A 56148-nucleotide genomic window follows, 5' to 3' on the forward strand; every position below is an offset into this window, starting at 1 on the left:
CGTAGTGTTTCGGTGGTCATAGCGTGAGGGAAACGCCCGGTTACATTCCGAACCCGGAAGCTAAGCCTTACAGCGCCGATGGTACTGCAGGGGGGACCCTGTGGGAGAGTAGGACACCGCCGAACAAAAATTGAGGGAAACCCCGCATTCTTTGAATGCGGGGTTTTCTGCGTCTAGGGTCGAAACATGCGCTATGACCTGGTCGTCTTCGACAACGACGGTGTGCTCGTGGACAGCGAGCCCATCTCCAACCGGCTGCTCGCCGCCTATCTCACCGAACTGGGCCATCCGACCTCCTACGAGGACTCCCTGCGTGACTACATGGGGGCCGCCCTGCATCGCGTGCACGATCTGGTGGCGGACCGGACCGGACAGCGGCTGCCGGACGACTTCGACGACGTCTTCCACGCGCGCGTGTTCGCCGCGTTCGAGCGGGAGTTGAAGCCGGTGAGCGGGGCCGTCGAGGTGCTGGAGAAGCTGGCCGCGGACGGGGTGCCGTACTGCGTGGCGTCCTCCGGGAGCCATGAGCGGATCCGGGTGGGGCATCGGACGACCGGGCTCGACCGCTGGTTCGAGGACTCCAGGATCTTCAGCTCGCAGGACGTGGGGCGCGGGAAGCCGGCGCCGGATCTGTTCCTGTACGCGGCCGAACGGATGGGGGTCGCTCCGGAGCGGTGTGTCGTCGTGGAGGACAGTCCGCTGGGTGTGCGGGCGGCCGTCGCCGCCGGGATGGACGTGTACGGGTTCACCGCCATGACACCACCGGAGAAGCTGGCCGGCGCCGGACAACTCTTCTCCGACATGCGGGAGTTGACCGACCTGCTGATATGAACCCGGGCATCCGGCCGGGGTCGCGGGCGTCGTCCTCGCCGAAGAAAAGGTGAGGGAAATTCATCTTTGGCTGGATCTACCCACGGGTAGCCCGGGGCCCTACGCTCGCCGCCATGACTGATGTGCTGCGGCGCGGCAGGGCCTCGTTGGCGTTCGGTTTCTTCGCCCAGGGCGCCGCGTTCGCCCTCCTCGTGACGCGCATTCCGGCCATCCAGGACCGGTACGGCGTCTCCGACGCGCTGCTGCCCCTGTTCCTGGCCGCCGTACCGGTGCTCGCGGGGATCGGCAGTGTGACCACCGAGCAGGTGGTGAAGCGCATACGGCCCAGCCGAGTGCTGCGCTGGTCCCAGCCCGCGGTGCTGCTGGCGCTGCTCGGTGTCGGCGCCGGCGGTGACCTGGCCGTGCTGGCGGTGACGCTCGCGGCGTTCGGGCTGGCCGTCGGGGCGCTGGACGCCTCGATGAACATGCTCGGGGTGAGCCTGCAACGGGCGTACGGGCGCAGCATCATGCTCAGCTTCCATGCCGTGTTCAGCCTGGGCGGGATCGTGGGGGCCTCGCTGGCCTGGGCGGGCGCGCACTGGAAGCTGGCGCTGTGGGTGTCGTATCTGCCGGTGGTGGCCGTGCTGCTGCCGGCGGTTCTGGTGGCGAGCCGGTGGTACGTGGACGGCAGACCGGCGCCCGCGGCGGACGGAACGGGCGGGGACGACGGCGCGGACGGCGGGGGTGTCGTCTTCCGGGCGCTGCTTCCGCTGTGTCTGGTGATGGCCTTCGCGTACATCGGGGACTCGACCGTCTCCAACTGGAGCGCGAAGTATCTGAAGGACGTGCTGGGGAGTTCGGAGCAGCTGGCGACGGTTCCGTACAACGTATACATGGTGACGACGCTGGTGGGCCGGGCCGTGGGGGACTTCGGGGTGCGGCGGTTCGGGGCGGTGGCGGTCGTACGGCTGGGGTCGCTGACGGCGGCGGCCGGGTTCGCGGTGGTGGCGGCTGCGCCGGGCGCCTGGGCCGGGATGCTCGGGTTCACCCTGCTGGGGCTCGGGCTGTGTGTGCTGGTGCCGCAGACGTTCGCGGCGGCGGGACGGCTGTTCCCGGGGTCCTCGGACGCGGCGATCGCCCGGCTCAACGTCTTCAACTACGTGGGTTTTCTGGTCGGTTCGCCGTTGGTGGGGGTGCTCGGAGACGCCTGGGGATACCGCTGGGCGATGCTCGTGCCGATGGTGTTGGTGCTGGTGACACTGGTGTACGCCAGGTCCTTCGAGGCTCGGCCTGACCGATACGGTGGCGAGCATGAGCGGTCGCGCACAGCTGATGTGGGACGAGGCAGTAACGGGCTATGACTTCGGCCCGGACCATCCGATGGACCCGGTCCGGCTGGAGCTGACCCGGAGGCTGGTGGGGGCCCTGGGGCTCGATCGCGCGGTGGAGATCGTCGCGGCGAAGCCGGCCGGTCGGTCCACACTGCGGCTGGTCCACCGGGAGGACTACATCGAGGCCGTGAAGGCGGCCTCGGCGGATCCCGGATCGGCGGACGGCTCGTACGGCCTGGGGACGGTGGACGATCCCGCGTTCGCCGGGATGCACGAGGTGTCCGCGCTGATCGCGGGCCAGTCGGTGGCGGCCGCGGAGGCGGTGTGGCACGGGGACGCGCTGCACGCGGTGAACTTCACGGGCGGGCTGCACCACGCGATGCCGGGGGCCGCGTCGGGGTTCTGCATCTACAACGACGCCGCGCTGGCGATCGCGCGGCTGCTGGAACTCGGCGCCGAGCGGGTCGCGTACGTGGACGTGGACGTGCACCACGGGGACGGGGTGCAGGCGGCGTTCTGGGAGGATCCGCGGGTCCTGACGATCTCGCTGCACGAACACCCCAGGACGCTGTTCCCACAGACCGGGTGGCCGGAGGAGACCGGGGCGGAGTCGGCGGCGGGGTCCGCGGTGAACCTGCCGCTGCCGGCCGGTACCGGGGACGCGGGGTGGCTGCGGGCGTTCCACGCCGTGGTGCCGGAGCTGGTCGCCGACTTCCGGCCCGAGGTGCTGGTGACGCAGCACGGGGCCGATACGCACTTCGAGGACCCGCTGGCCCATCTGGCGGTCTCGCTGGACGCGCAGCGGGCGGTGCAACTGGCCTGCCACGACCTGGCGCACGAGCACGCGGGCGGCCGGTGGATCGCGCTGGGCGGGGGCGGGTACGAGGTGGTGGACGTCGTGCCGCGCTCCTGGACGCATCTGGTGGGGATCGCGGCGGGGCGGCCGGTGGCGCCGGAGACCGTGATCCCCGAGGGGTGGCGGCAGGAAGTGTACGCCCGTACGCGGCAGTTGGGGCCGGTGCGGATGACCGACGGGCGCTGGCCCGTGTCCTGGGCCGACTGGGAGTCGGGGTACGACCCGGCCGACCGCCTGGACCAGGCCGTACGGGCGACCCGCCGGGCGGTGTTCCCGCTGCGCGGGCTGCTGGCGTGAGCGCTCCGCCGGTCGTGCAGTTCCCCCGCGCCCCTTTGGAGCGGTGGTGCGGGGTTTTGGGTGCGGTGGGGTCTGTGGTGGGCCAGGATCGGTGGCGTGTTGAGCATCGGAGCGCTCCGCGCGCATCTGCTGGCCGCCCGTATCGCCGGGCCGGTGGCCACCTCGCGGGAGGAGAGCCTGCGCAGTTACCGGCTCTTCGCCGCTCGCGATCCCCGTGCACTGATCGGGATCGATCCCGAACTCCCGTGGGAACAACGGGACTTGATCGAGCTGATGGCGCGGAGATGCGGGGTTTCGGCTGATCCCCGGCACACTTCCGGCCATGATGTGATCGACCCGGAGCTGACCGTCGCCGCGCTGGACGCCTTCGCGGAGCGCATCGGGGCCGCGGCCCGGTGCGGCACCCCGGTGCTGTTCGGCACCGGGCACCCGCACCGCCTGCTCGGCTTCTACGCAGCCTTGGCGGACGCTCTGTCGGCGGCGGGATGTGACGTCCTCACCCCCGCGCAGGGTCGCCGTGTCGACATAACGACCCGGTTCGGACTACGTACGCACAACCTTGATTACGTACGGGGAGTCGCGCTGGTCCGGGAAGGCGCCGGTGAACGCCCCGGTGGTGAGCCCGGCGCACATACGCACTCCCCGCTGCCGGTTCGGACCGTGCTGGCCGCCGCGGCGGAGGCCGGCGGGCCGCTGCCCGGGCTGGTGATCGGAGACCACGGCTGGGTCTGCGGAGCAGGTCAACTGGGGTTCGAGGCCATGGGGCTTGCGGACACCGACGACCCCGCGCCGTTCGTGGGCGAGGCCGAGGGGCGGGTGTCCGTCGTCGTTCCACTTGATGACGGAGTGCGGTCTGCTTACTACCGCCCGCTCACCCGCTACGTACTCAATCGAGCGTGTCTGTCACAGTAGGCCGCCGATGGGTGCACCTCTTCCCCACTCGCATCACCCGCATCTAGTCTGGGGAGTGAGCACGCAACGACGAAGAGTCACCGGAAGGGGAAGCCGGTGGCCGTCGAGTGCGGAAGGTTCAGGTGTGTCATGGCTGCTGGCGAGAGGCCTCTGAACGAGGTCGTATTCCTTACCGTGGCGGAGGTTGCCGCGGTGATGCGAGTGTCGAAGATGACCGTGTACCGGTTGGTGCACAGCGGTCATCTGCCCGCGATCCGGGTGGGGCGGTCCTTCCGCGTCCCGGAGCAAGCGGTCCACGAATACCTCCGCGAGAGCTATGTGGGGGTCGAAACGGCCTGACGGCGGCTCCGGGCGTCCGCCCGGAGCACCTCGATTACGACCTCAGCCCTCAGGCGGGTAGGCTAGCCCCTCGTAGGTCGTATGGGCCCATGGCGCCCAGCACCGAGTGATGAGAAGTGAGCGAGGGTAGTCGTGGGCTCTGTTATCAAGAAGCGGCGCAAGCGGATGGCCAAGAAGAAGCACCGCAAGCTGCTCAAGCGCACGCGCGTTCAGCGTCGCAACAAGAAGTAAGGCTTCGACGCGAGCCGCGAGAGCTACATCTGTGGCCCCCCACCCGGAGCGGTGGGGGGCCACAGGCGTATTCCGACCGGGGAATTTCCGGCGCCCCGGGCATCTGGTGGTCAGCACGGCGCAACGTCGACCCGCTAAGTTGGCTCGAAGACGGGGACATACGGAAGAAAGGCGCTGATCTTGGGGAAGGTCGTGCTCGTGACCGGCGTGGCCCGGCAGCTGGGCGGCCGCTTCGTGCGGCGGATCCAGCGTGACCCCCAGGTGGACCGGGTCGTCGGCGTGGACGCGGTGCCGCCCGAGCACCATCTCGGCGGGGCCGACTTCATCCAGGCCGACATCCGGCAGCCCACCATCGCCCGCGTCCTCGCCGAGACGGCCGCCGACACCGTCGTGCACCTGGACGTGACCGGCACGGCGCTGGGCAGCGGCAGCCGGGCCACGGTCAAGGAGACCAACGTCATCGGCACCATGCAGCTGCTCGGGGCCTGCCAGAAGTCGCCGACCGTGCGGCGGCTGGTCGTCAAGTCCAGCACCAACGTGTACGGGTCGGCGTCCCGCGACCCCGCCGTGTTCACCGAGACCACCTCGCCCAAGTCGCTGCCCAGCGGGGGCTTCGCCAAGGACACCGTGGAGGTCGAGGGGTACGTGCGCGGCTTCGCGCGGCGGCGGCCCGACGTGGCCGTGTGCGTCCTGCGGTTCGCCAACATCCTGGGGCCCAACGCCGACACCCCCCTCGCCGCGTACTTCTCGCTGCCCGTCCTGCCGACCGTGTTCGGCTACGACCCGCGGCTGCAGTTCGTGCACGAGGACGATGTGATCGACGTTCTGCGGATCGCCGCCCACGAGCCGGCCCGGTCCACGCTCAACAGCGGCACCTTCAACATCGCAGGCGACGGTGTCCTGCTGCTCGCGCAGTGCTCCAGGCGCCTCGGGCGGCCCACGGTGCCGCTGCTGCTGCCCGCGGTCACCTGGACCGGCTCGCTGGTGCGTACGCTGGGTATGACGGACTTTTCACCCGAGCAGATCCGGTTGCTCACCCACGGCCGGGTCGTGTCGACGGACCAGATGCGCGAGACCCTCGGCTTCCAGCCGAAGTACACGACCGCGGAGACCTTCGCGGACTTCGCGCGCAGCCGTGGTCCCGGGCTGCTGCCGCCGGAGGCCCTGGCCGGGGCCATCGACCGGATCGCCGCGCTGTCCCTGCGGGGCAGCGGCCACCCCCAGACGCAGAGCGCCGATTGAGGAGCGCAGCAACGATGGCGGACGCCAAGGTCATTCCGTTCGACGACGACCGGTCCCGCGGTTCCGCCGCGGCCCGGTCCACGCGGCGCCGGAGCGCGGCGAGCCGGCGCTCGGGCGAGCCCGCGGCGGTGCGCGAGGTCCAGCCCCTCCCGGGACGGTTCCCGGAGCAGGACGAGGTGCCCGTGACCGGAGAGGATCAGCCGCCGCAGCCGGACCACGGTCTGGAGCAGCGGGTCGCGAGCGGCCTGGCTTTTCTGCGCCGGCGGCTGACCGGGGACTACGAGGTCGACGACTTCGGCTACGACGAGGAGCTGACCGACCAGGTACTGATGTCCGTGCTGCGCCCGGTGTACGAGAACTACTTCCGGGTCGACGTGAAGGGCATCGAGAACGTCCCGGCCGAGGGCGGCGCGCTGATCGTCGCCAACCATTCCGGGACGCTGCCGCTGGACGGGCTGATGATGCAGGTCGCCGTGCACGACCACCATCCGGCGGGGCGGCATCTGCGGCTGCTCGCGGCCGATCTGGTCTTCGTGCTGCCGGTGGTCAACGAACTCGCCCGCAAGCTGGGCCACACCCTGGCCTGCGCGGAGGACGCCGAGCGGCTGCTCGCGGCGGGTGAGCTGGTCGGGGTGATGCCGGAGGGCTTCAAGGGCATCGGCAAGCCCTTCAGCGAGCGCTACAAGCTCCAGCGGTTCGGGCGGGGCGGCTTCGTCTCCACGGCGCTGCGCAAGGGCGTGCCGATCATCCCCTGCTCGATCGTCGGGGCGGAGGAGATCTACCCGATGATCGGCAACGCGAAGACCGTGGCGCGGCTGCTGGGGTTCCCGTACTTCCCGCTGACGCCGACCTTCCCCTGGCTGGGGCCGCTGGGCGCGATCCCGCTGCCGACGAAGTGGACGATCCAGTTCGGCGAGCCGATCCCGACGGACGGCTATCCGCCGGAGGCCGCGGACGACCCGATGCTGATGTTCAACCTGACCGATCAGGTACGCGAACAGATCCAGCACACGCTGTACAAGCTGCTGGTGCAACGCCGGTCGGTGTTCTTCTAGAGGGTGAACGGGGAGTCCGCCGCATGACGGTGGGGCCCCGCACGGGAGGGGCCCCACCGTCGTATGCGTGCGGCTAGGGCCTCTCGTTTGGATCATGCCGGGCTCGCGGGCCCTGGCACCGCGCCTCGCGGCGTTGTCGTCGGTTGTCAGGGCTCCGCCCTGCCGCCCTCCTCCGCCTTGCGATCCACGGCACCAGACCCCGCTCCCTGATCCGGCCTGATCCAAACGAAAGACCCTAGTTCACGTCCTCGCTGTCGATGCCCAGGCCGGGCAGCAGGCCCGGCAGCAGCGGCGGGAGGGTGACGTCCGGCTCGCTGCTGGGGGTCCTGCTGGTGGACGGGGAGGCGGCGCTGCCGCTGCTCTTCGGCGGGTCGAACAGTCCGCCCGTGCTGCCCCCGAGCAGGCCGTCGTGCGCGCTGCCGGTGGCCGAGTCGCTCGGGCTGCTGCTGGAGCCGCGGTCGGCAGGGGAGCCGTCGCCGATGCTGGGCGTCGGCGAGTGGCGGGTGCCGGAGGGCCCGTCGGACGGGGCGCCGGAGTCCTGCCGTGTGTCCTCGCCGGTGTGGGCGGGGGATCGCGGGAGCAGGGACTGGAGCGGCGCGACCTCTTCGTCTATGGCGTCGAAGACCGACGAGACCTGGTCGCTGACGTCACCGAGCTGGACCGGGAGCCGGTCGCGCAGCGCGCCCCACACCTCGCGGTGGGAGTGCGAGAACGTGGACAGCGCCTGGATGGGGCCGAGCGACTCGGGATCGCGCTCGTACGCCTCGTGCAGCAGGCGGTGACCCTCGGTGACGTCGTGCTGCATGCCCGACAGGGTGCGGCGGATCTCACCGATCGACTCATGGTCGAGCTGGCCGCCGCGATCGCGCTCCATCAGCCGCCGGGCCTCGCTCAGCCGGGTCGAGGCCTGGTCGAGGTAGGTCTGGCCGCGCGCGTCGTCCCCGTCGGTCAGGTAGTTGAGCTTGAACTCCTCGATGCCTCGCTTGAGGCCGTACAGCGAATCGCCGGGCAGGGCGTCGGAACTCGCGGCGGCGACGCCCCCGAAGGCTCCGGCGGCGACTCCGACGCTGAGGCCGCCCGCCGCCAGTCCCTTGGTCAGCCGGGTACGTGGTCGCAACTTGCCCAACGGGCTCGCCCGGTGCGCCCCCTTGGCCCGGTAGGACCGCTGCTCCGGCACCGAAGGCTCGCCCGTCGCCCCGGTCGCGCCGCCCTCCTGCAGCATGGCCTCCATCGCGGCCACGAGCTGGGCTCGCTGGACGACCTTGACCTCCGGGTCGAGCTGCGGCTTGGGCAGTGCACCGAGATCCGTGGCGAGGGCCAACAACTCGCCCTGCTCCGCCCGTTCGCCGGCCGGGGCCGGTCCCTCGGACTGCTCGGCCGCCGTGTCCCGGGCGGACTGCTCCTCCAGGGCCTGGGCGAAGGCGTTCGCCCGCCGGTGCGCCGATACGTTCGCGATCACTGGCGGCACCTCCTCTCGTCATGACGGTCGGACTCCCCAGGGGGTCCTGAGGGTTGCACGCCCATGACCACTTCCACACGATCAGGTGATCAGGGTCGGCCATGACGTGACTACAGGGAGCCTGCATTCCGCACAACGACTGGCGCGGCACTTGGGTTACGGACGACGGTTGATCGGCTGGGAAAGTCAACGGGCTCTCACGGAACGTGAGTTGGATGTTGCGCTGGGTGGTGGTGCCCTGCCGGGCGTCAGCGTGCGTCGTCCGGCAGGAGTCGGGCGAGGGTGCGCACCGCCCGGTACTGGAGGGTCTTGATGGCGCCTTCGTTCTTGCCCATCACGCGGGCGGTCTCCGCGACGGAGAGGCCCTGCAGGAAGCGGAGCGTCACGCACTCCTGCTGCTGCGGGTTGAGCCGTCGTACGGCGTCCAGCAGGGCCGCGTTGGAGAGGGACTCCAGGACGGAGTCCTCGGGCGAGCGTTCCACCTCGTTGGCGTCGAGCATCTCGCCGGTGGTGACCTCCAGCCTGAAGCGGCTGGACTTGAAGTGGTCGGCGACCAGGTTGCGGGCGATGGTGACCAGCCAGGCGCCGAAGTCGCGGCCCTGCCAGGTGAAGGTCCCGATGCGGCGCAGGGCCCGCAGAAAGGTCTCACTGGTGAGGTCCTCGGCGGTCGCCTTCCCGCCGACCCGGTAGTAGATGTACCGGTACACGGTGTCGCTGTACTGGTCGTAGAGCCGGCCGAAGGCCTCGGCCTCACCGGCCTGGGCGCGCTCGACCAGGTCCATCATCCGGGCGCTGTCGCTGTCCGCGGCCGGCCGGCGGGCGGTGGTCGCGCCGGACGCGCGCCCCCGCCTGCCCGCAGGCCGTCCGTCGACCGATCGCCGCCCCTCGACGACGGCGCTGCGCGCCGGCGCCTGCTCAAGGCCGTCGGCAAGTGCGTAGCACGGGCCCACGGGGGTGGCGGTGGCGAAGGCGGGGGCGGCGTACGCGGTGGGGACGTGGCCGCGCAACAGTTCGTGGGCCGTTGCGACCGTTGTGCGCAGCGTAGCCAGGCCCGAGGCGTCAACCCCGACGTGTGGGTACACGGGACTCCCAGAGGCAGAGCTTCCATCACGTGCAGTGCGGGACCGTTCACCCGTCGTGGCGACGGAGGGGTACCGGTTTGCGTCTGAGGAGAATAACGCTTCGTGTAGGTGCTGCTACGCCCAGTTGCTCAAATCATCGATTACGTCGCTTCCGTAACCGATTGACGCCGCATCAAGTGTCGAAGAGTGACCGCTTGTTGATCAGAAACGTGCACGTTTCGGCGGAGTGGGGGTGTGTTGGTCGGCGTGCGGGATCATGCGGGCGCCGGGGCCCGGCGCCCGCCGGCGGTGCGGCGCGCCGGTGTCGGCCGTCACCGGCGGCGCCGGTGCAGCGCGATCGCCGCGGCCGTGCCGCCCGCCACCGCGCCCACGCCCGCCGCCGCGGGGATGCCGACCTTCGCCGCCTTGCGGCCCGTGCGGTAGTCGCGCAGCCGCCAGTCCTTCTCGCGGGCGTGCTTGCGCAGCTTGGTGTCCGGGTTGATCGCGTAGGGGTGGCCGACCAGGGACAGCATCGGGATGTCGTTGTGCGAGTCGCTGTAGGCGGCGCACCGGGCCAGGTCCAGGCCCTCCGCCGCCGCCAGCGCGCGGACCGCCTCCGCCTTGGCCGGGCCGTGCAGCGGCTCGCCGACCAGCCGGCCGGTGTAGATCCCGTCGACGGACTCGGCGACCGTGCCGAGCGCGCCGGTCAGGCCGAGCCGGCGGGCGATGACCGTGGCGATCTCCACCGGGGCGGCCGTGACCAGCCACACCTTCTGGCCCGCGTCCAGGTGGGCCTGGGCCAGTGCCCGGGTGCCCGGCCAGATGCGCTCGGCCATGTACTCGTCGTAGATCTCCTCGCCGATCGACTGCAGCTCGGCGACGCGGTGGCCCTTGACGATCGACAGCGCTGAGTCGCGGGCGTCCTGCATGTGCTCGGGGTCCTCGACGCCGGCCAGCCGGAACCACGCCTGCTGCCAGGCGAACTTGGCGAGGTCGCGGGTCTCGAAGAACTTCCGCTTGTACAGGCCACGGCCGAAGTGGAACAGCGCGGCGCCCTGCATCACGGTGTTGTCCAGGTCGAAGAAGGCCGCGGCCTTGTCGTCGCCGAGCACCGGGAACTCGGGTTCCTGCGCGGTGGCGTCCGAGGTGTCCTGGACGTCCTGGGTGTCCTGCGAGGACTTGCGCGCTGCCTCCGCCGAGGCCTCGCCTGCCAACACGCTCCGCGCCGTGGCGGAGCGCCTACGGGGAGTGAGCCATCCGAGAGCGGCCATGGCGTGAGCATAGCCAGTTTGTTCGGTGCTTCCGGAGTCGAGAGGTTTGGACGGTGTGAACTCTCCACGACCGAGTCGTTAAAGAACCGAGTCGAGAGCTGGTCCCGATGTGACCGTGAGCGCGCGAGAATGGCGGTTATGAGTCCCCTCTTCCGCAGGAAGCCGCCGGCCCAGGACCGGCGCGTCACTCTGATCCGCAAGCCCGGGTGTCATCTGTGCGATGACGCGCAGGCCGTGGTGGAACGGGTGTGCGGCGAGCTCGGGGTGCCCTGGGAACCGCAGGACATCACCGAGGACGCACGCCTGTACGACCAGTACTGGGAGCAGATCCCGGTCGTGCTCGTCGACGGTGAACAGCACACCTTCTGGCGGGTGAACGAGGACCGGCTGCGGAAGGAGCTGACCGGCTAGTCCAAGTGGCCGGGAAAGTCGCCTAGGATCGAGCGCGTTTGGTCTCGGGGGCGGGATTCAATGAGGAGAGTGTTCGATTTTGCCCCCATCGGAAAAGGAGCGTCGTCGCAGGTGTGCCGGTTCCGTACGGCCGCGCCGGGGGCGCGTGACCCCGGTCACGTTGGCCGGACAAATCGGACACCATCTTTGTGCACGCGTTCACAAAGACATAGCCTGCTGTCGACGGGGCGGTCCGGGGACGTATGACCGCCCGCAGCCCCGCTCTACCCGCAGGAGCACTGTGGCAACTGGCCGAACTCACCGACCGGCGACCCGTAGCCGAGGGATTCCCGAGGCCACCGTCGCCAGGCTTCCGCTGTATCTCCGCGCCCTGACGGCGCTGTCCGAGCGTTCGGTACCCACGGTCTCCTCCGAGGAACTGGCCGCCGCCGCGGGGGTCAACTCCGCGAAGCTGCGCAAGGACTTCTCCTACCTCGGCTCCTACGGGACCCGGGGCGTGGGCTACGACGTCGAGTATCTCGTCTACCAGATCTCCCGCGAACTCGGTCTGACCCAGGACTGGCCGGTTGTGATCGTCGGTATCGGAAATCTGGGCGCGGCGCTGGCCAATTACGGCGGGTTCGCCTCGCGTGGCTTCCGGGTCGCCGCGCTCATCGACGCCGACCCGGCGATGGCGGGCAAGCCGGTCGCGGGCATCCCCGTCCAGCACACCGACGACCTCGAGCAGATCATCGAGGACAACGGCGTGTCGATCGGCGTGATCGCCACCCCCGCGGGCGCCGCCCAGCAGGTCTGCGACCGCCTGGTCGCCGCCGGCGTCACCTCCATCCTGAACTTCGCGCCGACCGTGCTGTCCGTCCCGGACGGCGTCGACGTGCGCAAGGTCGACCTCTCCATCGAGCTGCAGATCCTCGCCTTCCACGAGCAGCGCAAGGCCGGCGAGGAGGCCACTCCCGACGGCGCCGGGCCGGCCGCCGTCACCCGCAGGGAGTCCACCGACCAGGGGCCCGACGGGGACGTACCCGCCGTGATGCCGGCATGAGTCTCCTCGTCGTCGGACTGAGCCACCGCAGCTCCCCGGTCAGTGTCCTGGAACGGGCCGCGCTCAGCGCGGACGCCCAGGTCAAGCTGTTGCAGGACACGGTCGCCGCCGAACCGGCCGCCGAGGCGGCGGTGCTCGCCACCTGCAACCGCATCGAGCTGTACGCGGACGTGGACAAGTTCCACGCGGGCGTCGCCGAGCTGTCCACGCTGCTCGCCCAGCACAGCGGGGTGGGCCTGGACGAGCTGACCCCCCACCTCTACGTGCATTACGAGGACCGGGCCGTGCACCACCTCTTCGCGGTGGCCTGCGGACTGGACTCGATGGTCGTCGGCGAGGGCCAGATCCTCGGCCAGATCAAGGACTCCCTGGCCAGGGCGCAGGAGCTGCACACCGCAGGCCGTCTGCTGAACGACCTGTTCCAGCAGGCTCTCAGGGTCGGCAAGCGCGCCCACTCCGAGACCGGTATCGACCGCGCGGGGCAGTCCCTGGTCAGCTTCGGCCTGGAGCAGCTGGCCGCGGGCGAGGCCGTGCAGTCCTGGGCGCGCGGCAAGAAGGCGCTGGTCATCGGCGCCGGCTCGATGTCCTCGCTGGCCGCGGCCACGCTCGCGCGCGCCGGTGTCGCCGAGGTCGTCGTCGCCAACCGGACCGTCGAGCGCGCCGAGCGCCTCGCGCAGATCCTCGCCGCGGCCGGCAACACGGGTGTCGTGGCCCGCGCGGTGGCGATGGACGCGGTGCCGGCCGAGCTGACACGTGCCGACGTCGCCGTCTCCTGCACCGGCGCGACCGGACTCGTCCTGACGGCGGAGACGATCGCCGCGGGCGTCGAGGGCCGCACGGGCAGGCCTGCCGTCGGCACCGACGGCCGCACGGGCGCCCCGGCCGCCGAAGCCGTCCGGACCACTCCGGCCGGGCCGCACCACGGCGCCCGGGACCGTGCCCCCGCCCCGCGCGACGCGGCGGGGTACGCCGGACCGGCCGGCGACGAGCGCGAGGAGAACTGCCCGCTCGACCTCTCCGTCGTGCCGGGCGCCACCGCCTTCTCCGTGCTGGGCGAGGCGGCCGTGGCCGGCATGGCCGCCGCCGAGCTGGAGCAGCACGCGGTCTGGGCCGACAAGGGCGACGTCGCCGTGCGCGCCCAGCCCGGGCCGGGCACCGGGACCGACCCGGCCGGCGACGCCGACGCCATCGCCGCGCTGGCCGCCACCGTCGCGGTGGCCGGTCGCGTCCCCGAGCGCCGCAGGCCCGAACCGGTCGCCGAGGCCCCGCGCCCGGCGCCCGCCCTCTTCCTCCTCGACCTCGCCATGCCCCGCGACATCGACGCGGCCGTGCACCGGCTGGCCGGGGTGCGGCTGGTGGACATCGAGTCGCTGGCCGAGGCGTCCGCGGACGCCCCGATGGCGGCCGACGTCGACCAGGTCAGGCGTATCGTTTCCGACGAGGTCGCCGCCTTCGGGGCGGCGCAGCGGGCGGCGCACATCACGCCCACCGTGGTCGCCCTGCGCACCATGGCCGCAGACGTCGTCGCGGGTGAGATCGCCCGGCTCGACGGACGGCTGCCCGGCCTGGACGAGCGCCAGCGCGGCGAGATCAGGCAGGCCGTGCACCGTGTGGTCGACAAGCTGCTGCACGCGCCGACCGTGCGGGTCAAGCAGCTCGCGGCCGAGCCCGGCGGCACCGGGTACGCGGACGCGCTGCGGACCCTGTTCGACCTCGACCCCGAGACGGTGGCCTCCGTCTCCCGGGCCGAGGACAGCACAGACGAGAAGGACCGAGGGCCAGCATGAGCAAGAGAACGGCGCTGCGGCTCGGGACCAGGCGGAGCAGACTCGCCATGGCCCAGTCCGGGCTGGTGGCGGACGCCGTGAGCCGGGTGACCGGACGGCCCGTGGAACTGGTCGAGATCACCACGTACGGCGACACCTCCCGCGAGCATCTCGCGCAGATCGGCGGCACCGGCGTGTTCGTGGCCGCACTGCGCGAGGCGCTGCACCAGGGCGAGGTGGACCTCGCCGTGCACTCGCTCAAGGACTTGCCGACGACGCAGCCCGACGAGCTGGTGCTGGCCGCCGTGCCCGAGCGCGAGGATCCGCGTGACGTGCTCGTCGCCCGGGACGCGCTGAAGTTCACCGACCTGCCCCGCGGGGCGCGCATCGGCACCGGTTCGCCGCGCCGCATGGCCCAGCTGAACGCGTATGCGCGCGGCCATGGGCTGGACATAGCGACGGTCGCGATACGCGGCAACGTCGACACCCGCATCGGGTACGTCCGCGACGGCGAACTGGACGCGGTGGTGCTGGCCGCCGCCGGCCTGAGCCGCCTCGGCCGCCTCGACGAGGTGACCGACTTCCTGTCGGTCGACACGGTTTTGCCCGCCCCCGGCCAGGGGGCCCTGGCGATCGAGTGTGCCGCGGACAACGCGGATCTGATCGCCGTGCTCGGCGAGCTCGACGACCCGTTCACGCGGGCCGCCGTCACCGCCGAGCGCTCACTGCTCGCGGCCCTGGAGGCCGGCTGCAGCGCCCCTGTGGGCGCACTGGCCGACCTTTCCCCACGCTCGGCTCCGCTCGAGCGGGGGGACCCCCATGCCGACGGGCAGATTGTCAAGGAAATGCGCCTGCGGGCCGTCGTCGGCACGACCGACGGCACCCGTACGGTGCAGATGTCCACCACCGGTCCCGTGCCCGACACGGACGACCAGGCAAAGACGCTCGGCCGCGAACTCGCCGCCGAGATGCTTGCCCAGGGCGCGGCCGGTCTGATGGGGGAGCGAGCACATTGAGCCCCACCACCCTTCCCGCCGGCCTTGAACACGGTCACGTCACCTTCCTGGGTGCCGGACCCGGTGATCCGGGACTGCTGACTCTGCGCGCCGTGGAGGCGCTGGCGAACGCGGACGTCCTCGTCGTCGAGCACGATGTGCTGGACGTGGTCCGCGGTCATGCCAGACAGGGCGTCTCCGTTCTGCGCGTCGAAGTGGATTCCTCCACTGATACGCAGCCGGCCCCGGGCACGTCTCAACGAGCGGTTATTGACGGTGTGTCAACAACCGCCGGCATCCCGCCGACGAGGGATGCCGCTCATCTTGTCATGGAGGCCGCACGGGGCGGCAGGCGGGTCGTCCGTGCGGTGTCCGGGGATCCCGGGCTCGACACGTACGCCGCCGAGGAGATGCTGGCGTGCGCCGCCGCCGGGGTGCCCTTCGAGGTGGTACCCGGCGTCGCGACCGCGGTCGGCGTGCCCGCGTACGCGGGGGTTCCGCTGCGGGACGCGCAGGGCGCCGACGTCCGGTTCGTGGACGCCCGCACCGCCTCGGACCGGTGCTGGACCGAGGTGGGCGCGTCGGACGGCACGGCTGTCGTGTCGACCACGCTGGACTCGGTCGCCGCTGCGGCCGGTGAGCTGGTCGCCGCGGGCCGCAAGCCGGACACCCCGATGACGGTGACCGTCGCCGGTACGACGACCCGGCAGCGCACCTGGACCGCCACCCTCGGGACCATCGCGCAGACCCTGAAGCAGGCGAAGGTGCTGCCGTCCCCGGAGGGCGGGCGCCCGGTGATAGCCGTGGTCGGTGAGCGTTCCGCCGCCGCCCAGCGCGACCAGTTGTCGTGGTTCGAGTCCAAGCCGCTGTTCGGCTGGCGGGTCCTCGTGCCGCGTACGAAGGAGCAGGCGGCGTCGCTCTCCGACCAACTGCGGTCCTACGGGGCCGTGCCGCACGAGGTGCCGACGATCGCCGTCGAGCCGCCGCGGACGCCCCAGCAGATGGAGCGGGCCGTGAAGGGCCTGGTGACCGGGCGGTACGAGTGGATCGCCTTCACCTCCGTCAACGCCGTGAAGGCGGTGCGGGAGAAGTTCGAGGAGTACGGGCTCGACGCGCGGGCCTTCGCGGGGATCAAGGTCGCCGCGGTGGGGGAGCAGACCGCGAACGCGCTGATCGCCTTCGGCGTGAAGCCGGACCTGGTGCCGAGCGGGGAGCAGTCGGCCGCGGGTCTCCTGGAGGACTGGCCGCCGTACGACCCGGTGTTCGACCCGATCGACCGCGTCTTCCTGCCGCGGGCCGACATCGCGACCGAGACGCTGGTCGCCGGGCTGATCGAGCTGGGCTGGGAGGTCGACGACGTCACGGCCTACCGGACCGTGCGGGCCTCGCCGCCGCCGGCGGAGACCCGGGAGGCGATCAAGGGCGGTGGCTTCGACGCCGTGCTCTTCACGTCGTCCTCGACCGTGCGGAACCTGGTGGGCATCGCCGGCAAGCCGCACAACGTGACCGTGATCGCGTGTATCGGCCCCGCCACGGCGAAGACCGCGGAGGAGCACGGGCTGCGGGTGGACGTGATGGCTCCGGAGCCGTCCGTGCACCGGCTGGCGGAGGCGCTGGCCGACTTCGGCACGAAGCGGCGGACCGCGGCACTGGAGGCGGGGGATCCGGTGACGCGGCCCAGCGAGCGGCGGCCCGGGGCACGCAGGCGGCGCAACTCCGGCTGACGGCCCGACCCTGACACGGTTCGCCGTACGGCATCGGACTGGCTCCGATCCGGTACGGCGAACCGTTTCTGCGGAACGGCACGATCTCCGCGGTGCGGGGGAGAGCAGCGGCCGGGGTCCCCGGGGCGGGAAGGCGCCGCCCCTTGCACCGAGATGACCTGTTCCTCGCCGTATCGACCGGCTGGCCAGGTGCCGTTCAGGTCGGCGTGGGCGGGATTGGACTTCGAGCCTCGGGGAGCGAGCCGTGGCTCTGCCGGCCGGCTCATCCGCTCTTGTGGGGTCGAGTACCGGCTTGCGCCCGTCGGGCCGCCGTCGTCCACCGGGCCGGGGGCCTTTGCGGTGGGCGTCCGGAGTGGGCCGTGGCTCTGCCGGCGGTCTTCGTTGCGTCGGTGACCGGCCAACCCACTCCTGCGGGGACGTGCACTGGCTTGCGTTCGTCGTCTTCGCCGGGCCGGGGGCCGACTGGGCGTCGGCAAGAGGGGGGTCGGGGCGGGCGTAGCGTTGACGGCATGACGAAGTACGGTTCCTTTCCCGGTACGCGTCCCCGTCGGCTGCGCACCACCCCCGCCATGCGCCGCATGGTCGCCGAGACCCGGCTGCACCCTGCGGACTTCATCCTGCCCGCGTTCGTGCGGGAGGGCGTGCGCGAGCCCGTGCCGATCACCGCCATGCCGGGTGTCGTGCAGCACACCCGTGACAGCCTGAAGAAGGCCGCCGCGGAGGCGGTCGAGGCGGGGATCTCCGGGATCATGCTGTTCGGGGTGCCCGAGGAGGCCAAGAAGGACGCCGTCGGTACTCCGGGGACCGACCCGGACGGGATCCTCCAGGTCGCGATCCGCGACGTGCGGGCCGAGGTCGGTGACGAGCTGCTCGTCATGTCCGACCTGTGCCTGGACGAGACCACCGATCACGGGCACTGCGGTGTGCTCGACGAGCAGGGGCGCGTCGACAACGACGCCACCCTGGAGCGGTACGCCGAGATGGCCCAGGTGCAGGCCGACGCCGGTGCCCATGTGGTCGGGCCCAGCGGGATGATGGACGGGCAGATCGGCGTCGTCCGGGACGCGCTGGACGAGATCGGGCGGCAGGACGTGGCGATCCTCGCCTACACCGCCAAGTACTCGTCCGCCTTCTACGGGCCGTTCCGGGAGGCCGTAGCCTCCTCGCTCAAGGGCGACCGCAAGACGTACCAGCAGGACCCCGCCAACTGGCGCGAGTCGCTCAGGGAGTTGGCGCTCGACCTGGAGGAGGGCGCCGACATGGTGATGGTGAAGCCGGCCGGGCCCTACCTCGACATCCTGGCCCGCGTCGCCGACGCGGTGGACGTGCCCGTCGCCGCCTACCAGATCTCCGGCGAGTACTCGATGGTCGAGGCCGCCGCGGAGAAGGGCTGGGTCGACCGGGACCGGGCGATCATCGAGACGCTGACCGGCATCAAGCGGGCCGGGGCACGCAACATCCTCACCTACTGGGCCACCGAAGTGGCCCGGCGACTGCGCTGACGACCTCGCCCTCCGGGGTCGGCCGGACACGGTTCGAAGTCGTTCCGGTACCGAACGGGCGGCGGAGCGGTATCGGTGTGCCTGCGGTTCGGCCACGAAACGAACTCGGTGACCGAAACGTCCGGGGGCCGGCGGGGGAATCCGTGGTGATCAACGGTGAGTCTGTCCTGAAATCGACGTAGATCCACGGGAGATCGTCGTCCGCGGGTGAGGAATCCCAGGTCGGCAACCAGGGCGACAGGTTCCGGCCAAGGTCCATATCCTCTGCGCCTGGCCTGATCCATTCCGGTGGGCCCCGGATGTCGATCCCTGGGGGGACGTAATGAACTGGTACATCGAGGTGCTCAAGAAGTACGCGGTCTTCGAGGGGCGGGCGCGCCGCAAGGAGTACTGGATGTTCGCGCTCGTCAATGTGGTCATCGCCATCGTGCTCGCCATCGTGGACGCCGTCCTGGGCACTCAGATCCCGTCCGTCGTCTACGCCCTGGCGGTCCTGCTGCCCGGCCTCGGTGTCTCGGTCCGTCGGCTGCACGACACGGGCCGCACCGGCTGGTGGCTGCTCATCGGGATCATCCCGCTGGTGGGCGCCATCGTGCTGCTGATCTTCACGGTCAGCGAGGGCACGAAGGGGCAGAACGAGTACGGCGCGGACCCGAAGGAAGGCGAGTACTCCCCGGCGCACAGCTGACGCCGAGGGCCGGTACGCGCCCGATCCTTCCGAAGCCCGCCCGGTCCGCTCTCCGGGCGGGCTTCCGGCTGTCCGCGTCCGCGAGGCGAGCGGCCGTCGGCGCCTGCCGTGCGATGGCGGGGGTGCGGTCCGACGGTCCCTCGTCGCGGAGGCCCAGTCCGTCGTGGCATCCGCTCAGGGCGACGAGGGCGGCCAGGGCGACGAGCGCCGCGCGGGCACTGCGTGCGGGCATGGGTCCTCCCGGCGGTGGGGGCGAAGGGCGCGGGCCCAGCGTGCGGCGGGCGGCGCCTGCCGCGCCAGGACCGGGGGCGAGATCGGGACGCCCTGGACCGTCCCGACGCCGTGACCGGCCCGGACCGTCCGTCCCGGACCGCGGGACGGGACGCGGGGAGACAGGACGCGGACCTTCGCGCGTGCGGGTCAGGGGATCAGGGGGTCAGTCCCACCAGAAGACCCAGGCCCGTTCGCCGATCAGCGTCGCGGCGTAGTCGCGCAGGTCGCCCGGTCCGTTCTGGGTGAGGTTGTCCGGGCAGAACGCGAAGTGCTCGGCCGCCAGGGCCTCCGCCTCGGCCCGGGTGGCGGGCGGCGCGGCCACGGAGACGACCAGCGTGTCGAAGCCGAGGGCGATCACGCGTATGCCGAAGCGGTCCTCCCACGAGCGCAGCACCGCACAGAGCCGGGCCACGTCGTTCTCGTGGTTGAGCGGCCCGGACCAGCCGATCGCGGCGGGGATGTCGGCGGAGCGGCGGGCGGGGACCAGCGCCAGATGCGGATCCTTGAACCCGGCGTGCGGGCGGCCGTCCCCGTCGGCGCCGCTCAGCTGGTCGGCGATCCGGGCGGCGCAGACGCCGGGCTCGACGGTGAGCGATCCGGCGGGGGCCGGCCCGGGCCAGTCCGCCCCGAACGGCGCCAGGAACCGGGCCAGTTCGGGATCAAAGCCCTCCTCGCCGTCGTCGCCCGCGCCTTCCCAGCACTCCAGGAGAACGTCCTCGGCGTCGTGGTCCCCCGGGTACGAGGTGTCCGCCGGGGACAACTCCCATTGCTCCGGGCCGCCTTGGGGGCCGCCCAGATCGAGGAGCACGGGCAGCAGGCCCGCCCGGCCGGCCGGTGCGCCCAGCGCCGCCCAGCTGCCGGGGCCGGCCGACTTCTCGGCATGCCACAGCAGGGGCTCCGGCCAGGGCCCGTCGTCCGTCGCGTCGATCAGTCTTCCGGGCGGGAGCCGGAGCCCCAGGGAACGCCCGCTCGGGTCGGCCGCCAGCTTGGGCAGCGGGTTGGGAAGAGTCGCCATGCGGCGACTGTAAGGGGAGCCACTGACAACGCGAACGGCCCCCGTCGGAACTCTTGAGTTCTAGTGATCGTCGCAACACCCCAGCTCGGGGAGTGCGATGGACTTCGAGGGCCGGGACCACGCGGAACGAATGCGGGTCCTGCGGCATGGGGAGCCGGTCACTTCGCCGCGACCGGATGTGTGCCGTGCCATAAGGTGCGGGCCGGGCCGTCAGGCGACTGCCGTCAGCTGCGCGATCCGGGCGAACTCCTCCTCCAGGCGGTCGCGTCCGAGGGCCGCGAACTCGCGGTCCAGGTCTGCCGGTGTCACTCCGCGGAGTTCCACCATCGTGCGGGCGGCCCGGACCCACGGCGCCCACTCCGAGCCGTACTTCACCTGCTCCATGGCACACCCCGGGATGGGCTGGAGCGTCCGCGGATGATGGAGGGGGCCGACGACTCCCCACGCGGGTACGCGCCTCGCCCACGCCGCCACGAATCGCCCACCGTGCAGGGCACGGCAGAGCTGGATGGAGATCGCGGCGCACGGTACGCACACCGGCGGGCTCGTCGTGAGCTCCCCCTCCCGGATCGGGCCGCCGGAGTCCTTCAGGAGAAAGAGGTGCGGGCCGTGTGGGTCGGGCGGCATGCGAGCGCAGACCTGACACATCATGTTGAGCATGGCCCGGCGCTGCCGGTACGGGTGAACGTTCCGGAACACTGGGCTGCCCCGGCGCCGCTTCGGCCGGAGGACGTACCGGACCCAGAGCACACCGAAGCTGTCCCGGTCGTACGGCGTCTCATCCGCGTACGCGATCCCCGGGAAGCCGCGGCGGCGGGTGATCGGACACGACAGGAGTCTTTCCTCGCTCCATCCGGCGATGTACGGGACGAGGCCTGGCGGGGCCGGAGGCAACACGATCGAGAACCTTCCATTGTCGAAACGAGGGTGACGGCCCGGCACACCGAGGGGCATCACGGGGTCGGGTGTGCCGGGCCGGGCCCGCCGGCCCCCGCGGGGAGAGTCGGGAGCGGGAAACCGGCGGGCGCCTGGGGCTCCGGTCGCCCCCTGGGGCGCGAGCGACCGGAGCCGGTCATGGGGTCAGCGGCCGAATCCGGCCACGAGGGCGCCCATGAGGACGGCCAGGACCAGCGCGTAGAGGAACTGGCCCTTCGGACTGTCTGGCCTCATGCGCATCGCTGCCGCTCCTCCCGATGGGGGCGTCGAGTTGAAAGCGGGCCATCTGTGAGGCAGACGGGTGTTGGGCTGTTCCACGGAGATCATCGCTCTGCCTTCGGGGCGCAGTCCGTGTGCCAGTACGCCACCAGCGGAGGAGCGTCACGGCGGGCCAGCATCCCCCGGCGGCACGCCTCAAGGCTCTTGATCGGGTTACCGCATGACGGGCACGTTTCACCGGGCGGGGCGTACGTCGTGTATTCCATCTGCCGCGCGTCGCTGCCTACTTCGGCGCGCTGGAGACTTCGCGCGAGTCCGGTTGTAGCTTTGGGCACTGTCGTCAACCCCTTGATGGTTGGTGGCCAAGCCCCCGGACGTTCGCCGCGTCGCGGGGGTCCTTGCTGTTCGGCACACAGGTTGTGCCGTCTGAAGAGCTTCAGCCGGGCAGAGTGCCTCGGGGAACCGCGAACGGGGAACCCCGCAAGGCATTTGGGGAACCCTGTTGGGGCTCACGGGGCTACCCTGACGGGGAGATCACTTCCGTCTCTCCAGGGACGCTCATGGATGACCGCACAAGTCGACGCAGCCGGTATGCGCTGACGATCCCTGACACGCTGCTTCACAGTGACGGCATGCGCCGAGCCTGCGCCGCCCGCGACTTCCAAGAGATCTTCCGTCTCGTTAACAGGCGTACAGGGTCTAGTTATGCGGTGATCGCCTCAGCAGTCGGCAAGATGACCAGTGGCCGCGTGAGTGACATTATCCGTGGCGTCCGCAGCATTCGCGGACAAGAAGTGATCGAACGGGTATGTGATGGATTTGGCATCCCCGGTGAAATGCTGAGCGTTCCTGAACGGCCGTGGGAGCAATCCCTTCCGGTCGCTGACCTTATGCCAAACAGAAACGCAGAGCCGCATTACTCAGTCGAGGCTGTCGAAAACCCTGATCTAGTAACTGTTGCGGACCTGCGGCAACGGGTTCAGACTTTGGATTCACGGTATGCGACTGAGCCGTCTACTGTGCTGGTTGCCGAAACCGGAAGGCTCCTGGGAAAGCTCACTCAGTGGCTGGGTCGCAGTGCTCCGTACCCTGTAAGCCGAGATGTGCAGGCTGCTGTGGCCGAAACCTCCACGTTTATGGGGCAATTAGTTTGGGACGCTTCGGGGAGAAATGACCACGTCACGGCTCGTGCTTACTTTGGCCAGGCGGTCAACGCAGCACGAGAATTGGGAGATCCCGTATCGGAAGGGCTGGCGCTGCTTCGTACGTCGTTCGTAGCCCTCTACGGAGAGAAGAATCCTTCCGCAGGACTTAAGCTGACCCTGGAAACGGCGGAGAAGGTGCAAAAATCCAGCAACATTCTGAGCGGACTTGCGTTCCTGCATTCCGCAGAAGCGCACGCCATGCTGCGGCGGCGAATTGAGTGCGAGAAATCACTGCGTGCGGCAGAAAGGTTCCTCGGGCGGGCCGAGCCGAATGATGCGGGATTTTCCATGGTGTCCCCGGGGCAATTCGGCCGCCTTGCCGGTTCGTGTTTTTTGTTCCTCGGTGATGCCCCCAGGGCCGAGGCTCTACTACAAGAAAGCGTCACGGAGGTTCGGGAAAAGTCAAAGTCTCAAGCGATCGTCCTTGGGAATCTGGCGCTGGCGCGTATCCAGCAGAAGAAGGTTGACGAGGCTGTTGGAACCCTCCACAGGGCGATTGAAGTCGTGGAAGGAAACCGCGGTGGTGGTGGACTGAACCTGATCTTCAAGGCAGGTAAGGAACTGCAATCCTGGAACGACCTTTCAGGTGTGCGGGACCTTAATAGTCGACTTTTTGGATTGATCGCAGCTTAAGGGAGGGGATGGCGAGTGAATGCCGATGAAATCCGGAAGGAAAAGCAGAAGATTCGGGAAGGGGTGTGGTCGCTGCTTGACAGTAAGAAAGCAGTATTGACCGAAGCGGCCGGCCGCATCCCGTTTTTCTTTGGCGCAGATTCCGCCGCTCTCCGTCTCGCCGCCCATCCTGCCTGGAAGGCGGCTCGTGTCATCAAGGCAGTTCCGGACAAAGCTCAGATGGCAGTGAGAGAGCGGGCTCTCGAAGAAGGAAAGCGGGTTTACATGGCTGCACCAAAACTTGCCGCCGCCAAGCCCTTCTATTTTCTGGATCCCGAAACTCTAGCCATTTCTGCCAGGGAAGCCGCCGACAGGCGAACAGCGGCTCAATATGCAATCCCTGTAGACCTTGATGAAATGCCGCCCGTTGATCTGGTGGTATGCGGCAGTGTGGCCGTCAACTCGCGCGGTGCTCGACTCGGCAAAGGTGCTGGCTACGCGGATATTGAAGTGGCCCTTCTGCAAGAAGCTGGACTGATAGGGCCTGACGTGCTCATCGCGACTACGGTGCATGAGTTGCAAGTGATCGATAGAGGGCTTCCGGAATCTACCCATGACTTCCGGGTCGACCTAATTATCACGCCGGAGAGAATCATTGAATGCCCGCCCCATGAGCGGCCTCGGGGGATTATCTGGGACTCTCTGAACCCGGAGATGATCGCGGAGATTCCAGCTCTGGCAAACCGCAGGTCTTGAATGGTCAGCGCTGATTGTCTCCAACAGATCGCCATCGTCGGCAGTAGAGCGCCCCGGTCGCGCCATGCCCACCCCTTCCCCGCGTTGCGGGCGCGCCTGCATCTCATGTCCCGGCCCACCGCGGCCTCCGCCGTATCCACCGCGGTCTCCTCCGAGGGGGCCTGCCCGGAGAGGAGGGCGGCGGGCACGCCCAGTTCCTGGGCGAGCGCGTACAGGATCGGCAGTGACGGAACCTTGAGGCCCCGTTCGATCTGCGACAGGTAGTCGGGCGAGATGCCGACCAGTCCGGCGACCGCGTCCTGTCGGCGTCTGCCGCGGTAGTGCCTGATCCGGTCCCCGATGGGCTGGTTCTGTGGGACATCGACCACACGCTGATGGCGACGCGGGGCCTCGGGCATGAGCTGTAGGCCGAGGCGTTTCACCAGGTGACCGGCGTGAGGATGCGTGAGCAGGCGGACGTCACCGGGTCCACGGAACGCGAGACGGCGCGGCTGCACGATGTGCCCTACACCGACGACCTGTTCACGGCGTTCGCCGAAGCGCTCGGGGCCGTGCACTTTGTCGTGCCGCCGAGCTGCGCGAGCGCGGCCACGCTCTCCCCGGGGCCGCCGCCGTCCTCTCGGCCGTCGCGGAGCGGGGCGTGCGCCAGCCCGTGGTGACGGGCAACGTGCGTGGGGCCGCAGAGGTGAAGTTGGCGGTGTTCGGTCTCGACAGTTACCTGAGCCTGGACGATGGCGCGTACGGCGAGGACGGTGAAGGACGGCCCGAGCTACTGCGTGCAGCACTGAAGCGCGCGGCCGTCCCTCCGGAAGCCGCAGTGCTGCTGGGAGACACGCGCGCCGACGTAGCGGCCGGACGCGAGGCCGGGGTGCGGGTGCTGGCTGTTGCGACCGGCCGCGCCTCGGCGAGCGACCTGCGCAACGCAGGTGCTGATGTCGTGCTGGGTGACCTGTCGGATGTGCCCCGGGTCGTTGCTGCCATCGGGGCATGACGAAATGGCCCCCACCGCCCGGTGGTTCCCCGGATTCCGGCGGGGGCCGCTCGCGTCTGAGTGGGGTGGCGTGGGTCAGAGCCGCTCGGGGGTGCGGATGCCCAGCAGGCTCATGCCGCGGTGCAGCGTGCGGGCCGTGAGGTCGACGAGGAACAGGCGGTTCGCCCGCTGCTCCGGGGTGTCGGCCTTCAGGACCGGGCACTGGTCGTAGAACGCCGTCAGCAGCGCGGCCAGTTGGTAGAGGTACGCGGCCAGCTTGTGCGGCTCGTACGTCGCGGCCACCTCGCGGATGGTCTCGGCGAACTGGTCCAGATGCAGGCCCAGCGCGCGCTCGGCCGGCGCCAGCGGCAGCTCCGGATGGGCGGCCGGGCGGGCCTCGCCCGCCTTGCGCAGGATCGACTGGATACGGGCGTACGCGTACTGGAGATAGACCGAGGTGTCGCCGTTGAGCGAGACCATCTGGTCGAGGTCGAACTTGTAGTCCCGCACCGCCGACGTCGACAGGTCCGCGTACTTCACCGCGCCGATGCCGACGAACCGGCCGTTCTCGACGATCTCCTCCTCGGTCAGGCCCACCTTCTCGGCCTTCTCGCGGACGACCGACGTGGCCCGGTCGATCGCCTCGTCCAGGAGGTCGACCAGCCGGACCGTCTCGCCCTCACGCGTCTTGAACGGCTTGCCGTCCTTGCCGAGGACCGTGCCGAACGCCAGCTGCTGCGCCTTCACGTCCTCGTTCAGCCAGCCCGCCCGGCGGGCCGTCTCGAAGACCATGCGGAAGTGCAGCGACTGGCGGGCGTCGACCACGTACAGCAGCGTGTCCGCCTTCAGGTTGAAGACGCGGTCCCGGATCGCCGACAGGTCCGTCGCCGCGTAGCCGTAGCCGCCGTCGGACTTCTGCACGATCAGCGGGACCGGCTTGCCGTCCGGGCCCTTGACGTCGTCGAAGAAGACACAGAGCGCGCCTTCGGAGCGGACCGCCACGCCGGACTCCTCCAGGAGGCGGCAGGTCTCGGCCAGCATCTCGTTGTACCCGGACTCGCCGACGATGTCCGGGTCGCGGATCTCCATGTCCAGCTTCTCGAAGACCGAGAAGAAGTAGATCTTCGACTCGTCCACGAACTTCTGCCACATGGCGAGCGTGTGCGGCTCCCCGGCCTGGAGGTCGACCACCCGGCGCCGGGCCCGCGTCTTGAACTCGTCGTCGGAGTCGAAGTGCTTGCGCGCCGCCTTGTAGAGGCGGTCCAGGTTCGACATCGCCTCCTCGCCCGAGACCGCGGCGTCCGCGCCTGCCTTGTGGTCCAGCTCGTGCGGGTGCTCGTCCAGGTACTGGATGAGCATGCCGAACTGGGTGCCCCAGTCGCCGATGTGGTGCCGGCGGACCACGTTCTCGCCGGTGAACTCCAGGATCTGGACCACCGCGTCGCCGATGACGGCCGAGCGCAGATGGCCGACGTGCATCTCCTTCGCCACGTTCGGCTGGGCGTAGTCGATCACCGTCGTGCCGGGGGCGGGGGCGTACGGCACGCCGAGGCGGTCCGTCTCGTCCGCGTACCGCTCCGCGAGGTTCCGGGTGATCGCGCCGTCGCCGACGGCGATGTTCAGGAAGCCGGGCCCGGAGACCTCGATGTCCTCGATCACGTCACCGGTGACGACCTGGGAGACGACCTCCGTCGCCAGCTCCCGCGGGTTCGCCTTGGCCTTCTTGGCGAGCGCCAGGATCCCGTTGGCCTGGAAGTCCGCCCGGTCGCTTCGTCGCAGCAGCGGGTCCGTGGAGTCGGCGTCCGGCAGTGCCGCCGAGAGGGCCGCCGCGAGACGCTGCTGTACGGAGTCGCTGAGGGACGTGACCGAGGCCATAGGAAGGGGTGCCGTTCTCCTCGTGGGGATGGATAGTCCCCGTCAGTATCCCATGGGGGGTAAAGCGGTTTTCCCGGTCGCAGGCCCGTCTGTGACAATGGAGTGTCACCCGTGCAGAAAGAAGGACGTGCCGATCGTGGCTCAGAGCACCGAGACCACCGACTGGGTCTCCCGTTTCGCGGATGAGGTCATCGAGGAGTCGGAGCGTCGGGCCCCAAGCAAACCGGTCGTCGTCGCGTCCGGCCTCTCCCCCTCCGGCCCGATCCACCTGGGCAACCTGCGCGAGGTCATGACCCCGCACCTGGTCGCCGACGAGATCCGCCGCCGCGGCCACCAGGTCAGGCACCTGATCTCCTGGGACGACTACGACCGCTACCGCAAGGTCCCGAACGGCGTCGCGGGCGTCGACCCGTCCTGGGCCGAGCACATCGGCAAGCCGCTGACCTCCGTGCCCGCGCCGAAGGGCTCCGCGTACCCGAACTGGGCCGAGCACTTCAAGGCCGCCATGGTCGAGGCGCTGGCCGAACTGGGCGTGGAGTTCGACGGGATCAGCCAGACCGCGCAGTACACCTCCGGCGCCTACCGCGAGCAGGTCCTGCACGCGATGCGGCACCGCGGTGACATCGACGCGATCCTCGCGCAGTACCGGACCAAGCCGAAGGGCAAGAAGCAGTCGCAGAAGCCGGTCGACGAGGCCGAACTGGAGGCCGAGGAGGGCTCCGGCGCGGCGAGCGAGGACGACGGCAGCTCCGGCTCCGGCGGCTACTTCCCGTACAAGCCGTACTGCGGCGCCTGCGAGAAGGACCTGACCACCGTCACCGCGTACGACGACGACAGCACCGAGCTGACGTACGTCTGCGGCGCCTGCGGCTTCACGGAGACCGTCCGGCTGAGCGAGTTCGACCGCGGCAAGCTGGTGTGGAAGGTCGACTGGCCGATGCGGTGGGCGTACGAGGGGGTCGTCTTCGAGCCCTCCGGTGTCGACCACTCCTCGCCGGGGTCCAGCTTCCAGGTCGGCGGCCAGATCGTCGGGATCTTCGGCGGCAAGCAGCCCATCGGGCCGATGTACGCCTTCGTCGGGATCAGCGGCATGGCGAAGATGTCGTCGTCCCGCGGTGGCGTGCCCACGCCGGCCGACGCGCTGAAGATCATGGAGCCGCAGCTGCTGCGCTGGCTGTACGCCCGCCGCCGGCCCAACCAGTCCTTCAAGATCGCCTTCGACCAGGAGATCCAGCGCCTGTACGACGAGTGGGACAAGCTCGCGGGCAAGGTCGCCGAGGGCGCCGCGCTCCCCGGGGACGTGGCCGCCTACACGCGCGCGGTCGGCACGGCCGCCGGCGAGCTGCCGAGGACGCCGCGTCCGCTGCCGTACCGCACGCTCGCGTCCGTCGCCGACATCACTGCCGGTCACCAGGACCAGGCCCTGCGCATCCTGTCCGAGCTCGACCCGGCCGACCCGCTCGGCTCGCTCGACGAGGTGCGGCCGCGGTACGACAGGGCCGAGGCGTGGATCAACACGCAGGTCCCGGCCGACCAGCGCACCATCGTGCGCGAGGAGCCCGACGCCGAGCTGCTGAAGTCCCTCGACGAGCAGGGGCAGCAGTCGCTGCGGCTGCTGCTCGACGGGCTGGCCGAGCACTGGTCGCTGGACGGGCTGACCCACCTCGTGTACGGCGTGCCCAAGGTGCAGGCCGGGTTCTCCGCCGACGCCACGCCGAAGGAGCTGCCGCCGGAGATCAAGACCGCCCAGCGGTCGTTCTTCGCGCTGCTGTACCACCTGCTCGTCGGCCGTGACACCGGCCCGCGCCTGCCCACGCTGCTGCTGGCGGTCGGCCAGGACCGGGTACGGGCCCTGCTCGGCGAGTGACCCCGGCTCCATGAGAGGGGGCGCCCGGTGAACACCGGGCGCCCCCCTTTTCCGTCGGTTTTCCGTCGGTTTTCCGTCGGTCCCGCCGGCCGGGGCAGGTCAGGCGATGTGGTCCTCTTCCAGTTCCGCGGTGTGGCGGTTGGTGAAGCGGTTGACCATGCGCTTGGCCTCCTCCGCGGGCAGCGGCGTGCCGTACTCGGCCTCGACGTTGTCACCGAACTCGCGCGGGGTCGGATAGCTGCCGTTGATCGACTTCTTGAACACCTGGTAGTACGCGTCCTCGTCCGGCTCCGGGGCCGGGGTGCCGCCGCCCTCGCCCAGCTCCCGGGTGCGGTTCGGGCCCACCGGGATCGGGAAGCTGCCGGTGTCCTCGGGGGAGAAGGCGGGCGGCTCGGGCTCCTGGTACCGCTGCTCCTGGTACGGCACGTCGACCTGCCGGTCCTGGTGCGGCTGCTCCTGGTACGGCCCGCCCGGCCGCTGGTCCGGGTACTGCTGACCCTCGAACCACTGCTGCTCGTACTGCGCGTCGGGACCGTGGCCGGGGCCGTACCCGGGCTCGTACGCCGGGTCGTAGCCCGGGTCGAACGCGGGGTCGTAACCGCCCTGGTAGTCGACGGACTGGGGGTTCTTCTGGAACCAGGGGCTCTGCTCCGGATCCTGCGCGGACTCCGGCTGCCCGTCCTCCTGCCGGACGGGCCCAGGGGGCTCCTCGACGGCGGGCGCCGGCTGCTGCTGGGCGGGCGCCGGCTCGGCGGTCCGGTCGGGGGCGACGGCCGCAGGCAGCTCCGCCTGCTGGGGCGGCGCGGGTATCAGCATCGGTTCTATGCCCGCCGCCGCCAGGCCCGAGGGCGCCGTCTCCCCGAGCGGTACCCCGTACTTGGCCAGCCGCAGCGGCATCAGGGACTCCACCGGCGCCTTCCTGCGCCACGCCCGGCCGAAGCGGGAGCGCAGCCGCGCCTGGTACACGAGACGCTCCTGCTCCAGCTTGATCACCTGCTCGTAGGAGCGCAGCTCCCACAGCTTCATGCGGCGCCACAGCAGGAACGTCGGGATGGGCGAGAGCAGCCAGCGGGTGAGGCGGACGCCCTCCATGTGCTTGTCCGCCGTGATGTCGGCGATACGGCCGATGGCGTGCCGGGCGGCCTCGACCGACACGACGAAGAGGATCGGGATCACCGCGTGCATGCCCACGCCCAGCGGGTCCGGCCAGGCCGCGGCGCCGTTGAACGCGATCGTCGCCGCGGTCAGCAGCCAGGCCGTCTGGCGCAGCAGCGGGAAGGGGATGCGGATCCAGGTCAGGAGCAGGTCGAGGGCGAGCAGGACGCAGATGCCCGCGTCGATGCCGATCGGGAAGACGTAGGAGAAATCCCCGAACCCCTTCTTGAGGGCCAGCTCGCGGACTGCCGCGTAGGACCCGGCGAAGCCGATGCCGGCGATGATCACGGCGCCGGTCACGACCACGCCGATGAGAACGCGGTGCATCCGGGTCAGCTGGATTGGCGCGGCCACCCGTATTCCCCTCCCCTTGCGTGTGGTTGCGCGCAACAGGGTGGCACATGTGTGCGGCGCGCGTGTCGCCGGTCCGTCAGCAGGCCGTTGGTCAGCTCTTCTTGGCGGGCTCGGACGGGGAGGGTGACTTGGACGCCGACGCGGACGGAGCGTTGTCCCCGCTGTTCGCCGACGACACCGCGGCCACGGCCTCCTTGGCGGCCTTCTCCGCGGACTTCGCCAGGTCGCCGGCGTCCGGGGTCTTCTCGCCGGCCAGGCCCGCGCCGTTGTAGTCGAGGGTGACGACGACGTTCTCGACGCGTGCCACGACCGTCTGCTGCTTGAAGGCGCCTTCCTTCTTCTTCAGGTCGTAGCGCACCACCGTCGCCTCGTCGCCCGCCCCGGCGAGCGGCTGCGACGTGACGTTCTTGGCCCCGTCGACGGCCTTCGTGTCCTGGACCTGCTTGGTGTAGTACTCCTGCGCCTGCTTGTCGGCCGCACCGCGGTGGGTGTCGGACTCGAAACGCAGCAGGGAGACGCTCAGCCAGCGGAACTGGGAGCCCTTCACCCCGTTGTCGGCCAGGCTGGTCCAGGAGCAACTGGCCCGGGACGTGGTGTCGTTCGAACCGCCTTCCTTGCCCGACGCTATCCCCTTCGGGACGAGTTCGCCGAGCGTCTTCTTGGACAGCACGGCGCACGACTCCGGCAGCTTGCGGTACGCGGCGGCCTGCACGGTGGGCGAGGGGCTCACGGAGCTGCCGCTCGCGCTGCTGCTCGGGGACGGTGCGGACGCGCCGTCCTGGGAGCCGGAGTCCGAGGAGCAGCCGGCGGCGACGAATACCGCCGGAACGGCGGCCGCGCAGACAAGGACACGGCGCAGCCTCCCCGCTCGCCGGTCACGCTGATCACGCTGGTCGTCTCGCTGGTCTGCTCGCTGCATGGTTCCTTCACTCATGACGCTCGTGGTCCTGCGGTCTGATCGGGTCCGGGGGGCCACGGTACGCGGTGAAGGAGCTGTGCGGTTCCGGTACGCGCGCCTCGCGGAGCGCCCCGGAGGCGGGCGAACGGGCGGCTAGCCGCCCAGCGAATCGGCCAGCTGCGCGGCCAGATTCCGCGCCCTGTCCTGCATTTCCTCGCTGTCCGGGGTCACGCCGACGGTCGCCGGCTGCTCCGCGTACTCGATGGTCACGATCACGTTGGACGTGCGGAACACCACAGTCACCGTCCGCTGTGCGGCCGTCGAACCCGAGCCGCCGAGCTGGTCGTCGAGGAAGGACTCGTCGCCCAGGCCGTCGAGCACGCGCGGCTGGAGGCCGGACGAAGTGGCACCGCCGGACGCGCCGGCCGAGGGGGAGGCGGGCGAGGCCGAGGACGAGACGCTGGGCGAGGCGCCGGTGGACGGTTCGCCGCCGGCCGCGGGCGCCGAGGGAGCCGAGGGAGAGGAGGAAGAGCCGGACGCGCTGGGCTCGGGCAGGTCGGCCGCCGTCTCCTTGGCCGCGAACAGGTTCTGCGCCTGGTCGTCGTCGCTGACGGCGTTGTCGTACGACACGACCCGCTCGAAGTCGACGAGGAGATGGTCGGTGGCGTCGGTGGACTCGACCTTCCAACGGCAGCCGACCTTGCGGTCGGTGTCGTACGTCAGTGTCGCGGTGCCCTCGTACGCCCTGGTCCGCTGGTCCTGGTCGGTCATCTGCTTGATGCCGGGCAGCAGGGAGTCGAGGGTGCCGCGGCCGATCACGCCGCAGGGTTCGGGGAGTGTGCGGTACTTGCCCGGCTGGGCCGCCGCGGCCGCCGTGCCGGCGTCGCCCGGGTTCGCGTTGTCCGTCGACCCCTTGTCGCCGGACCCGCCGGTGCAGCCGGCCAGCAGCGCCGTCAGGAGAGCGGCGGTGCCGATTGCGTACGCCTTCCGCTGCACGGTCAGGGTCCTCTCGACGGTGTCGGTGCGTTCGGTGTTCCAGTGTCCCCGCTGGTTATTCGCTTGCCGCAGCGGGGCGCCCCCTGGAGACAATGTGTATCGCACGCGCTGCCGTACACGCCGGTCCGTTGTCGCTTTTCGTCGATCTTGGCGTCTGTTTTGCGGTTTGTCGCTTCCAGGGCTTTTGCTGACTTCTCGGGGGAATGAGGAAGACATGTCGTACGTGGAGATACCGGGCGCCAAGGTCCCCATCCGGCTGTGGACCGACCCCGCCACGGTCGAGGATGTCGCGCTGCAGCAGCTGCGCAACGTCGCTACGCTGCCCTGGATCAAGGGTCTGGCCGTGATGCCGGACGTCCACTACGGCAAGGGCGCGACGGTCGGATCGGTCATCGCCATGCGGGGCGCGGTGTGCCCGGCCGCGGTGGGCGTGGACATCGGCTGCGGGATGTCGGCGGTGAAGACGTCACTGACCGAGAACGACCTGCCGGGAGACCTGTCCCGGCTCCGCTCGAAGATCGAGGAAGCGATTCCGGTGGGCCGGGGCATGCATGACGACCCCGTCCGTCCGTCCCGTTTCCACGGCCTCGCCACGGGCCAGTGGGAGGGATTCTGGGGGCGGTTCGACGACATCGCGGAGGCGGTCAGGTTCCGGGCGGAGCGGGCGCGGAAGCAGATGGGCACGCTCGGTTCCGGCAACCACTTCTGCGAGGTGTGCGTCGACACGTCCGGTTCCGTCTGGCTCATGCTGCACTCCGGCTCCCGCAACATCGGCAAGGAACTCGCGGAGCACCACATCGGTGTCGCCCGGGGCCTGCCGCACAACCAGGGCCTGATCGACCGCGACCTCGCCGTCTTCGTGGCGGACACCCCGCAGATGGCGGCGTACGAGCACGACCTGTACTGGGCCCAGGAGTACGCGCGGTACAACCGGTCGCTCATGATGGCGCTCCTCAAGGACGTCGTCCGCAAGGAGTTCAAGAAGGCCAAGGTGACCTTCGAGCCCGAGGTGAGCTGCCATCACAACTACGTGAGCCGCGAGCGCTACGAGGGCATGGACCTGCTCGTCACCCGCAAGGGCGCGATCCGCGCGGGCTCCGGCGAGTACGGGATCATCCCGGGCTCGATGGGCACGGGTTCGTACATCGTGCGCGGCCTCGGGAACGAGAAGTCCTTCAACTCCGCGTCGCACGGCGCCGGCCGGCGCATGAGCCGCAGCGCCGCCAAGCGCCGCTTCTCCACGAAGGACCTGGAGGAGCAGACACGCGGCGTGGAGTGCCGCAAGGACTCCGGTGTGGTCGACGAGATCCCCGGCGCCTACAAGCCGATCGAGCAGGTCATCGACCAGCAGCGGGACCTGGTGGCGGTCGTCGCGAAGCTCAAGCAGGTCGTGTGCGTGAAGGGCTGAGGCCCGGGACCCCGGCCGGGCGCCGGGGTCTCACCCGCCCGGCGGGGGCTGCGCCCGGGCCGTGCGCAGCCGGGCGATCCGTTCGGTGCTGAACGCCACCGTTCGTCTCATGTGGCTCACGATCGTGGCGAGTTCGGTGTCGTCCAGGTCCTCGAAGAGGGTGGACCAGTCGCCGCCCAGCCGCTCCCAGGTCCGCCCGAACTCGGCGGTCCTCTCCGGCACCGCCGCCACCAGCACCCGCCGCCGGTCGGACGCGTCCCGCTCCCGGACCACATAGCCCGACCGCTCCAGCCGGTCCACCAGACGGGTCGCCGACCCGGTCGTCAGCCCGGTCAGCTCCGCGACCCGGCCCGTCGTCACCGGCGCCCGTTCCAGCGTGAGCAGGTTCAGGCACTGCAGATCGGTCGGGTGCAAGCCCAGATGGTCGGCGACGGCCTGATTGAACAGGGCGTACGAGGCCACGTACCGGCGGGAGACGGTGGACAGCTCCGCCAGCAGCCGTGCCCGCGCGCTCCCGTTCCCGGTCATGCGCTCCCTTTCGTCCGCGTGTTCGTCCGCGTCTTCGTCCGCGTCCTGCACAGGCCGCAGCGGGTCAGAACGAGTACGGGTCCCCGGTGGCCAGGACCAGCAGCCGTTCCCGGTCGTTGGCCCGGTTGTGGTCCACCGTGCCGCCGCTCCACACCGTGTCGAGCTCCACCGAGACCTCCGTGGGCCGGTCCCGCAGCGTCACCCCGAGCCGGATCTGCTCCCCGATCCCGTCCGCGGCCAGCGGTCCCGTCCCGCACACCAGCTCCCGTTCGCCGGTGCGCGCGCACCCGGCCGGCAGCTCCAGCCGGTCCGCGAGCGGCACCGACCAGCTCAGCTGCACGCTCGCGCCCGGCACCGCGGACGGCCCGTGGTTGCGCGGCGTGAACCAGATGTCGACCCGGTCCCCGGTCAGCATCGCCGACCCGTGGTACGCCAGGTCCGCCTCCGGCACCCCGGTCGCCCCGGCCGGCCCGGCCGCGGCCACCGCCAGCGCGGCGGCGCCCCACACAGCAAGCACCCTCGTCCTCCGCATGCCACCCACTCCGTCGTGCGATCCCGTGTCACGTCATCACGTACGCAGGGATGTATCCCACGCGGAGCGGATGGCAGGCGCCGTCCATCAGGTGACACCGTGCATGCCAAGCTGCACCCATGCTGATCCTCCGCTCCGCCGCCCTGTTCGTCGTCGCCGCCCTCTTCGAGATCGGTGGCGCCTGGCTCGTCTGGCAGGGGGTGAGGGAGCACCGCGGCTGGTTGTGGATGACCGGCGGCGTGCTCGCTCTCGGCGCCTACGGCTTCGTCGCCACTTTCCAGCCCGACGCCCACTTCGGCCGCATCCTCGCCGCCTACGGCGGGATCTTCGTGGCCGGTTCGATCCTGTGGGGCGTGGTCGCCGACGGCTACCGGCCCGACCGCTGGGACATCGCCGGCGCGCTGATCTGCCTCGTCGGGATGGCCGTGATCATGTGGGCGCCGCGCGACGCCGGCTGATCCGCCGCCCGGCACCGCCCGGCACACGGCGGCGGCCGTCGCCTACCCTAGGCAGAGACCCGCGCAGGCCCGCCCGAGGAGCAGCCCATGGCCACCGCCGTACCGTCCGCCGCCTCCCGCATCGCCGTCGTCACCGGTGCGAGCAGCGGAATCGGCGCCGCCACCGCCCGTGCGCTGGCCGCCGCCGGGTACCGGGTCGTCCTCACGGCCCGCCGCAAGGACCGCATCGAGGCGCTCGCCGAGGAGATCAACGCGGCCGGGCACGCGGCGACGGCGTATCCGCTGGACGTCACCGACCGGGCCGCCGTCGACGAGTTCGCGACCGCCTTCACGACGGTCGGCGTACTGGTCAACAACGCGGGCGGAGCGCTCGGCGCCGACCCGGTCGCCACCGGCGACCCCGCGGACTGGCGCTCGATGTACGAGACGAACGTCATCGGCACCCTCAACCTCACCCAGGCGCTGCTCCCCAAGCTGGAGGCGAGCGGCGACGGCACGGTCGTGGTGGTCTCCTCCACCGCGGGCCACGGCACCTACGAGGGCGGCGCGGGCTATGTCGCGGCCAAGCACGGCGCCCACGTCCTCGCCGAGACCCTGCGCCTGGAGATCGTCGGCCGGCCGGTCCGCGTCATCGAGATCGCGCCCGGCATGGTCAGGACGGACGAGTTCGCGCTGACCCGCTTCGGCGGCGACGCGGAGAAGGCGGCGAAGGTGTACGAGGGCGTGGCCGAGCCGCTCACCGCCGAGGACGTGGCGGAGACGATCGCCTGGACGGTGACCCGCCCCAGCCATGTCAATGTCGACCTGCTGGTTCTGCGTCCGCGGGCCCAGGCGTCCAACACGAAGGTCCACAGGGAGCGCTGATGTCCGAGGATCTCTCACCGGAACGCGCCGCCGAGAAGCGCCGGCTCGCCCAGGAGACGAAGAACGAGCGCCAGGTCTGGTACTTCCTCGCATACTTCCTCTTCGGCATCCACATCCTGGCCTGGGTAATGATCTACGCAGTACGCCACGGCAACTGACCCCCAAGGGGCGCGGGGAACGGCGCGATCAACCACAACGCACCCGCAGACAACCACGGTGGTTCAGTGCCCCGAAGGGGCGCGGGGAACGGCGCGCCCAGCCACAACGCACCCGCAGACAACTACGGCGGTTCAGTGCCCCGAAGGGGCGCGGGGAACGGCGCGCCCAGCCACAACGCACCCGCAGACAACCGATAGCCCCCCCACAACACGGCGCACCAGGCACTCGGCAAGCCGTCAACGACCCCCCGCTGCATAAACCGCCGGAGGCACCCCCACCGTCGAAGTGAAATCCCGCACCAAGTGAGCCTGATCCGCATACCCGAGATCCGCGGCCAGGGCCGCCCAGTCCACCGAGCCCTCCCCCTCGGCACGCTCCAGCGCCTCGTGGATGCGGTAACGCAGGATGACCCACTTCGGCCCGACCCCGACGTACCCGGCGAAGAGCCGTTGCAGCAGCCGTACGGACACCCCCTCCGCACGGGCGAAGTCCGCGACGCGGCGGATCGAGCGGTCGGTGCGGATCCGGTCCACCAGACCCGCCGCGAGGTCGGCCTGCGGATCGGGCCGGGGACCGAGGGAGAGCAGGAACGCGTCCAGGGCGGCGACGCGGGCGTCCTCGTCGTCCGGATCGAGCACGGCCCGCGGGTCGGCGTCCGGCCAGACGTCCGGGAAGCGGACGCGGCGGCCCGTCCACGCGGCCACCGGGCGGTCCGGTGCGAAGGGCCGGAAGCCGCCGGGCCGGAACTGGATCCCGCAGACCCGGCCCCTGCCCGCCAGCTTCTGGGTGAACAGCCCGAGCCCGACGCCCGCGACCTCGGCGAACGGCTCCTGGCCCGCGAAGTGCTGGAAGACGACGTTCACCGAGGGGTGCGGGACGACATGGGAGGCGTACGGCCGGGCGAGGTCCCAGTCGATCAGCCAGTAGTGCTCCAGGTACGGGCGCAGCGGAGATCGGGTTCTCCCCTGGTCGAGCGCAGCCGAGAGCTCGGGGAAGGGCTCCCGGCGGCGGAAGTCCACGTGGGCGAAGAGTTCCGTGGCGTCGACGATGCCTCGGGTGTCACGGCGTGGGGCGGCCATGCCGGGATCGTAGATCGGGGCACCGACATCCGCCGGACGGACGACCGCCGGAATAGCGGACGGAGGCCCACCGTTGGGAGGGTATAGTTGAACCGTAAACAACTTGGAGGGTGAGCGACCATGCAGTTCGGGATCTTCAGCGTCGGCGACGTCACGCCCGACCCCACCACAGGGCGTACGCCGACCGAGCGCGAGCGCATCAAGGCCATGGTCGCCATCGCGCTGAAGGCCGAGGAGATCGGCCTGGACGTCTTCGCGACCGGCGAGCACCACAACCCGCCGTTCGTGCCGTCCTCGCCGACCACGATGCTCGGCTACATCGCCGCGCGCACGGAGCGGCTGATCCTGTCCACCTCCACCACCCTGATCACCACCAACGACCCGGTGAAGATCGCGGAGGACTTCGCGATGCTCCAGCACCTGGCCGACGGCCGGGTGGACCTGATGATGGGCCGCGGCAACACCGGACCGGTCTACCCCTGGTTCGGCCAGGACATCCGCCAGGGCGTCAACCTGGCCATCGAGAACTACGCCCTGCTCCACCGGCTGTGGCGGGAGGACGTGGTGAACTGGGAGGGCAAGTTCCGCACCCCGTTGCAGGGCTTCACCGCCACGCCCCGCCCGCTGGACGGCGTACCGCCGTTCGTCTGGCACGGCTCCATCCGCTCCCCGGAGATCGCCGAGCAGGCCGCCTACTACGGCGACGGCTTCTTCCACAACAACATCTTCTGGCCGGCCGACCACACCAAGCGGATGGTCGAGCTGTACCGGACCCGGTACGCGCACTACGGGCACGGCACACCCGAGCAGGCGATCGTCGGGCTCGGCGGCCAGGTGTTCATGCGGAAGAACTCGCAGGACGCGGTGCGCGAGTTCCGCCCCTACTTCGACAACGCGCCGGTCTACGGGCACGGGCCCTCCCTGGAGGACTTCACCGACCAGACCCCGCTGACCGTCGGCTCCCCGCAGCAGGTCATCGAGAAGACGCTGTCCTTCCGCGAGTACGCCGGCGACTACCAGCGCCAGCTGTTCCTGATGGACCACGCCGGGCTGCCGCTGAAGACGGTGCTGGAACAGCTCGACCTGCTCGGCGAGGAGGTCGTACCGGTGCTGCGCAAGGAGTTCGCCGCGGGCCGCCCGGCCGACGTGCCCGAGGCCCCCACCCACGCGTCCCTGCTCGCCGCCCAGGAGGTGTCCGTCGCATGAAGCTCGTCGTCGTCTCGGCGGGACTGAGCGTCCCGTCCTCCACCCGGCTGCTCGCCGACCGGCTGGCCGCGGCCACCGCCCGGCACACCCCGGTCGACGTCCAGGTCGTCGAGGTGCGCGAACTCGCCGTGGAGATCGCGCACCACCTCACCAACGGTTTCCCGGGCCGGGCCCTGTCCGCCGCGCTGGACGCGGTCACCGGGGCGGACGGGCTGATCGTCGTCACCCCGGTGTTCACGGCCTCCTACAGCGGACTGTTCAAGTCCTTCTTCGACCTGATCGATCCGGCGGCCCTGACCGGCAAGCCGGTGCTGATCGCCGCGACCGGCGGCACGGCCCGGCACTCCCTGGTCCTGGAGCACGCCCTGCGCCCGCTCTTCGCCTACCTCAGGGCGGTGGTCGTACCCACCGCCGTGTACGCCGCCTCGGAGGACTGGGGCGCGCCGGGGCTGGCGGAGCGGATCGACCGGGCGGCGGCGGAGCTGGCCGCGCTGATGACCGGCCTGACGCGGAGCGATGCGGCCATCGGGAGCAACGCGGTCACCGGGCGCGAGGCGGGCGCCGGGAGCGCGCCGGACACCGCGGACGCCCTGCGAGTGGTGCCCTTCGAGGAGCAGTTGGCGCGGCTCGGCGCCGCCTGACAGCCGCTCGGCCGCGCGGCGGGGCCCACGGTGAGAGGACGGTAGGTGCCGGCTCCGGGTTGCGTCCGGGACGGTGAGAGCCAGGTAAAAAGGGTGATCGTAGGCACGCTCGGCACGGCCGAACCGCCGGTGGCCTTGGCAGACTGGGGGCGTGCCCCAGACTGTGCTGCTCGCCGAAGACGACCGTGCCATCCGTCACGCCCTGGAGCGTGCCCTGACCCTGGAGGGCTATGAGGTGACGGCGGTCGCCGACGGGGTGGAGGCGCTGGCGCATGCCCACCGCACGCCGCCGGACGTCCTCGTCCTCGATGTGATGATGCCGGGCATCGACGGACTCCAGGTGTGCCGGGTGCTGCGCGCCGAGGGCGACCGCACCCCGATCCTGATGCTCACCGCGCTGGTCGAGACCGCCGACCGGATCGCCGGCCTCGACGCCGGCGCCGACGACTACGTCGTCAAGCCGTTCGACGTCGAGGAGGTCTTCGCCCGGCTGCGCGCCCTGATGCGCCGCACCACCCCGGTGACCGCGGGCGGGAACGGCGGCGGGAACGGTGGTGGCGGCAACGGCGGTGGTGCCGACCCGGTCCGCGGCGCCCAGGCCAACGACCGTCAGGTGGAGGCCGCCGGGCTGCGCATGGACCTCCAGGCGCGCCGGGCCTGGCGGGGCAAGCGGGAGCTGGAGCTGACCCGCACCGAGTTCGAACTGCTGGAACTCCTGGTCCGCAACGCCGGCATCGTGCTCGACCACTCCACCATCTACGACCGCATCTGGGGCTACGACTTCGGACCCGGCTCCAAGAACCTCGCCGTCTACGTCGGCTACCTGCGCCGCAAGCTCGACGAGCCCGGCGCACCGCAGCTGATCCACACCGTGCGGGGCGTGGGTTACGTGCTGCGGGAGGACTGAATGAGCCGCCTGCGCCGGCTGCCGGTCCTGCGCAGGCTGTCGGCCCTGCGTCGGCTGCCGCCTCTGCGTCGGCTGTCGGCGCTGCGCCGGCCCAAGCTGGTCTCGCTGCGCACCACCTTCGCCGTGTCCTTCGCTGCGGTCACCGCCGTCGTCACGGTCCTCGTCGGCATCCTGTCCTACGGCGCCGCGGCCCGGCTGGTCCGCGTGGACCAGCAGTCCGTGTTCACCCAGGTCGTGCAGGACGTACAGGCCGAGGTGCGGCAGCAGGAGATGGTCCCCGACGACTTCAGCTCCGCCCGGCCGGGACACGATGTGGTCCGGCCCAGCCGCACCGACGTCCAAGTCCTCGGCGCCCAGGGCCAGATCGTCGACCACGGCAGCCCGGGGCTGCCCGTCACCGCCGGGGACCGGGCGGTCGCCACCGCCAGGGAGGCCGGGAAGACCGTCCAGTACACGGACGTCCGGGTCGGCGAGGACCTGTTCCGGATCGCCACCGTCGCGCTCGGCGACGGGCGGGGCGCGGTGCAGGTCGCGCAGGAGTTCAGCGACACCGAGGACCTGCTGCGGGCGCTCCAGCAGCGCACGCTGATCCTGATGGCCGCGGTCGTGGTCGCCGCCGGACTGTTCGGCTGGTGGCTGGCCCGCCGCATCACCCGGCGCCTGGTCCTGCTCACCACCGCCGCCGAGGACGTCGCCCGCACCCGCCGGCTGGGCATCGAGGTGCCCGTCGCCGGACTCGACGAAGTGGGCCGTCTGGGCCGGGCGTTCGACCGGATGCTGGGGCGCCTCGCCCAGTCGGAGGAGGACCAGCGCCGGCTGGTCCAGGACGCCGGCCACGAGCTGCGCACCCCGCTCACCTCCCTGCGCACCAACATCTCCCTGCTGCGCCGCATCGACGAGCTGCCGCCCGCCACCCGCGACGAACTCGTCGCCGATCTCACCCAGGAGGCCCGCGAGTTGACCGACCTCGTCAACGAACTGGTCGACCTCGCCGCCGGGCAGTCCGACACCGAGCCACCGCAGCGGGTCGACCTCGCGGACCTCGCCGAGGACGTGGTGGGCCTCGCCCGCCGCCGCACCGGCCGGGACATCGTGCTGCGGGCCGCCGGGGACACCAGCACCGACGGCCGGCCCGCCATGCTCCAGCGCGCGATCTCCAACCTGGTCGAGAACGCCACCAAGTTCGACCGCGACAGCGGTTCGCCCATCGAGGTCCGGGTCACCGGCCCCGTGCCCCCCAGGGGCCACGGCCCGGCCCGTACGGGCGCCGGAGCCACCGGACCGGTCCGCGTCGAGGTACTCGACCGCGGGCCGGGCATCGCCGACGGCGACCTGATCCGCGTCTTCGACCGCTTCTACCGCGCCGCCGACGCCCGCTCCCTGCCCGGCTCCGGGCTGGGCCTGTCCATCGTCCGGGAGGTGGCCATGGCACACGGCGGCACTCCGTTCGCCCTGCGCCGCGAGGGCGGCGGCACGGTGATCGGATTCACGGTGGGCGGGGGACTCACGGGGGACACCCGTGACGGACCATGACGGACACCTGACCTGGGCCGAGCAGTCCCGCGACGACGGCGGCCCGGGGCCGGGCGTACGGGTCTTCCGGCACGGGTCGGCGACGGCGGTCGCCAGCCCCGGACTGTCCGGCCGGGACCGGCTCGCGGTGGCGGGCGACCCCTCGGACGCGCTGCCCCTGGTCCGGGACGCGCTGCGGGAGGTCGGCCCGACGTACCGGCCGTTCGGGGACGCGCGGCTGATCGACGCGCTGGTGCGCGGGACACCCGGGCTGCTGCCCGGCGGCGCCGGGTTCCTGTGGATGGAGACGGCGACGGCACCCGGCGCGGCCACCGGCGTGCGCTGGCTGGACCCCGACGGCGAGCGGGCGGCTGGTGCGCTGATCGACCTGTGCTTCCCCGACTCCTACGCGCGGCCGGGGCGGCCGGGGGTGCGACGGTGGGCCGGGGTCCACGGGGGTGAGGGCGGCGGCGCGGGTGGCGGGCACGCGAGCGCGGGCGACGGCGGTACCGGCGGGGCGTACGCCGGTGTGGGCGGCGGAGGCGCGGCGGTCGTCGCCGTCGCGGCGGATGCCTGGTCGGCGGCCGGCTGCGGGTTCCTGGCCGGGGTCGTGACCCATCCGCGGGCCCGCGGCCGGGGGCTGGCCGCTGCCGTGTCCGCGTTCGTCGTCGACGCGCTCGTACGGCGACACGGCCGCGCCGCGCTGATGGTGGACGCGGACAACTCGCCCGCGATCGCCGTCTACGAACGGGCCGGAATGCGCGGACGCCGGTTCGGGGCGGCGTTCGTGGGGTGATGAGTGGTGGTTTGTGAGTGGGCGGTGTCCGCTGTGGTGCGGGTGGGGGTGGTGCGGCCCCCGGGGCTCACGGTGTCGTGGGTGGTGGGGGCGGTGTGATGTCCGGGTTCGGTGTCCGGGCGCGTCGGGTCAGGGACGGCAGGGCGGGCGGGGTGAGGAAGCCCTCCGCCCGCGCGCTGGCCAGTCCGATGCGCGGGATGTCGCTGCTCTTGGCGAACAGCAGGAACCGGGGCTCCCACACGGGCCGGTACTTGGCGTTCGCCCGGTACAGGGACTCGATCTGCCACCAGCGCGAGAAGAACGTGAGCACCGAACGCCACACGCGCAGGACCGGGCCCGCGCCCAGCCGGGAGCCCCGCTCGAAGACGGCGCGGAACATCGCGAAGTTCAGCGACACCCGCCGTACACCCAACTCCTCGGCGCGCAGCAGCAGTTCCACGACCATGTACTCCATCAGCCCGTTCTCGCACGCCCGGTCCCGGCGCATCAGGTCCAGCGACAGGCCGTACTCGCCCCAGGGGACGAAGCTGAGCAGCGCCCGCGGTTCCCCGGCCGCGTCCCGGCACTCCAGCATCACGCAGCGCCCGTCGGCGGGGTCGCCGAGGCGCCCGAGGGCCATGGAGAAGCCGCGCTCGGTGGCGCCGTCGCGCCAGTGGTCGGCGCGGTCGACCAGCAGCGCCATCTCGGACTCGGGGATGTCCGCGTGGCGGCGCACCCGCACCGTGTACCCGGCCCGCCGGACCCGGTTGTGCGCCTGGCGGACCACGCGCATCGCCCGCCCCTCCAGCGTGAAGTCGGCGAGCTCCACGACGGCCTCGTCGCCCAGCTCCAGGGCGTCGAGACCGTGCCGGGCGTAGACCGTGCCGGCCTCCTCGCTCGCGCCCATCACCGCGGGCGTCCAGGCGTGCCGGCGCGCCTCGGCGAGCCAGGCGTCGATGGCACCGGGCCAGGCCTCCGGATCGCCGATCGGGTCCCCGGAGGCCAGGCTGACGCCGCCCACCACGCGATAGGTGACGGCCGCCTTGCCGCTCGGCGAGAAGCGGGCCGACTTGTCCCGGCGCAGCGCGAAGTAGCCGAGGGAGTCGCGTTCGCCGTGCAGTTCAAGCAGCGCCCGCAGCCGCTCCTCGTCCGCCGCGCCGAGCAGCGCCTGCCCGCGTGGGGCGCGGAAGCAGGCGTACAGGACGAGCAGGAACGTGGCGGCGATCAGGACGTTGACGATGATGTCCACCCAGCGGGGCGCGTTCACGGAGTCGACCCGGTCGGCGAGCGGGCCGACACTGACGCCGCGCAGCAGGGTGTACGCGATCCGGTCCGCCAGGCTCGCGCCCGGCTGCGTGTTCGTCGCGCTCACCAGCAGCGTGCCGAGCGCGCCGCTGACCAGGACGCCGCCCGCGCCGACGGCCAGGGCGAGCCGCGGGTTGGAGCGGTCGCCGATCGCGTCGAACTCGCGGCGGCCGACCAGCAGCGCGGCCACGAACAGGCCGGTGAGCGCGGCGGAGAGCCAGTTGAAGAGGTGCCTGCCGTAGGCGTCGGTGGTGAGCGCGAGCGTGTAGAGGCAGCACAGGGGGCCGGCGAGGAGCAGGTTGAAGACCCAGGCCGCGCGTTTGCGGCGGCGCATCACCACCGCGAGGAACAGCGCGAGCGCCGCCGAGACCAGGCCCGCGGTGGCCAGGTACGGCGTGAAGAACTCGCCCGCGTTGTGCTCGTGCACCTCCTCGCGGAACGGCAGCGAGACGACCGCGACGATGTTGAGGACGGCGAGCAGCCGCAGGTACCAGACGGTCGCCACGGCGGCCCGCGTCCGCAGCCGGGCGGGCACGGCGATCCGGCGGCGCTTGGGTGGGGCGGGGAGCTGCGGGGGAGCCAGTGTCGACTGCTGTGCGGGCATGGTGACCTTGGGGACGGGGGTGGGCCGTCGTCGACCCTACGACTTGTAGGGTAACGGACGGATGAGGGCCACGAAACCGTCCCCCCGCCCGTCACCGCACGCCTCGCAGACCGGCCGCGCCCTGAAGGGGCGCGGGGAACGGCGCGACCAGCCACGACGCACCCGCAGCCAACCGACGACCCCATCCCGGCCCACCCAGCGGAGCGCCTAGTCCGGGCCCCGGCGCGCCGCCGTCAGATGCCAGGCCAGGTTCCCCACCGCCGCCCCGGCCGCCACCACCGCGACGATCACGCCGCCGGTGGCCAGCCCGTCGCTGAACAGGTGCGGCCGTCGTTCCAGACTGTGCAGGCCGAAGCCGCACAGCTCGTACACCCCCACGGCGGCGATGGCGAGGCTCACGACGAGCACCGCGATGGTGGGCCCGAGACCGTCGGCCGCCGCCCGTGCGCCCGGCTGCGGGCGGCGCGCCCCCTGTGCGTTCGTGTCCGCGTTCGTGCCCTGCATCATGCCCCCGTGTACGAGTCGTACGGCGCCTGGACAGCTGGGAACCTACATCACGTAGGGTTGTTCGGGCCTAGGCTTGGCGCCGTGCGGATCTATCTGAGCGTGGACATGGAAGGCATCACCGGGCTCGTCGACCGCGATGACGTCCAGCCCGACGGCCGGGACTACGAACGCGGCCGGTCGATGATGGCCCAGGACGTCAACGCCGCGGTACGGGGCGCTCTCGCGGCCGGCGCCACCGACGTACTCGTCAACGACGCCCACGGCCCCATGCGCAACCTGCTGCCCGAGTCGCTGCACCCGGCGGCCCGCCTGGTCCGGGGCAAGCCGAAGCAGATGGGCATGCTGGAGGGGCTCACCGCCTCGCACGACGCGATGATCTGCGTCGGCTACCACTCCCGGGCCGGCGCCCTCGGCGTACTGAGCCACAGTTTCATGGGTCACGAGATCGAGGACATCTGGCTGGACGGCAGCCCCGTCGGCGAGATCGGCCTGGCCCAGGCCACCGCGGCGGCACTCGGCGTCCCGGTGGCCGTCCTCACCGGGGACGACGTGGCCTGCGCGGAGGCCACGTCGTGGGACGACCGGATCGCCGCGGTCCCGGTGAAGTACGCGCACGACCGCTTCGCGGCGGAGCTGCGCCCCGAGGCGGAGGCCCGGCAGGCGATCGAGGACACGGTCGCCGCGGCCCTCACGCCCCTGCCGCTGCGGCCGGCCGCGATCGCCGACGACGTCACCCTCACGGTCCGTTGGCAGTCGTCCTCGGTGGCCGCCACCCTGCCGGGCATCCCCGGGGTCACCGCCACCGACAGCCGCACCGTCCAGGCCAGTGGTCAACTCCCTTATCTCTACCGCCAGTTCGGAATCTGGATGCGGGTGGCGACATCGATGACCAACCAGCCGCCGTACTGCTGACCTCCGAGCCGCAGCCGCTCAACGCGCCGACTCCGGCGCGGGGACGGGAACGAAGCACGCCGAGTCCCCGGGAACACCGACGCGCACGCCGCCGTCGTCATCGACGTACCCCCACTCGAAGGGCACGCCCCGCGCGGTCACCGGATCCGGGCCGTCCATGAGCTGGAAGTGCAGGTGCGGTTCGGAGGAGTTGCCGGAGTTGCCGCACTCGGCCAACTGCTGCCCGGCCGACACCCGGTCGCCGACGGAGACGCGCAGGGAGCCGCGTCTGAGGTGCGCGAAGCAGGCGTACACCTCGTCGCCGAGGTCGAGCACGACGTGGTTGCCGAGCAGATGCCCCGGCCGCCCCAGGCTCCGTACGAAACCCTCCAGGTACAGATAGGCGAAGCCGGGCAGCGAGGAGCGGGAGAGATGGTCCCGGTGCCGCCCGACGACCGTCACGACCCGCCCGTCCCCGGGGGCCGTCACGGGCCGGCCGAAGGCGGGGTACCGCTCCGGCCGCCGGGCGAGCGGCCACACGGACGCGAACTCCGGTGCGGCGGCCCCGGCTTCCGCGGCCGGCGGGCGATGGATGAGGTCGATGGCGTAGCTCTGCGCATAGATGTGGGTGTGACTCGGCACCTTGGCGGCGGGACCGTTGAGCGCCTGCCAGCGCCCGGCGACGGGCACCCCGACACGGACCGGCACCCGCCCCAGCGGCGGCCGCTGGGCCCGCCACAGCGACCACCGCATCACCAGACCGGCCACCAGCAGCGCGACCCCCGTGAACCACAGGGGCCCCAGCCCCTGCCGATTGACCACGACACAGAGGGCCCCGCCCACGAAGACGGCCCCGTGCGCCCGGCACAGAACCATGAACAAGGGTCACCTCCCCGCCGTCCGGGAACATCACGTCGATGGGTGAACGGACGGGTGAGGGCGGGGGGTTCCCGCCCACGTTTCTATGTGGTCGCCGTGGCCGCCGGTCGATGTACCTCCAGGACCACCGCCGTGCCGGCCACGGATCGGTCCTCGTGCATCGTGATGACTCGGCCGGGCCGAAGGTGCCCCCACTGCGAGGGGTCAAGAGGAGCAAGCCGTACCGAGGCTTGACCGCCAGGCGCCAGGAAGGGAGTGAATTCCACCCAGAGCCGGGCGGTGTCGAGGGCCGGTTCGCCGGTCGGAGTGCGGTTTCCGATGGTCCACATCGGTCGCAGGACACCGGCCCCGGAGAACGGCGTCCGCCGTCGCGCTTCGCCGGCGGGGCGGAGGGTGAGGTCGGCTCGGATGATCCCGTAACGGGTCTCGTAGCAGCGCCAATGGCACCAGGCCGCGCTCTTCTCCAGCCGCAGCTGCTCGGCCGCGGTGGCCAGGTTTTCCCAGAAGCTGAGCGGAAGCGGACGGACGTCACCGAGTTCTTCCAACAGCCCGAGGGCGACTTCCCATTCGTCCCCGGTGAGGTACTCCCAGACATCGTTCACCGTGATGTCGTTCTCGGTGGCGATCTCCTCGGGAACCAGCAGCGAAGCGGCTTCCAGCAGCTCGGGGACGTCCATTTCTTGATTCTGGACCACGGCCTCCTGCTGACGGCAGGAGTTGGTGCAGTCGTCCGCCGGGCTCGCCGAGGTGTGGTGTTGAGGAGAATGGGGGCGGTTCGAGGACGGCGAGTGGGGAGGCGAGTATGGCGGGCGACGGCGGCCCGGTGACACTGCGCGGGATCGCGGAACGGCTCGGGCTGCACGTCTCGACGGTCTCCCGAGTCCTCAACGGCCCGTCCGGGGAGCGGGGCCGCGCGGCGTCGGGCGAGACGGCGCGACGGATCCGCGAGCTGGCCGAGGAACTCGGCTACCGGCCCAACCCGCACGCCACCAGCCTGCGCACCCGGCGCAGCAATCTGGTCGGGGTGCTCTTCCCCCGGCTGTCGGAGATCGTGGTGGCCACCATCTACGAGGGTGTGGAGGCCGAGGCGACCATGCGGGGGCTCTCCACCTTCGTCACCAACACCCAGGACGACCCCGCCGTCCAGCGCGAGCGGATCGCAATGGTCCTGGGCCGCCGGGTGGACGGCCAGTGCCGCACGCCGAGCAGGTGGTGAACGATGCCGCGGTCCACCTCGGTGAGGGACACCCCACGGTGCGGGACGCCCGCACGCTGCTGGCGGTGCTGAGGTCGGCAGACGCGGGCTGAGCCCGCCACAGCCGGTCGGAACGCGACCTCTGACGCCGCATCAGGTGACGGGAAGCGGGCCTTGGCCGCCGTCGGGGTCATCCCTCCAGGCAGCCCCGGAAGTCGGCATGCCCCCGCCTCCGCTCACAGCGAACTCCACGCCGGGGCTTGGGGTCGCATCAGTGCCCTTGCCGGCCCATGTGCCCCGGCGGCCCGAAAGCTCCCGCACCCGACAAGGGCGGAGCCCGAAAGCTCCGCCCCGCCCGTGAGACCTCAGGTCACGGCCACACCAGGCAATAAGGCTGATGCCCCGCCTCATGCAGCCGGTGCGAGAAGTCCTGCCACTCGTGGAGCAGCTGGTACACGTTGAACGCGTCCCGCGGGCCGCCGCGGTCCGGGACCGTGGACCAGATGAACGCCGCCGCGCCCACCGCCTCCTCGCCGATGCCGCGGAGCGGGTCGACCACCGTCATCGGCAGTCTGACCACCGCGTAGTCGGGGTGCAGGACGACCAGTTCGAGCGGCGGCACCTTGTGCAGGGGCACGCCCTCGATGCCGGTCAGCACCATCGCGGCCACCGTCTCCGGCTTGATCTTGGTGAACATGCCGTTCATGCCGAGCTCGTCGCCGCCGAGTTCCTCGGGGCGCATCGAGATCGGGACGCGGGCCGCGGTCGCGCCGTCCGGCGCGCCGAAGTATTTGTACGTCACCCCCACCCGACCACCATTTCTGTTCCCCGCCCGGAGGCGGTCGACCCGGCGGTCGGGCCGCTCGGGCTCTCCCGGTACACCCTGTGTCTGACGTGCTTCGGTCGTCTCCTCCGCGTCGCGCCGGTGCCTTCCCCGCCGGGCGCGTCGAGGACCCAGGTCATCAGTCCCCTCGCCCAGTCCGCCACCGCGATGCATATCTCCACCCGACTGCTTTTCTAGGACGCGTGGCCCCCGCCGCGCAACCCGATCATCGTGTCAGTGACCTCCCCCACGGCCGCCCGCCGAAACGTGCGTTGAAACTTCAGTCCGCAGGATCTTCGTGGCTGCTGATCACCGTGTGCCGTATGAGCTGTTTTTCTCTCTGTGTATCAGGTCGCCTCGGGCCCCAGTCTCGCAGATGGCGGGCGATCGACCACGTGTTTGCGGGAGCGGTGGCGGGGTCGGCCTACTCTGAGGAGGTCATTACGCAACCGGAGTCCGAGAAACGCCGAGAAACTCGGAGAAGGTCGGAGAGGTCGGAGAAGTCGCAGGTCATGAGTGAATCGTCCCCTTCAGGTGCGCCCTACCCCTATGAAGCGCCCATCTCGCAGGCACTGTTCGACCGCGCGTCCGCCGTCACCCCGGGTGGCGTGAACTCGCCGGTGCGCGCCTTCCGCGCCGTGGGCGGCACGCCCCGGTTCATGGTGTCCGGTTCCGGGCCCTGGCTGACCGACGCCGACGGGCGGGAGTACGTCGACCTCGTGTGTTCCTGGGGGCCGATGATCCTGGGGCACGCGCACCCCGAGGTGATCGCCGCCGTCCAGGCGGCCGTCGCGCGCGGTACGTCCTTCGGTACGCCGGGGGAGGGCGAGGTGGCCCTCGCCGAGGAGATCGTCGCCCGGGTCGAGCCGGTCGAGCAGGTGCGGCTGGTGTCCAGCGGGACCGAGGCCACCATGTCGGCCATCCGGCTCGCGCGCGGGTTCACCCAGCGGTCCAAGGTGATCAAGTTCGCCGGCTGCTACCACGGTCACGTCGACTCGCTGCTGGCCGCCGCCGGCTCCGGCGTCGCCACCTTCGCGCTGCCCGACACCCCGGGCGTCACCGGCGCCCAGGCCGGCGACACCATCGTGCTGCCGTACAACGATCTGGAGGCCGTGCAGGAGGCCTTCCACCGGCACCCCGGTGAGATCGCCTGTGTGATCACGGAGGCCTCGCCCGGCAACATGGGCGTCGTGCCGCCCGCGCCCGGCTTCAACCAGGGGCTGAAGGACGCGTGCGCCAAGAACGGCGCCCTGTTCATCTCCGACGAGGTCATGACCGGTTTCCGGACCAGCAGGAGCGGCTGGTACGGGATCGACGGCGTCAAGCCCGACCTCATGACCTTCGGCAAGGTGATGGGCGGCGGGTTCCCGGCGGCGGCCTTCGGCGGTCGTGCGGACGTCATGGCTCATCTCGCCCCGGCCGGGCCGGTGTACCAGGCGGGCACGCTCTCCGGCAATCCGGTCGCCACCGCCGCCGGCCTCGCCCAGCTGCGGCTGCTGGACGCCGCCGCGTACGAGACGGTCGACGCCGTCTCCGCGCAGATCCGCTCCCTCGTCAGCGAGGCGCTGGCCAAGGAGGGCGTCGTGCACCGGGTGCAGACGGCCGCCAACATGTTCTCCGTGTTCTTCACCGACCGGCGGGTGCGCGACTACGAGGACGCCAAGCGTCAGGAGTCCTTCCGCTTCACCGCCTTCTTCCACTCGATGCTGGCGAACGGCGTCTATCTGCCGCCGTCGTCCTTCGAGTCCTGGTTCGTGTCCACGGCCCACGACGAGCGGGCCGTCCAGAGAATCGCCGACGCCCTTCCGGCGGCGGCCCGAGCTGCCGCGGAGGCCACCGCATGAGCACCGACAAGGACATCACCGTCGTCCATCTGATGCGGCACGGCGAGGTCGCCAACCCGGAGGGGGTCCTGTACGGGCGGCTGCCCGGCTACCACCTGTCCGACCTCGGGCGGCAGATGGCCGACCGGGTCGCCGAGCACCTCTCGTCCCGCGATGTGACGTACGTCGTGGCCTCCCCGCTGGAGCGGGCGCAGGAGACCGCGACCCCGATCGCCAAGACGCACGGGCTGAGCCTGGACACCGACGAGCGGCTCATCGAGGCCGGGAACGTCTTCCAGGGCAAGACGTTCGGGGTGGGCGACGGGGCGCTGCGCAAGCCGGGCAACTGGAAGCACCTCGTCAACCCGTTCAAGCCGTCCTGGGGCGAGCCGTACATCGACCAGGTGGTCCGGATGAAGGGCGCGCTGGACGCCGCCCGGGACCGGGCGCGCGGGCACGAGGCGGTGCTGGTCAGCCATCAGCTGCCGATCTGGATCGTGCGGTCGTACGTCGAGCGGCGGCGGCTGTGGCACGACCCGCGCAAGCGGCAGTGCACGCTCGCCTCGCTGACGACCTTCACCTACCAGGGCGACCGGATCGTCTCGGTCGGGTACACCGAGCCCGCCCGTGACCTCGTCCCGGCCCATCTGCTCCCCGGCGCCAGGCCGGTGCCGGGCAAGGGCAAGGCCTTCGGGGCCTGAGCGGCGGACGAGGGGTCCGCCGGGCGCCCGCGAGGTTTTCTGGGCCGATCAGGTGGTCTACGGCGCTTTTATGCCGTTGGTAAGAAAATATAAGAATGTTCGGAACCTCCCCGTTCGTCATGCCCTCTGAGTGGGTGACCACCAGCAGGACGTGACGAATCGGGGATCTCCATGCGCACCTTCTCCCGGAGGGGAACGCTCGGCCTCGGCGCAGGGGCCGTGGCCGCCGCCGGACTCGTGGGATGCGGCACTCTCAGGTCATCAGACGGCGGCGAGCACGGTTCCGGTTCCGGCGGGGGCGGGAACGGGGGCGGGAACGACAGGGCACGCGGGAACGGCAAGGGGGACGCCCACGCCGCGCCGACCGCGCGGCCCATCGGCGACGGCTCCACGGCCTTCACGGGCAAGCAGCCGCACCAGCCAGGACCGCCCGAGCCGCTGGAGCCCGGCCAGGTGCCGCCGCAGTTCGTGGTCTTCTCCTGGGACGGGGCCGGCGAGGTCGGCAACGGGCTCTTCCCGCGCTTCCTCGACCTGGCCGAGGAGCACGGCGCGAGCATGACCTTCTTCCTCTCCGGGCTCTATCTGCTGCCCGAGTCGAAGAAGCGCCTCTACGACCCGCCGAACAACCCGCGCGGCGCCTCCGACATCGGCTACCTCACCGACGAGCACATCAAGGCCACGCTGCAGAACGTCCGCCGCGCCTGGCTTGAGGGCCACGAGATCGGCACCCACTTCAACGGGCACTTCTGCGCCGGGCACGGCACCGTCGGCAACTGGACCCCGCGGCAGTGGCGGAGCGAGATCGAGCAGGCCAAGTCGTTCGTGCAGCAGTGGCGGACCAACAGCGGCTGGAGCGAGCTGCCCGCGCTGCCCTTCGACTACGACAAGGAACTGGTCGGCGGCCGTACGCCCTGTCTGCTCGGCCAGGACAACCTGCTGCCGACCGCCCGTGAGCTGGGCTGGCGCTACGACGCCTCCTCGCCCGGCGGCCGTCAGGTGTGGCCCGGGAAGAAGCTGGGCGTGTGGGACCTGCCGTTGCAGCAGATCCCGTTCCCCGGGCGCTCCTTCGAGGTCCTGTCGATGGACTACAACATGCTCGCCAACCAGTCGGTCAACTCGACCAAGGCGCCGGCGCACAACTATCCCGGCTGGCGTCGGCAGTCGACACAGGCGTACATAACCGGATTCAAGCGGGCGTACGAGACAAATCGCGCACCCTTCTTCGTCGGCAACCACTTCGAGCAGTGGAACGGCGGCATCTACATGGACGCCGTGGAGGAGGCGTTCGAGCACATGGCGCGGGAGAAGGAGAAGGGCGCCGACGTACGCCTTGTCTCGTTCCGGCAGTTCGCCGACTGGCTCGACGTACAGCGCCCCGAGGTGCTCGCCAGGCTCCGTACGCTGGACGTCGGACAGCGCCCGGCCGGTGGCTGGAAGACGTTCCTCGCCGAGGACTCTGCGCCCTCCGGAGAGCCCGTGAACCCTGCCTGAAATGCGGGTTTCCACCCGCAAGGGGGGTGGGCAAGATCCCCGGAACGGGCATGCGAAACTTTTCACATGAGTACCCGCAGCCGCGCCGTCCTGTTCAGCGCCGTGGCCGCCGCGGCGGCCCTGACCCTGTCCGCGTGCGGCTCCGGCGGCATCTCCGGGGGCGGCGGCAACACCAACTTCATCACCGGGAACAACGGCATCGACACCGCCGCCAAGGGCTCGCGGGACGCGGTGCCCGACCTGTCCGGGAAGACGCTCGAGGGCAAGACGCTCGACATCGCCGACTACAAGGGCGAGGTCGTCGTCGTCAACGTGTGGGGTTCGTGGTGCGGTCCGTGCCGCGCCGAGGGCAAGTACTTCGCCAAGGTCTCCGAGGAGTACGCCGGCAGGGGCGTCCGGTTCCTCGGGATCAACACCCGGGACGGCAGCACCACCTCCGCACTCGCCTTCGAGAAGGAGCAGGGGATCACCTACCCCAGCCTGTACGACCCGACGGGCAAGCTCATGCTCCGCTTCAAGAAGGGCACGCTCAATCCGCAGCTGATCCCCTCCACGCTCGTCATCGACCGGGACGGGAAGATCGCCGCGCGTGCCCTGCAGGCCCTCAGTGAGGAGAACCTGCTCAAGATGATCAAGCCGGTCCTCGCGGAGAAGTGACGTGAGTGCGCTCTTTACGCTCGCCGAGGAGACGGGCCGGAACCAGACCGTCCTCAGCGGCGCCCTGCTCGTCGCGCTGCCGATCGCGGTCCTCGGCGGTCTCCTCTCCTTCTTCTCCCCGTGCGTCCTGCCGCTCGTCCCCGGCTATCTCTCCTATGTCACCGGAGTCGCCGGCACCGATCTGGCGGACGCCCGGCGCGGGCGGATGGTCGCGGGCGCCTCGCTGTTCGTCCTCGGCTTCACCGTCGTGTTCGTCTCCGGCGGCGCGCTGTTCGGCTACTTCGGCTCCACCCTGCTGGACCACCAGTCCATCCTGACCAGGGTGCTGGGCGTGCTCATGGTCGTCATGGGCGTGTTCTTCATGGGTCTGATGCCGTGGCTCACCCAGCGCGAGTTCCGCTTCCACCAGCGGCCGAGCACCGGGCTGATCGGGGCGCCGCTGCTCGGCGCGCTGTTCGGGATCGGCTGGACGCCCTGCATCGGCCCGACGCTGGCCTCCGTGCAGGGGCTGGCCATGAACCAGGCCAGCGCCGGCCGCGGCGCCCTGCTGACGGTCGCCTACTGCGTCGGCCTCGGCGTGCCCTTCGTGCTCGCCGCCGTGGCCTTCCGCAAGGCCCTCGGTGCCTTCGGCTGGGTCAAGCGCCACTATGTCTGGGTGATGCGCATCGGCGGGACGATGATGATCGTCACCGGTGTCCTCCTGCTGACCGGCGCCTGGGACCGCCTGGTGCAGGAGATGCAGACCTGGTCCAACGGCTTCACTGTGGGGATCTGATCGATGAGCACGACTTCGAAGACCGCGCCTGACAACGCCCCGGACGGAGCGGAGGAGCAGGGGCTCGGGGACGCCGGCGCCCAGCTGTCCACCGCCCCGCGCGAGGAGCCGATGAGCATGCCCACGCTGGGCGTCATCGGCTGGGCCCGCTGGTTCTGGCGGCAGCTCACCTCCATGCGGGTCGCGCTGCTGCTGCTCCTGCTGCTGTCGCTCGGCGCGATCCCCGGCTCGCTGATCCCGCAGACCGGCGTCGACGCCACCAAGGTCGACGACTTCCGCAAGGCCCACACCGCGCTCGCGCCGATCTACGACAAGCTCGGCCTGTTCCACGTCTACAGCTCGGTGTGGTTCTCCGCGATCTACATCCTGCTGTTCGTCTCCCTCATCGGCTGCATCGTGCCCCGCACCTGGCAGTTCGTGGGCCAACTGCGCGGCCGTCCGCCGGGCGCGCCCAAGCGGCTGACCCGGCTGCCCGCCTACACCACCTGGCGCACCACGGCCGAGCCCGAGGAGGTCCGCAGGACCGCGCTCGCCCTGCTCAAGAAGCGCCGCTTCCGCGCCCACCTCGTCGGGGACGCGGTCGCCGCCGAGAAGGGCTACGCCCGTGAAGTGGGCAACCTGGCCTTCCACATCGCGCTGATCGTGATGCTGCTCGCCTTCGCCTCGGGCCAGTTGTACAAGTCGGACGGCACCAAGCTGATCGTCGAGGGCGACGGGTTCGCCAACTCGATCCTGCAGTACGACGACTTCAAGTCCGGCAGCCTCTTCACCAACGACGACCTGGTGCCGTTCAGCTTCGACCTGAAGGACTTCACGGGCACCTACGAGCTGACCGGCCCGAACCGCGGCACCCCGCGCACCTTCCAGGCCAGGATCACCTACAGCAAGGGCGCCTACGGCAAGGAGACCGCGGCGACCGTCAAGGTCAACAAGCCGCTGGACATCGACGGCGCCAAGGTCTACCTCGTCAGCCATGGCTACGCGCCGGTCATCACCGTCCGCGACGGCGACGGCAAGGTCGTCTTCCACGACGCGGTCCCCCTGCTGCCGCTGGACGGCAATGTCACCTCGTCCGGTGTGGTCAAGGTCATGGACGGCTACAAGAACCCCAAGGGCGTCAGCGAACAGCTCGGCTTCCAGGCCTTCTTCCTGCCGACCTACGGCGGCAAGGGGAGCACGATGCTCTCCCAGTTCCCGGCGCTGCTCAGCCCGATGCTGGCGGTGAACGCCTACCACGGCGACCTCGGCGTCGACTCCGGGCTGCCGCAGAGCGTGTACCAGCTCGACAAGAGCCATATGAAGGAGTTCAAGGACTCCCAGGGCAAGCTCCTGAAGAAGCAGCTCACGCCGGGACAGACCATGACGCTCCCGGACGGTGCCGGCTCGGTCACCTTCGACAAGGAGATCAAGGAGTGGGCCGGCTTCGAGATCGTCCAGGAGAGCGGTGCCGGCTGGGCGCTCGGCGGTGCCACCGCCGCGATCTTCGGCCTCGCCGCGTCCCTGTTCATCCAGCGCCGTCGCGTCTGGGTGCGCGCCGCGCCCGGCCCCGACGGGGTCACCGTCGTCGAGATGGCCGGACTCGGCCGCAGCGAGTCCGCCAAGGTCCCCGAGGAACTGGGCGACCTCGCCGGCGCCCTCTACGACCGCGCGCCCGGGGCACCCGCCCCCGACGCCGCACCTGCACCATCCGCCGACTCCCCAGCCGTACCCGCCGAAGGGGCTGAGAAGCAGTGACTTCCGCCGCCGCAATCGATCTCGCCGCCGCGACCAACGAACATCTCGCGAGCGTCAGCAACACGCTGATCTACTCGTCGATGGCCGTGTACACGCTGGCCTTCTTCGCATACATCGCGGAATGGCTGCTCGGCAGCCGCAGCAAGGTCGGCCGCACGGCCGCCGCGCTGACCGCCGCCGGGACGAAGAAGGCGGACGCGCCCGCCGTCACCGTGCAGAGCGCCGGCGGCACCGCCGTGCTGGAGCGGCCCAAGGTCGTCGTCCGCGCGGCGGCCGGCACCCGGGACGTGCCGGACGGCCCCGGCGCCCACGGCGGTGACGAACAGGGCGATCTCTACGGGCGTATCGCCATCTCGCTCACCGTGCTCGCCTTCCTGGTGGAGCTGAGCGGGGTCATCGCCCGCGCGGTCTCCGTGGAGCGGGCGCCGTGGGGCAACATGTACGAGTTCAACATCACCTTCTCCACGGTCGCCGTCGGCGTGTACCTCGCGCTGCTGGCGCTGAAGCAGAACGTCCGCTGGCTGGGGCTGTTCCTCACCACCGCGGTCCTCCTCGACCTCGGTCTCGCCGT

At 70.8% G+C, this 56148-nt stretch carries 53 protein-coding genes, 1 rRNA gene and 2 pseudogenes (1 of these 56 only partly in view); 38 read left to right on the forward strand and 18 right to left on the reverse strand.

The genetic code is table 11. The annotated features are described in order from the left end of the window. The first annotated feature begins 8 nt into the window (after nucleotides 1-8). From rrf to CTZ28_RS30530, 9 genes are all read left to right on the forward strand, one after another. Nucleotides 9-125, forward strand: a 5S ribosomal RNA gene (gene rrf / locus CTZ28_RS30490). A gap of 61 nt (nucleotides 126-186) precedes the next feature. Continuing rightward, complete coding sequence (locus tag CTZ28_RS30495) at nucleotides 187-831, forward strand: HAD family hydrolase (RefSeq protein WP_121892946.1); 645 nt, start codon at nucleotides 187-189, stop codon at nucleotides 829-831. Between the two features lie 113 nt (nucleotides 832-944). Then, nucleotides 945-2171, forward strand: coding sequence for an MFS transporter (locus CTZ28_RS30500; protein ID WP_121892947.1), 1227 nt, complete (start codon nucleotides 945-947; stop codon nucleotides 2169-2171). Beyond that, a complete protein-coding gene (locus CTZ28_RS30505; protein WP_121892948.1) occupies nucleotides 2122-3294 on the forward strand; it encodes an acetoin utilization protein AcuC in 1173 nt (390 codons plus the stop codon). Before CTZ28_RS30500 ends, CTZ28_RS30505 begins: the two co-directional genes overlap by 50 nt. 96 nt (nucleotides 3295-3390) lie before the next feature. Continuing rightward, entirely contained in the window at nucleotides 3391-4206 is an 816-nt protein-coding gene (locus CTZ28_RS30510; RefSeq protein WP_121892949.1) for a phosphatase, read from the forward strand. A 129-nt stretch (nucleotides 4207-4335) separates the two neighbouring features. Next, nucleotides 4336-4545, forward strand: a complete 210-nt coding sequence (locus CTZ28_RS30515; protein WP_067299677.1) for a helix-turn-helix domain-containing protein — start codon at nucleotides 4336-4338, stop codon at nucleotides 4543-4545. Nucleotides 4546-4677: 132 nt separating this feature from the next. Next, nucleotides 4678-4776: a 30S ribosomal protein bS22 gene (locus tag CTZ28_RS30520; protein ID WP_003948845.1), complete on the forward strand. Its 99-nt coding sequence runs from the start codon at nucleotides 4678-4680 to the stop codon at nucleotides 4774-4776. A 180-nt stretch (nucleotides 4777-4956) separates the two neighbouring features. Further along, entirely contained in the window at nucleotides 4957-6018 is a 1062-nt protein-coding gene (locus CTZ28_RS30525) for an NAD-dependent epimerase/dehydratase family protein (protein ID WP_121892951.1), read from the forward strand. A 14-nt stretch (nucleotides 6019-6032) separates the two neighbouring features. Then, nucleotides 6033-7073, forward strand: coding sequence for a lysophospholipid acyltransferase family protein (locus tag CTZ28_RS30530; RefSeq protein ID WP_121892952.1), 1041 nt, complete (start codon nucleotides 6033-6035; stop codon nucleotides 7071-7073). A 235-nt stretch (nucleotides 7074-7308) separates the two neighbouring features. Here CTZ28_RS30530 and CTZ28_RS30535 read toward each other — a convergent pair whose 3' ends face one another. The 3 genes from CTZ28_RS30535 to CTZ28_RS30545 all read right to left on the reverse strand — a co-directional run bounded on the left by CTZ28_RS30535 (nucleotide 7309) and on the right by CTZ28_RS30545 (nucleotide 10864). Next, on the reverse strand, nucleotides 7309-8532 hold the full coding sequence (locus tag CTZ28_RS30535; protein WP_121892953.1) for a DUF5667 domain-containing protein: 1224 nt from the start codon (nucleotides 8530-8532) through the stop codon (nucleotides 7309-7311). A 248-nt stretch (nucleotides 8533-8780) separates the two neighbouring features. Beyond that, entirely contained in the window at nucleotides 8781-9614 is an 834-nt protein-coding gene (locus tag CTZ28_RS30540; RefSeq protein ID WP_121892954.1) for an ECF subfamily RNA polymerase sigma factor, BldN family, read from the reverse strand. Nucleotides 9615-9925: 311 nt separating this feature from the next. Further along, complete coding sequence (locus tag CTZ28_RS30545; protein WP_121892955.1) at nucleotides 9926-10864, reverse strand: HAD family hydrolase; 939 nt, start codon at nucleotides 10862-10864, stop codon at nucleotides 9926-9928. Between the two features lie 129 nt (nucleotides 10865-10993). On the opposite strand from CTZ28_RS30545, the gene CTZ28_RS30550 reads away from it, so the two are divergent. The 7 genes from CTZ28_RS30550 to CTZ28_RS30585 all read left to right on the forward strand — a co-directional run bounded on the left by CTZ28_RS30550 (nucleotide 10994) and on the right by CTZ28_RS30585 (nucleotide 18992). Further along, complete coding sequence (locus tag CTZ28_RS30550) at nucleotides 10994-11275, forward strand: glutaredoxin family protein (protein ID WP_121892956.1); 282 nt, start codon at nucleotides 10994-10996, stop codon at nucleotides 11273-11275. 280 nt (nucleotides 11276-11555) lie between these two features. Continuing rightward, nucleotides 11556-12317, forward strand: a complete 762-nt coding sequence (locus CTZ28_RS30555) for a redox-sensing transcriptional repressor Rex (RefSeq protein ID WP_121892957.1) — start codon at nucleotides 11556-11558, stop codon at nucleotides 12315-12317. Next, the gene (locus CTZ28_RS30560; protein WP_121892958.1) at nucleotides 12314-14104 is read left to right on the forward strand and encodes a glutamyl-tRNA reductase; all 1791 of its coding nucleotides are present in this window, start codon (nucleotides 12314-12316) and stop codon (nucleotides 14102-14104) included. The genes CTZ28_RS30555 and CTZ28_RS30560 overlap by 4 nt, the downstream gene beginning before the upstream one ends. Beyond that, nucleotides 14101-15099, forward strand: a complete 999-nt coding sequence (gene hemC / locus CTZ28_RS30565) for a hydroxymethylbilane synthase (RefSeq protein WP_121892959.1) — start codon at nucleotides 14101-14103, stop codon at nucleotides 15097-15099. Before CTZ28_RS30560 ends, hemC begins: the two co-directional genes overlap by 4 nt. Continuing rightward, complete coding sequence (locus CTZ28_RS30570; RefSeq protein WP_121892960.1) at nucleotides 15096-16802, forward strand: bifunctional uroporphyrinogen-III C-methyltransferase/uroporphyrinogen-III synthase; 1707 nt, start codon at nucleotides 15096-15098, stop codon at nucleotides 16800-16802. Before hemC ends, CTZ28_RS30570 begins: the two co-directional genes overlap by 4 nt. 509 nt (nucleotides 16803-17311) lie before the next feature. Beyond that, nucleotides 17312-18304, forward strand: coding sequence for a porphobilinogen synthase (gene hemB / locus CTZ28_RS30580; RefSeq protein ID WP_121892961.1), 993 nt, complete (start codon nucleotides 17312-17314; stop codon nucleotides 18302-18304). Between the two features lie 322 nt (nucleotides 18305-18626). Beyond that, nucleotides 18627-18992 carry a DUF805 domain-containing protein gene (locus tag CTZ28_RS30585; protein WP_121892962.1) on the forward strand — a complete coding sequence of 122 codons (366 nt, stop codon included), beginning with the start codon at nucleotides 18627-18629 and terminating at the stop codon, nucleotides 18990-18992. A gap of 436 nt (nucleotides 18993-19428) precedes the next feature. Here the strand turns inward: CTZ28_RS30585 and CTZ28_RS30590 are convergent, their stop codons facing one another. Then, entirely contained in the window at nucleotides 19429-20280 is an 852-nt protein-coding gene (locus tag CTZ28_RS30590) for a DUF4253 domain-containing protein (protein ID WP_121892963.1), read from the reverse strand. A gap of 210 nt (nucleotides 20281-20490) precedes the next feature. Continuing rightward, entirely contained in the window at nucleotides 20491-20664 is a 174-nt protein-coding gene (locus CTZ28_RS48760; protein ID WP_259471892.1) for a hypothetical protein, read from the reverse strand. A gap of 1331 nt (nucleotides 20665-21995) precedes the next feature. Here CTZ28_RS48760 and CTZ28_RS30600 point away from each other — a divergent pair. Next, the gene (locus tag CTZ28_RS30600; protein ID WP_259471893.1) at nucleotides 21996-23273 is read left to right on the forward strand and encodes an NsdA family TPR-like regulatory protein; all 1278 of its coding nucleotides are present in this window, start codon (nucleotides 21996-21998) and stop codon (nucleotides 23271-23273) included. A 15-nt stretch (nucleotides 23274-23288) separates the two neighbouring features. After that, a complete protein-coding gene (locus CTZ28_RS30605; RefSeq protein WP_121893068.1) occupies nucleotides 23289-24008 on the forward strand; it encodes a 5-formyltetrahydrofolate cyclo-ligase in 720 nt (239 codons plus the stop codon). A gap of 182 nt (nucleotides 24009-24190) precedes the next feature. Here CTZ28_RS30605 and CTZ28_RS30610 read toward each other — a convergent pair. Then, nucleotides 24191-24406: pseudogene (locus CTZ28_RS30610) on the reverse strand (helix-turn-helix domain-containing protein); the annotation flags it as partial. Here CTZ28_RS30610 and CTZ28_RS30615 point away from each other — a divergent pair. Beyond that, nucleotides 24383-24999 (forward strand): annotated as a pseudogene (locus CTZ28_RS30615) (HAD family hydrolase). The pseudogenes CTZ28_RS30610 and CTZ28_RS30615 sit on opposite strands and share 24 nt — an antisense overlap. Before the next feature lie 75 nt (nucleotides 25000-25074). Here the strand turns inward: CTZ28_RS30615 and argS are convergent. After that, entirely contained in the window at nucleotides 25075-26853 is a 1779-nt protein-coding gene (argS, locus tag CTZ28_RS30620; protein WP_121892965.1) for an arginine--tRNA ligase, read from the reverse strand. 127 nt (nucleotides 26854-26980) lie between these two features. Here argS and lysS point away from each other — a divergent pair, with 127 nt between their 5' ends. Beyond that, on the forward strand, nucleotides 26981-28720 hold the full coding sequence (gene lysS, locus CTZ28_RS30625; protein ID WP_121892966.1) for a lysine--tRNA ligase: 1740 nt from the start codon (nucleotides 26981-26983) through the stop codon (nucleotides 28718-28720). Nucleotides 28721-28819: 99 nt separating this feature from the next. On the opposite strand, the gene CTZ28_RS30630 is transcribed toward lysS, so the two are convergent. From CTZ28_RS30630 to CTZ28_RS30640, 3 genes are all read right to left on the reverse strand, one after another. Beyond that, nucleotides 28820-30229 (reverse strand): DUF2637 domain-containing protein, encoded by a 1410-nt coding sequence (locus tag CTZ28_RS30630; protein ID WP_183154669.1) that lies wholly within the window; start codon nucleotides 30227-30229, stop codon nucleotides 28820-28822. A gap of 91 nt (nucleotides 30230-30320) precedes the next feature. Beyond that, complete coding sequence (locus CTZ28_RS30635) at nucleotides 30321-31163, reverse strand: DUF3558 family protein (protein WP_121892967.1); 843 nt, start codon at nucleotides 31161-31163, stop codon at nucleotides 30321-30323. 117 nt (nucleotides 31164-31280) lie between these two features. Continuing rightward, nucleotides 31281-32123 (reverse strand): DUF3558 domain-containing protein, encoded by an 843-nt coding sequence (locus tag CTZ28_RS30640; RefSeq protein WP_121892968.1) that lies wholly within the window; start codon nucleotides 32121-32123, stop codon nucleotides 31281-31283. A 214-nt stretch (nucleotides 32124-32337) separates the two neighbouring features. Here CTZ28_RS30640 and CTZ28_RS30645 point away from each other — a divergent pair, with 214 nt between their 5' ends. Beyond that, nucleotides 32338-33531, forward strand: a complete 1194-nt coding sequence (locus CTZ28_RS30645) for an RtcB family protein (protein ID WP_121892969.1) — start codon at nucleotides 32338-32340, stop codon at nucleotides 33529-33531. Nucleotides 33532-33561: 30 nt separating this feature from the next. Here the strand turns inward: CTZ28_RS30645 and CTZ28_RS30650 are convergent, their stop codons facing one another. Next, nucleotides 33562-34059 carry a MarR family winged helix-turn-helix transcriptional regulator gene (locus CTZ28_RS30650; RefSeq protein WP_121893070.1) on the reverse strand — a complete coding sequence of 166 codons (498 nt, stop codon included), beginning with the start codon at nucleotides 34057-34059 and terminating at the stop codon, nucleotides 33562-33564. A gap of 64 nt (nucleotides 34060-34123) precedes the next feature. Further along, nucleotides 34124-34591 (reverse strand): hypothetical protein, encoded by a 468-nt coding sequence (locus tag CTZ28_RS30655; protein ID WP_121892970.1) that lies wholly within the window; start codon nucleotides 34589-34591, stop codon nucleotides 34124-34126. 119 nt (nucleotides 34592-34710) lie between these two features. On the opposite strand from CTZ28_RS30655, the gene CTZ28_RS30660 reads away from it, so the two are divergent. From CTZ28_RS30660 to CTZ28_RS47300, 3 genes are all read left to right on the forward strand, one after another. Then, nucleotides 34711-35049, forward strand: coding sequence for a YnfA family protein (locus CTZ28_RS30660; RefSeq protein WP_121892971.1), 339 nt, complete (start codon nucleotides 34711-34713; stop codon nucleotides 35047-35049). An 87-nt stretch (nucleotides 35050-35136) separates the two neighbouring features. Next, nucleotides 35137-35913, forward strand: a complete 777-nt coding sequence (locus CTZ28_RS30665; protein WP_121892972.1) for an SDR family NAD(P)-dependent oxidoreductase — start codon at nucleotides 35137-35139, stop codon at nucleotides 35911-35913. Then, nucleotides 35913-36071 (forward strand): hypothetical protein, encoded by a 159-nt coding sequence (locus CTZ28_RS47300; protein WP_183154670.1) that lies wholly within the window; start codon nucleotides 35913-35915, stop codon nucleotides 36069-36071. Before CTZ28_RS30665 ends, CTZ28_RS47300 begins: the two co-directional genes overlap by 1 nt. A 237-nt stretch (nucleotides 36072-36308) precedes the next feature. Here CTZ28_RS47300 and CTZ28_RS30670 read toward each other — a convergent pair whose 3' ends face one another. After that, nucleotides 36309-37151, reverse strand: coding sequence for a helix-turn-helix transcriptional regulator (locus CTZ28_RS30670; protein WP_121892973.1), 843 nt, complete (start codon nucleotides 37149-37151; stop codon nucleotides 36309-36311). A gap of 120 nt (nucleotides 37152-37271) precedes the next feature. Here CTZ28_RS30670 and CTZ28_RS30675 point away from each other — a divergent pair, with 120 nt between their 5' ends. The 5 genes from CTZ28_RS30675 (at nucleotide 37272) to CTZ28_RS30695 (ending at nucleotide 42213) form a co-directional block, all read left to right on the forward strand. Beyond that, nucleotides 37272-38357 carry an LLM class flavin-dependent oxidoreductase gene (locus tag CTZ28_RS30675; protein ID WP_121892974.1) on the forward strand — a complete coding sequence of 362 codons (1086 nt, stop codon included), beginning with the start codon at nucleotides 37272-37274 and terminating at the stop codon, nucleotides 38355-38357. Continuing rightward, nucleotides 38354-38998, forward strand: coding sequence for an FMN reductase (locus CTZ28_RS30680; protein ID WP_121892975.1), 645 nt, complete (start codon nucleotides 38354-38356; stop codon nucleotides 38996-38998). The genes CTZ28_RS30675 and CTZ28_RS30680 overlap by 4 nt, the downstream gene beginning before the upstream one ends. 151 nt (nucleotides 38999-39149) lie before the next feature. Further along, nucleotides 39150-39905, forward strand: coding sequence for a response regulator transcription factor (locus tag CTZ28_RS30685; protein ID WP_121892976.1), 756 nt, complete (start codon nucleotides 39150-39152; stop codon nucleotides 39903-39905). Then, on the forward strand, nucleotides 39906-41438 hold the full coding sequence (locus tag CTZ28_RS30690) for a HAMP domain-containing sensor histidine kinase (protein ID WP_121892977.1): 1533 nt from the start codon (nucleotides 39906-39908) through the stop codon (nucleotides 41436-41438). Then, complete coding sequence (locus tag CTZ28_RS30695) at nucleotides 41425-42213, forward strand: GNAT family N-acetyltransferase (protein ID WP_121892978.1); 789 nt, start codon at nucleotides 41425-41427, stop codon at nucleotides 42211-42213. Before CTZ28_RS30690 ends, CTZ28_RS30695 begins: the two co-directional genes overlap by 14 nt. A 67-nt stretch (nucleotides 42214-42280) precedes the next feature. Here the strand turns inward: CTZ28_RS30695 and CTZ28_RS30700 are convergent, their stop codons facing one another. Continuing rightward, the gene (locus tag CTZ28_RS30700; RefSeq protein ID WP_121892979.1) at nucleotides 42281-44101 is read right to left on the reverse strand and encodes a phosphatidylglycerol lysyltransferase domain-containing protein; all 1821 of its coding nucleotides are present in this window, start codon (nucleotides 44099-44101) and stop codon (nucleotides 42281-42283) included. 207 nt (nucleotides 44102-44308) lie between these two features. Then, entirely contained in the window at nucleotides 44309-44608 is a 300-nt protein-coding gene (locus CTZ28_RS49360) for a hypothetical protein (RefSeq protein ID WP_310887635.1), read from the reverse strand. Between the two features lie 81 nt (nucleotides 44609-44689). Here CTZ28_RS49360 and CTZ28_RS30710 point away from each other — a divergent pair, with 81 nt between their 5' ends. Next, a complete protein-coding gene (locus CTZ28_RS30710) occupies nucleotides 44690-45520 on the forward strand; it encodes a M55 family metallopeptidase (protein ID WP_121892980.1) in 831 nt (276 codons plus the stop codon). 18 nt (nucleotides 45521-45538) lie between these two features. On the opposite strand, the gene CTZ28_RS30715 is transcribed toward CTZ28_RS30710, so the two are convergent. Both CTZ28_RS30715 and CTZ28_RS30720 read right to left on the reverse strand, forming a co-directional pair. Further along, the gene (locus CTZ28_RS30715; protein WP_121892981.1) at nucleotides 45539-46375 is read right to left on the reverse strand and encodes a M23 family metallopeptidase; all 837 of its coding nucleotides are present in this window, start codon (nucleotides 46373-46375) and stop codon (nucleotides 45539-45541) included. Nucleotides 46376-46461: 86 nt separating this feature from the next. Next, complete coding sequence (locus CTZ28_RS30720) at nucleotides 46462-47055, reverse strand: hypothetical protein (protein WP_121892982.1); 594 nt, start codon at nucleotides 47053-47055, stop codon at nucleotides 46462-46464. A gap of 125 nt (nucleotides 47056-47180) precedes the next feature. On the opposite strand from CTZ28_RS30720, the gene CTZ28_RS30725 reads away from it, so the two are divergent. Then, nucleotides 47181-47594, forward strand: coding sequence for a LacI family DNA-binding transcriptional regulator (locus CTZ28_RS30725; protein ID WP_121892983.1), 414 nt, complete (start codon nucleotides 47181-47183; stop codon nucleotides 47592-47594). 349 nt (nucleotides 47595-47943) lie between these two features. On the opposite strand, the gene CTZ28_RS30730 is transcribed toward CTZ28_RS30725, so the two are convergent. Next, on the reverse strand, nucleotides 47944-48570 hold the full coding sequence (locus CTZ28_RS30730; RefSeq protein WP_183154671.1) for a hypothetical protein: 627 nt from the start codon (nucleotides 48568-48570) through the stop codon (nucleotides 47944-47946). A 338-nt stretch (nucleotides 48571-48908) separates the two neighbouring features. On the opposite strand from CTZ28_RS30730, the gene hemL reads away from it, so the two are divergent. From hemL to ccsB, 7 genes are all read left to right on the forward strand, one after another. Beyond that, nucleotides 48909-50240, forward strand: coding sequence for a glutamate-1-semialdehyde 2,1-aminomutase (hemL, locus tag CTZ28_RS30740; RefSeq protein WP_121892986.1), 1332 nt, complete (start codon nucleotides 48909-48911; stop codon nucleotides 50238-50240). Continuing rightward, on the forward strand, nucleotides 50237-50920 hold the full coding sequence (locus tag CTZ28_RS30745) for a histidine phosphatase family protein (protein WP_121892987.1): 684 nt from the start codon (nucleotides 50237-50239) through the stop codon (nucleotides 50918-50920). The genes hemL and CTZ28_RS30745 overlap by 4 nt, the downstream gene beginning before the upstream one ends. Before the next feature lie 171 nt (nucleotides 50921-51091). Next, complete coding sequence (locus CTZ28_RS30750) at nucleotides 51092-52411, forward strand: polysaccharide deacetylase family protein (protein ID WP_121892988.1); 1320 nt, start codon at nucleotides 51092-51094, stop codon at nucleotides 52409-52411. A 66-nt stretch (nucleotides 52412-52477) separates the two neighbouring features. Continuing rightward, nucleotides 52478-53068 carry a TlpA family protein disulfide reductase gene (locus CTZ28_RS30755; RefSeq protein ID WP_121892989.1) on the forward strand — a complete coding sequence of 197 codons (591 nt, stop codon included), beginning with the start codon at nucleotides 52478-52480 and terminating at the stop codon, nucleotides 53066-53068. A gap of 1 nt (nucleotide 53069) precedes the next feature. Beyond that, complete coding sequence (locus CTZ28_RS30760) at nucleotides 53070-53843, forward strand: cytochrome c biogenesis CcdA family protein (RefSeq protein WP_121892990.1); 774 nt, start codon at nucleotides 53070-53072, stop codon at nucleotides 53841-53843. Nucleotides 53844-53846: 3 nt separating this feature from the next. Beyond that, nucleotides 53847-55577: a cytochrome c biogenesis protein ResB gene (gene resB / locus CTZ28_RS30765; RefSeq protein ID WP_121892991.1), complete on the forward strand. Its 1731-nt coding sequence runs from the start codon at nucleotides 53847-53849 to the stop codon at nucleotides 55575-55577. Next, nucleotides 55574-56148, forward strand: the 5' portion of a protein-coding gene (gene ccsB, locus CTZ28_RS30770) for a c-type cytochrome biogenesis protein CcsB (RefSeq protein ID WP_121892992.1). It continues 526 nt past the right edge of the window; only the first 575 of its 1101 coding nucleotides appear in the window; it begins with the start codon at nucleotides 55574-55576; its stop codon lies beyond the right edge, outside the window. Before resB ends, ccsB begins: the two co-directional genes overlap by 4 nt.

This window comes from Streptomyces shenzhenensis (assembly GCF_003688995.1).
Lineage (GTDB): Bacteria > Actinomycetota > Actinomycetes > Streptomycetales > Streptomycetaceae > Streptomyces > Streptomyces shenzhenensis_A.

Bases quoted from the DNA above. Each gene is read 5' to 3' on its own strand.
- CTZ28_RS30715 (WP_121892981.1), bottom strand. From the start codon at position 46,375: ATGGTTCTGTGCCGGGCGCACGGGGCCGTCTTCGTGGGCGGGGCCCTC.
- CTZ28_RS30755 (WP_121892989.1), top strand. From the start codon at position 52,478: ATGAGTACCCGCAGCCGCGCCGTCCTGTTCAGCGCCGTGGCCGCCGCG.
- CTZ28_RS30515 (WP_067299677.1), top strand. From the start codon at position 4,336: ATGGCTGCTGGCGAGAGGCCTCTGAACGAGGTCGTATTCCTTACCGTG.
- CTZ28_RS30750 (WP_121892988.1), top strand. From the start codon at position 51,092: ATGCGCACCTTCTCCCGGAGGGGAACGCTCGGCCTCGGCGCAGGGGCC.
- hemL (WP_121892986.1), top strand. From the start codon at position 48,909: ATGAGTGAATCGTCCCCTTCAGGTGCGCCCTACCCCTATGAAGCGCCC.
- resB (WP_121892991.1), top strand. From the start codon at position 53,847: ATGAGCACGACTTCGAAGACCGCGCCTGACAACGCCCCGGACGGAGCG.
- CTZ28_RS30660 (WP_121892971.1), top strand. From the start codon at position 34,711: ATGCTGATCCTCCGCTCCGCCGCCCTGTTCGTCGTCGCCGCCCTCTTC.
- CTZ28_RS30590 (WP_121892963.1), bottom strand. From the start codon at position 20,280: ATGGCGACTCTTCCCAACCCGCTGCCCAAGCTGGCGGCCGACCCGAGC.
- CTZ28_RS30585 (WP_121892962.1), top strand. From the start codon at position 18,627: ATGAACTGGTACATCGAGGTGCTCAAGAAGTACGCGGTCTTCGAGGGG.
- CTZ28_RS30635 (WP_121892967.1), bottom strand. From the start codon at position 31,163: ATGAGTGAAGGAACCATGCAGCGAGCAGACCAGCGAGACGACCAGCGT.
- CTZ28_RS48760 (WP_259471892.1), bottom strand. From the start codon at position 20,664: ATGGAGCAGGTGAAGTACGGCTCGGAGTGGGCGCCGTGGGTCCGGGCC.
- hemC (WP_121892959.1), top strand. From the start codon at position 14,101: ATGAGCAAGAGAACGGCGCTGCGGCTCGGGACCAGGCGGAGCAGACTC.
- CTZ28_RS30530 (WP_121892952.1), top strand. From the start codon at position 6,033: ATGGCGGACGCCAAGGTCATTCCGTTCGACGACGACCGGTCCCGCGGT.
- CTZ28_RS49360 (WP_310887635.1), bottom strand. From the start codon at position 44,608: ATGATGCAGGGCACGAACGCGGACACGAACGCACAGGGGGCGCGCCGC.
- CTZ28_RS30600 (WP_259471893.1), top strand. From the start codon at position 21,996: ATGGATGACCGCACAAGTCGACGCAGCCGGTATGCGCTGACGATCCCT.
- hemB (WP_121892961.1), top strand. From the start codon at position 17,312: ATGACGAAGTACGGTTCCTTTCCCGGTACGCGTCCCCGTCGGCTGCGC.
- CTZ28_RS30680 (WP_121892975.1), top strand. From the start codon at position 38,354: ATGAAGCTCGTCGTCGTCTCGGCGGGACTGAGCGTCCCGTCCTCCACC.
- CTZ28_RS30670 (WP_121892973.1), bottom strand. From the start codon at position 37,151: ATGGCCGCCCCACGCCGTGACACCCGAGGCATCGTCGACGCCACGGAA.
- CTZ28_RS47300 (WP_183154670.1), top strand. From the start codon at position 35,913: ATGTCCGAGGATCTCTCACCGGAACGCGCCGCCGAGAAGCGCCGGCTC.
- CTZ28_RS30550 (WP_121892956.1), top strand. From the start codon at position 10,994: ATGGCGGTTATGAGTCCCCTCTTCCGCAGGAAGCCGCCGGCCCAGGAC.
- CTZ28_RS30690 (WP_121892977.1), top strand. From the start codon at position 39,906: ATGAGCCGCCTGCGCCGGCTGCCGGTCCTGCGCAGGCTGTCGGCCCTG.
- CTZ28_RS30725 (WP_121892983.1), top strand. From the start codon at position 47,181: ATGGCGGGCGACGGCGGCCCGGTGACACTGCGCGGGATCGCGGAACGG.
- CTZ28_RS30700 (WP_121892979.1), bottom strand. From the start codon at position 44,101: ATGCCCGCACAGCAGTCGACACTGGCTCCCCCGCAGCTCCCCGCCCCA.
- CTZ28_RS30675 (WP_121892974.1), top strand. From the start codon at position 37,272: ATGCAGTTCGGGATCTTCAGCGTCGGCGACGTCACGCCCGACCCCACC.
- CTZ28_RS30500 (WP_121892947.1), top strand. From the start codon at position 945: ATGACTGATGTGCTGCGGCGCGGCAGGGCCTCGTTGGCGTTCGGTTTC.
- CTZ28_RS30645 (WP_121892969.1), top strand. From the start codon at position 32,338: ATGTCGTACGTGGAGATACCGGGCGCCAAGGTCCCCATCCGGCTGTGG.
- CTZ28_RS30730 (WP_183154671.1), bottom strand. From the start codon at position 48,570: ATGCATCGCGGTGGCGGACTGGGCGAGGGGACTGATGACCTGGGTCCT.
- CTZ28_RS30545 (WP_121892955.1), bottom strand. From the start codon at position 10,864: ATGGCCGCTCTCGGATGGCTCACTCCCCGTAGGCGCTCCGCCACGGCG.
- CTZ28_RS30560 (WP_121892958.1), top strand. From the start codon at position 12,314: ATGAGTCTCCTCGTCGTCGGACTGAGCCACCGCAGCTCCCCGGTCAGT.
- CTZ28_RS30665 (WP_121892972.1), top strand. From the start codon at position 35,137: ATGGCCACCGCCGTACCGTCCGCCGCCTCCCGCATCGCCGTCGTCACC.
- CTZ28_RS30745 (WP_121892987.1), top strand. From the start codon at position 50,237: ATGAGCACCGACAAGGACATCACCGTCGTCCATCTGATGCGGCACGGC.
- CTZ28_RS30650 (WP_121893070.1), bottom strand. From the start codon at position 34,059: ATGACCGGGAACGGGAGCGCGCGGGCACGGCTGCTGGCGGAGCTGTCC.
- argS (WP_121892965.1), bottom strand. From the start codon at position 26,853: ATGGCCTCGGTCACGTCCCTCAGCGACTCCGTACAGCAGCGTCTCGCG.
- CTZ28_RS30505 (WP_121892948.1), top strand. From the start codon at position 2,122: ATGAGCGGTCGCGCACAGCTGATGTGGGACGAGGCAGTAACGGGCTAT.
- CTZ28_RS30655 (WP_121892970.1), bottom strand. From the start codon at position 34,591: ATGCGGAGGACGAGGGTGCTTGCTGTGTGGGGCGCCGCCGCGCTGGCG.
- CTZ28_RS30720 (WP_121892982.1), bottom strand. From the start codon at position 47,055: ATGGACGTCCCCGAGCTGCTGGAAGCCGCTTCGCTGCTGGTTCCCGAG.
- CTZ28_RS30495 (WP_121892946.1), top strand. From the start codon at position 187: ATGCGCTATGACCTGGTCGTCTTCGACAACGACGGTGTGCTCGTGGAC.